The sequence below is a fragment of the Mesorhizobium sp. M0040 genome (assembly GCF_040323505.1).
In the GTDB taxonomy this organism is placed as follows: domain Bacteria; phylum Pseudomonadota; class Alphaproteobacteria; order Rhizobiales; family Rhizobiaceae; genus Mesorhizobium.
Window position 1 is genome coordinate 1 of the sequence record NZ_JAMYVA010000025.1, and the last position, 56,292, is coordinate 56,292.

The window sequence follows — 56,292 nt, forward strand, 5'->3', positions numbered from 1 at the left end:
CCCCCCAACCCCCACACCGCGCCCGAGCCCAACCCCACGAAACGGGCCAAAACCACCCCCCCGCCCAAACCCCCCAACCCTGGGGCCCCAACCTCACCCAAAAAACCCGGCGCCGGCCCCCGGGCCGGCCCGCGATTTCCTGCCTATTGCGGAGTCATCGATGTCCAGCCCGGAAAATCCGATCCTGTCGGTCAGTCGCGTGGAGGCCGTCTACAACGGCGCCATCGCCGCCCTGCACGGTGTCGACCTGTCGGTCGGTAAAGGCGAGATCGTCGCACTGCTCGGCTCCAACGGCGCCGGCAAGACGACGCTGCTACGCGCCATATCCAATCTCCTCCCGGCCGAGCGCGGCACCGTTACCGCTGGCCGGATCACTTTCGACGGCGAGGATGTCTCCAGGGCAAGCCCCTCTCACCTCGTCCGCAAGGGTCTGGTCCAGGTCCTCGAGGGCCGACACTGCTTCCGCTCGCTGACGGTCGAGGAGAACCTTCTGACCGGCGCGCTCGGGCGTTCGTCCTCCCGCACCGGCGTCAAGGCCGACCTCGACCGCGTCTATGCGCTTTTCCCTAGGCTCGCCGAGAAGCGGCGAACCCGGTCCGGCCTCACCTCCGGCGGCGAGCAGCAGATGACGGCGATCGGCCGCGGTCTGATGTCGCGGCCGAAACTGTTCGTGCTGGACGAGCCTTCGATGGGGCTGGCGCCGCTGATCGTCGACGAGATTTTTAGCGCTTTGAAGCGGCTCAATCGGGACGAAGATCTTTCGATCCTTGTCGCCGAGCAGAATTCGGCAGTGGCGCTGAAATATGCCGACCGCGCCACCGTGCTCGAAAACGGAAAGAGCGTGCTGGAAGGGTCGGCCGCCGACCTGCGCCAGCGCGACGACATCAAGACCTACTATCTCGGCGGCACGCCGCTTCCATCGCAACATTTTCCCCAGGAGACCGCAGCATGACCATCCAATCGAAGCAGCCGTCCGATACTCGCAGCGCCGTCCCTCCGGTCGAGCGTCCGTCGGCCAGAGCGCATGTCATCAAGACCGATGCCGAGGCGATCGCTGTGGCGGAAAAACTGGCCGCAGACTTCGCCAAGGACGCCTCCAGGCGGGACCGCGAGCGCATCTGGCCGAAGGAAGAGCTCGATGCGTTTTCGCAGAGCGGCCTGTGGTCGATCAACGTGCCGAAGGCCTATGGCGGACCGGAACTCTCCTATGTGACGCTGTCGAAGGTGATCACCATCATCTCGGCGGCCGATCCGTCGCTCGGCCAGATTCCGCAGAACCATCTCGGCGTCGTCGCCGCCATCCGCACCGTCTCTGACGAGGCCCAGAAGCAGTTGCTCTTCGCCGAAGTTCTGTCCGGCACGCGGTTCGGCAACGCGTTCTCGGAATTCGGCTCCAAGCGGGCGGCCGATTTTGAGACCAAATTCGTCGACGCTGGCGACCACGTCGTGGTCAATGGCCAGAAATTCTATTCAAGCGGCGCGCTGCTCGCCCATCTGGTGCCGATCGTGGCGCTCGATGACGAGGGCCGGGCCTGGTATGCCATCGCCGATCGCGGCGCGCCCGGACTGACGGTCATCGACGACTGGTCGAGCTTCGGCCAGAAGACGACGCTGTCCGGCACAGTCCTGCTCGACAATGTGAAAGTGCCGAAGACGCATCTCGTCCCCGGCTACAAGGGCTATGACCGGGCGACGGCCGACGGCGCCATCTTCCAGATCATCCAGGCTGCTGTCGATCTCGGCATCGCCAACGCGGCGATCGACGAAACCGTCAGCTTCGTGCGCACCAAGTCGCGCGCGTGGATCGACAGCGGCGTCGATCATGCCTGGCAGGATCCCTACACTATCCAGGCCGTCGGTGACCTTCGCCTGCGGGCCAATGCGGCGCAGGCCGTTCTGGACAAGGCAGGGCTGGCGGTCGACCGCGCCGTGGCCGATCCGAACGATAAGACCGTCGCGGAAGCGCAGATCGCGGTTGCCGAATCCAAGATCCTCACCACCGAGATCGCCATCAACGCCACCAACAAACTGTTCGAACTCGCCGGCACGCGATCCACACTGGCCGAGCACAATCTCGACCGGCACTGGCGCAACGCCCGAACCCACACGCTGCACGATCCGGTGCGCTGGAAATACGCGATCCTCGGCAACTATTACCTGAACGACGTCAATCCGCCGCTCCACGCCTGGAGCTGAGCGAGAACGCCGTAAAGTCACAAAGGACTGTTCATGAGCACTGCCATCCCCGACAGGATCAAGGTCCTGTGGTTTCTCCCGACCCATGGCGACAGCCGCTATCTCGGCACCTCCGAGGGGGGCAGGGCGGTCGACCTGCCCTATCTGACCCAGGTCGCCAAGGCCGCCGACGCCATCGGCTATTACGGCGCGCTGCTGCCGACCGGCCGAAGCTGCGAGGACAGCTGGGTCGTGGCGTCGGCGCTGGCGCCGTTGACGCAGCGGCTCCGCTTCCTCGTTGCGGTGCGGCCGGGCCTGCAATCGCCGACGCTTGCCGCGCGGATGACCTCGACGCTCGACCGCATTTCCGGCGGGCGCCTGCTTATCAACGTGGTCACCGGCGGTGACCCGGTCGAGAACAAGGGCGACGGCATCTTCCTCAGCCATGACGAGCGCTATGAGGTGACGCGGGAGTTTCTCGATATCTACAAGGCCGTGCTCAGCGGCGAGACCATTGCCTTCGAAGGCAAGCACTTCCGCATCGAGGACGGAAGGCTGCTGTTCCCGCCTGTGCAGACCCCGCATCCGCCGCTGTATTTCGGTGGCTCGTCGGAGGCGGCCAATGCGGTCGCCGCCGAGCAGATCGACAAATACCTCACCTGGGGCGAACCGCCGGCTGACGTCGCCGCCAAGGTCGACCATGTGCGCGGCCTTGCCGAGAAGGCCGGACGCCAGGTGAGTTTCGGCATCAGGCTGCATGTCATCGTTCGCGAAACCAATGACGAAGCCTGGGCCGATGCCGACCGCCTGATCAGCCGCCTGGACGACAAGACGATCGCCGAGGCGCAGAAGGTTTTCGCGCGCATGGATTCCGTCGGCCAGTCGCGCATGAGCCGGCTGCATGGCGGCCGTCGCGACAAACTCGAAATCAGTCCGAATCTGTGGGCCGGTGTCGGCCTGGTGCGCGGCGGCGCCGGCACCGCTCTGGTCGGCGATGCGGCGACGGTGGCGGAGCGCATCGACGAATACCGGCGCATCGGCATCGATACCTTCATCCTGTCCGGCTATCCGCATCTGGAGGAAGCCTATCGCTTCGGCGAACTGGTGCTGCCGCTGTTGCCGCTCGATCACGAAATCTCGACGCGGCCGACGGCGGTTAACATGGGCCCCTTCGGCGAAACGGTGGCCGGCGACCATCGCCCGTCGTCGCTGCGCGCGAGCCAGTCTTGAGCGCCAGCGAACCGATCATAGCGATTGTCGGCGGCGGCTTTTCAGGTGCGGCGACTGCGTTTCATCTGGCGCGGCTGCTGCCGGCCAGTGCATCCGATATCGTGGTCGTCGAGCCGCGCGAAAGGCTCGGCTATGGTCTGGCCTATTCGACGACCGATCCTTCACACCGCATCAATGTGCCGGCCTCGAGGATGACGCTGATCTCCGGCCAGGATAGCCACTTCGCCGACTGGCTGCAGCAGAGCAGCGCTATTGTGGGGGATGTCGAGGCTATTGCCGCCAACGGCGCGATCTACCCGCAGCGCCGTGTTTTCGGCGGCTATGTCGAATCCCATCTCCAGCCCTTTCTGCTCAGCAAAACGATCCGCCATGTCAGGTCCGCCGTCGCATCGGTCGAGCGCACCGGCGAGGGCTACCGTCTGATCCTCGCTGATGGCGGGACGCTCGCTGCCGACGCCGTGGTGATTGCGACGACGCATCCGCCGCCGGCCTTGCCGATGCCCCTGAAGTCCGTGGCTGGCACAGCCGGGCTGGTGGCCAATCCCTATGATCTCGAGAGGCTGGAAGCGATCGGCCGCGACGACCGTGTCCTGGTCGTTGGCACCGGACTGACGTCGGCGGACGTGATTGCGACCCTCGACCGCAAGGGGCATCGTGGCCACATTGTCGCGCTGTCACGTCATGGCTATCGCTCGCGCAGCCACGCCTCGATACCGGCCGATCCAGTCGGTGATTTCACGACCCTTCCTTCACGCAGCGCAACGGCACTGTTCAAGCGCATCCGGGCCACGATTCTTGATGCCAAGCGTCAGGGCGAAGACTGGCACCCGGTGCTCGATGCCGTCCGGCGTCAGGGACAGGCCATCTGGCAGGCCTTGCCGCTAGCCGAGCAGCGCCAGGTTGTGCGTCATCTTCGCGCGCTGTGGGATGTGCATCGCTTCCGCGTTGCGCCACAGATCGCGGCCGTGCTCGATCGCCGCGCTGCCGAGGGCAGGCTTTCCTATCGCGCCGCATCGATTGTCGGCGCCGAACAGGTAGACGGATGCATTCGCGTCAGGCAGCGGCTGCGTGGCCAACGCAGCCTCGTTGTCGATGCTTTCGACAGTGTGATCGTGACGACCGGACCGGCGCACGCCGATATCTTGCGGACCAACACGGCGATTGCGGCGCTCGCGCGGATGGGATTGGTCCGGCTCGATCCGATTGGTCTTGGTTTGGATACCGACAGCCAAGGCCGTGCGGTCGGCACATCCGGGCGCCCGACCGATAGCATTTTCGTCAGCGGGCCACTGGCGCGAGGCAGCGTCGGCGAACTGATGGGAATTCCCGAAGTCACCGCACATGCCGAGCGCATCGCCGCCGAAATTCACCAATGGTTGGGATACCAAACGGCGTTGCGTCGCAAGGCGTCGTGAAGCTGCAAACACGATGAGGCTATCCAGATGACACTGACCGAACGCGTTCCCCTATTGGAAACCTTAGTGGAAACCCGGGTTCCCCTGAAATTTGCGATGCGACACCTGGCCGGAGCTGTCTCCGTGGTCACCGCCGGTGTTGGCGACGAACGGACGGGCGCAACCGTTACCACCGCCCATTCCCTATCGGTCGAACCAGAGGTGATGGTTGTCAGCATCAATCTGAACTCGTCTACCTGGGCAGCCATCAGCCGGCATCGGCATTTCTGCGTGAATGTGCTGCGTGCCGACCAGATCGCGATTGCCGACCGCTTTGCCGGGCGCGGTGGCCTGAAGGGGTCGGCGCGCTACGAGGGCGCTCGCTGGTCCAGCCTTGCAAGCGGCGCACTGGCACTCGACGAGGCGCTTGCCGCGGTCGACTGCGCGGTTGAGGATACTATTATTCGCCACAGCCACGCGCTGATCCTCGGCAGCGTCCGGCATGTGGTGAGCGGAGAGCCGGGCCCGGCGCTGATCTATCATCACGGCGCATACGGATCGTCGTAAACGTATTTCGGTTCCTGGTGCTTGGCGGCGCGGTGAAGGTCCAGGCATTCAAATGAAGGCTTGATCTAGAATGCCTTGGAGAGAAAACAGTAAAGGGGAGGCGGGTCTTTTGGCGTCCACCCAGAACCGCAGGCTAGAAGTGATTCCCAGCCATTTTGTCGCCCGTCACAATGTTACAAAACTCATCGTAAGTAGTTGATTTTATTATAGATACCTAGAGTTCAATCCTCTCTCGCAGCACCATCGAATTCAGCATGCACCTGTTAGCGTCAACTGGTCGCCGACTGTCTGCAACAGGTGGAGAGCGGAAGTATCATCCCGGGAAATGTCGCCTCAATCGAGGCTGGCCGGCGACGAGAACGGCTGATTGGCGTCGACCACGAAGATGGCCAGCTCATCGAGATCGGTTGTGCCGGCGCTGAACACCTCCATCGGCGTGTTGGCCCCGTGTCCGATCATTGCCGTGCCAGCTTCAGCATAGGTCACTCCGTGGGGCGTTCTCTGGCCGAGCTTGCCGGCCAGCACATAGAAGGCCTCCGGTCCCGGATGCGTATGGATCTTCGTCTTGACGCCGGGCGCTCCACCGGCGCGGTTGACACGCAGCAAATACTCGCTTGCGCTGATCGGAGGGATCGGTCCGATCTCGACGACCTTGGTTCCGCCGGTCGTAGAGCCATCCTTCGGTCCAAGCGTGAACAGCCAGACCTTGCCTGCGACCTCGGCCGCAAGCGAGGTCGGGCCCGCAACGCTTTGGGCTTGCGCCAGCGTTGGCAGATTATCCAGCCGCCAGTACAACGGTCCGGAGGGCAGTTCCTTCACCTTTTTCTCAACCACCGGCTCGACGGCGAATTTGCTGTCTGCGGGCATTGAGGCTGACGTCATCAGCCCGAAAGCACACACCGAGAATATAAGCAGGCCAATACGGCGGGCGCTGAGGGAATGCGGCTTCATGGTTGGTCCTCCCTTTCATGGTCGTCCCCTCGACCCAATATTAGCTATAGCATATGTACCGACTTACGGCACGGACCAAGTTTCGAGCGAGCTAAAGCGCCTGCCGCCAAAGAAGACTGTTCATGATGCCAAACCCTCTAGGGAGAGTTTTCAAGCGTTGGAACTAGGTGTCGCGGTGGCATTGGCTGCGATGACGAGTGCCAGCAGCGCAAGGCGTGGCTCCTCCGCGTCGTCAAATGGGTAGCCGACGGCCCCCGTTTAGAGTTCGAAGCAGTCTTGCCCCCAGGCTACTGTGTCTGACGTGAGTCCAACGGTCCAGCCGTCCAAGATCGGCCCGCGCATGGCGGCCAGCCCCGTTCGGGCGGGCGCCCGAAAATGCCTGAGGTGCCAAGCATCTCGCCATGCTAGGAAAATGCCAAGGTCGAGGCACAGCTCCGCTCGCACGCGCCATGATGCGCGCGGGGAAGGCGTTCCAGTCTGCCCTGCTGCAGGCGGCTTAACAAAGCTTGCAGCCGGGAACAACCACTCAACGACTCGCGTTTCTTGCCAAGGCCCGCTTCTTTTGCAACGGGGCGGCGGGCGTCGAAGGCTCGCAAATGTCGCGCCGGCGTTTCAATCGCACTCGCCTCAGCCCTCACGATTTGGCTATTTGTGAACGCGTGTTTGATCAGGTTTGCGCAGATGAGCACATTGACCCTCTAAGCCTGGATGCCGAAGCCTTGGCGGTGATGATTGTCGCAATCTTCCGAAACGTGACTACCAATGAGCGCGAACTGCTGGAGGAAGTTAGGTCTCTTCGTCGCTCAAAAGGCGCAGAGAAGGCGCACTAGCTAGGCGGCGTTCCGAGGCGAATTGTTCTAGTCCCGCATTGGCACAATCGGATTGGCATCTGAATTGCTCATTGAGAATCGCCAGAGTGTAGCCACCGAGCTTGCGAAGGGGACGGAAATGGGCTTAGCCGAAGACTTATCGGATGTCGCGCTCACATTCGAATGTCCGGATTGCTTGCATCCGGCGGTAAGAAAGGGCTCTGCACTAAGAACAATCGCGCACTTCAGATGCGACGGGTGCAACGCCAAGGTGCGGATGACCTATCCGCAGAAGCTCGCGATCTTCGAAAAGCACAGGCTATTGGCCGCAAGCAGCCGGCAAAGCCGCGGGAAGCGATTGTACGCCCCCTACCGGGGCTGATTGCCGCCGACAACACGACACAGAAGGAAAATGCCCAAGGTCAGGGGCACAGATGCGGCCGAAGTGGCTTCGCGACCTCTGCCGCGTGCAGCGACGCGTGCTTAACACTTCCTCATCCGCGCGGCCTTCGCCCCTTTTGACGCATGTTGACCACGGCAATGCCGCCCAATCGGAATAATTCGGGCGAAGGGCTCGTTAGTTCTTTAGGCGATGCTAAAATACGGCAAAGTGTCCGAATGTCATTTCATGAAGCCCGCCAGACAGGCTGCGGCTCGCTCTGGCCTAACCTCGAAGGGAACCAGGGATGAAAATTTCGACTTCTCTCACAAGACGAAGTGTTGTCGCCGCGCTGGCGCTGGCCGCCGCATCGACGTCGGTATTGCCTGTCGACAAGGCGCTCGCGCAGACGAAGAAAACCACATCCGAGAAAAGTCTGTATGAGCGGCTGGGCGGCGTGTTTGCCATCGCAGCGGTGATCGATCATTTCAGCGACGCCGTCGTGAGGAACCCGATCGTCGGCCAAAAGTCCAAGAATCCGCAGCTGCGCAAATGGCACACCAAGAACCTGGAAAGGTTGCCCGGCCTTAAGTTCATGCGCACGCTGTGGGTCTGCGACGTTTCTGGCGGGCCCTTCAAGTTCGTCGCCACCAAGCCCGGCACGACGCCGCTCGGTCTCGAGGAGGCGCATCGCGACCTGCGGATTTCCCCCGCGGAATTCGATGAGGTCGCAGCCGAACTCGGGCGGACGTTGGATCATTTCAAAATTCCGAAGCCTGAGAAAACCGAAGTCCTGGAAGCTTTCGCCGCCCACAAAGACGAGGTCACCGCCGGCTACGTCAAGCCGGGCTGAAGCGCTTATATCGCGCGGGCATTCGTTCTGAGCATGGCGCGCATCGCCGTGACGATGCGGCGCGGCCGTAGCTCAGCGCGCGCAGTCTTCCGATGGATCCTACTCGGAACCTGCGCGAACTGTTTCCGCGCTGAGCGACCCTTCCGGCAGTGGCAGCATGAGTTCAGCCTCGGACTTCGTCAGATGGATCCATGCCGCCCAGTCCGATGGCCGCAGCACAACCACTTGCCGATTGTGATATGGCGCGACATCCGGCCCCGGATCGGTCGTCAGCATCGTGAACGTCGGCGGCTTGTTGCCGACACCCTCGCGCCACAGCCCGGCAATCGCCATGAACGAATGGCCATTCAGCGTGAACCTGTGCTTGGTTTTTGGATATTTCGCTCCCGTGAATTCGAAGAATGCCGACGCCGGAACGAGACAGCGCTTGCTGTTGCTGAACTGCCGGCCCTCCGAGCGAAAGTTGAATACAGGTCCGCCTTTTGGCCCGGCCGGGGGAAAGCCGAACGTCATCGACGCCAGTTCGATTGCGTCGCCGGCGGCGCGCATTACCGGCGCGGGGTCGTTGATGTGGATGTCATCCGCCTGCGGCAGATCCAATTCGGTTTGATGGCTGGGGATTTTGAGCGCCAGCGATTCCATCATCCGGCAGTATTCGGCCCAGGCGATGTGCTGCTCGTAGTCATTGCACATGGAAAGGCTCCGTACGCTCGACCGAGATCAGTTCAACATAGCGTTTATCGGTTGGCGCCGATTGCTGGCGGATTTGATATAAGCCTATTTGGGCCGGCGTGCGGCAGCGATGGCCTGCAACAGATTGATGCTGTTCACGTCGGGTTCGCTGGATGCGGCAACGGCAAGTGCGGCGGCTTCGGCGATTTTCGCGACGTCGTCGCTGCTGATCGTTCCGCGCTTTTCCAGCAGATTTACAAGTTCGACAACGAGAAGAAAGGCGTTCACGCCATATCGTTCGGCTTTGAGCTCGAACTCGCCTCGAGCCAATTTCTCCGCGTCTCCTTCAGCCCGTTTGTCCACGTGATCGCCCTCTACTTTTGCCGATAACCTATTAACGCTTAGCACGAATGGTTTAATCCTTCGAACTGGCCACAACCTTCGCCAATTGCCGGGCATTAGTGTCGCCGGTGGCAAGGGCATGGGTTCAGCCAAGGATGAGACCAACCAACAGAACGGTAAGAATAAAGGACAACACGACGGCAAGTAGCCCGCATGCTTCCAAAGTGTTGGTTTGCCAAGCTTTCGTCGGGCGCCTCCGGTTTGAATTCCCGTTTCGCGAAACAAACTTCATCGGGCACCAGATCGGACGCGGAGCCGGCTTGAATTTGGCAAAGCGCTCCTCTTCATCGGCCCGGAAGGCATCTCCGCGAAACTCCGGAGCACCGTATGCGCGGCGCCGGCCTGCCTTTCATCGACGCGAGCAATCACCAATACGACACCCTCAGCGATCTTCGGCTTGCGCGGCTTCTGGGCAAAATTGGCAAAAGTTCCGAGAAGCACGCCGGCAAAGCCGCCCCAAGCCGCACCGACCAGGGCCATGCCGGTCATCCCCGCAGGATCAACGTCTTGAGCTCCAAAAGCGCTGAAGCCGGCCAACAGACCAGCCGTCGCGCCAAGTGCGGCACCAGCGACGGCACCTCGCCAGAGAGCGCTCATCTCATCTTCGTAATATCCAGCAACGCTGATCGGTTCATCATTGTCATTGTAAGATCCGACGACGCTGATTTGCCGGCGACGAATCCCGGCAGCCTGAAGCCTGGCAACGGCACGTGCTGCCTGGGCATGGGAATTGAACAGCCTGCTGATCGTTTGCATTTACGTCCAGGCCCGCCGCCCGTTCGGAGCGTCGGGGCCTCTCCTCCCTGGCTTGAACTCATCCGCCCGGACGCATCTTCGTCGCGCCAAAGCTCACCACAACGTGAGCCAGCCGGCTACGTTCCTCAGCCGGGGCTTCGGTCCAATCCTTGAGTATCTTGCTTGGGACCTAAGTCTGACCTGCTTGAATGCAACGGGCAGTGAGGCCACGCCGAGAGGGAGCCGTTGCCGAATCGAAGAGGTCGAGGAGAGGGCTAAGGCCTATCGCAGACCCAAAAAGCTCAAAATGGCGATTACGATCACGATGGCGCCGACCAGCCAGATAATGTTGTTCACGATTGCACTCCTTGCATCTGGGCTGGGCGCACGCCGGGGCGAAGCCCGCCACGCAAGTGGAACATTAGATGCGGCTAAAGGTTCCTCGCGGGCCTCGCTGTCGAAAGAGCCCACGGCACCAGTCGGCACGGCGGGCGACGCAGAGTTTCACCCCGGTGGTGGGCAGCAAACGGCATTGCATCCAAAGGCTCAGCTGATGCTTCTGGACCAGTTATCAACCTGGCGCTCCGCCTCTTCCTTGGCGATCCCATATCGCTCCTGGATGCGTCCCAAGAGCTGGTCCCTATTGCCCTCGATACGATCAAGATCGTCGTCGGTGAGGTCACCCCACTGCTCCTTCGCCTTGCCTTTGAACTGCGTCCATTTTCCCTTGATTTGATCCCAGTTCATATGTTCCTCCTTGCTTCCTGGGCCCGCACTGAAGCGGAGCGCGGACCGATCGGCATTTCAATGTTGGTGACGAATGAAGATTAGCAGCCGCTAAAAGTTCCAGTGCCGGCGCAAAAAGCCCGTCGTGCCCGTGCCGGACTGCGAGCTGATGTTGATGATGCCTGGAGCTTGATGCTCTTTCGCGGCACTGTCTTATGCCGTTGAAGGCGCTGAGCTTCTTGCTGGTTGGCCTTGGCTGGCAAGCCTCGAAAGGCTGCCCGGCAGCATTGTTCTGTCCTTGCCGATCATGAGCACGCCGCTGTCGGGCGCCAACAGTGCCGAGAACGGCAGCATCGCCGCGCCGATCGGCGAGGCCTCGGGGCCGAATTGTCCCGAGACGATTTCCGGCGCCACGATGCCGATGGCGCTGATCCTGTTGAACTGGGTCTGCACCTTTGCCAGCAGCTCGAGATGGATCGGCCGCGGCAGGATGCTGTCGAGAACGATCGCCTCGATGTCGATGACGGAGGTGATGGCGATGATCGCCTCGACCAGCGCATTGGCGCAATCGTCGATCCATTCGGACAGCGGTTCGTGCGCCCCTGGCGGCAAGGGGTCGAGTTCGCGCACGCGGTTGATCTCGATGCCGCGCGATTTGAGATGATTGACCAGCACATAGATCGAAGCGCGATGCAGCAGGCTCTGGTAGCGCGCCGGCTTGGCCGCCACCGAATCGAGGCTTGAAGGCGAGACCGGCAAAGGACCGAGCGCGGCGCTGTTGCCGTGCGGCCCGGTATGGACCTTGCCGCCTTGCACCAGTCCGCCGCCGACAAAGGTGTCGATCGAGATATGCATGAAGTCGCGGAACCGCGCGCCGGTCCCCTGGATGAGTTCGGCGAGTGCGGCCGATGATGCGTCGTTTTCCACGAAGACCGGGGTCTTCGGCTTTGTGGCGAAGAACGTCGTCAGATCGATTGCTTCCCAGCGGCTGCCGAGATCGTCGGGAAAGCCGAGCTCTTCGCTCCAGCCGCCGAGGAAATATGGCGAGGCGATGCCGACGCCGACGATGCTGGCATCGCCAAGCCCCTCGACCAGCTTGTCGAAATTGGCCAGCGACATGTTGCCTGCCTTGAGCACCATGTCGGGATCCGGAAAGCGATATTCGTGCGACTCGCGCGAGCGGACCTCGCCGGCAAAGTCGACGAGCACGGCTTCCAGCGCGCGCCGGCCGATCTTGATGCCGACGCTGTAGATACGCTCAGGTGCAAGTCGGTAGAGAGTGGATGGCGATCCGCGTTGCCCGAACCTTTTTCCCACTTGCTTTACGAATCCGGACGATTCCAGCCCGTCGACAATGGTGGCGACCGCAGCCGGCGTCAGATTTGCGGCGCGCGCCAGATCGGACTTGGATGCCTCCTTCAGGCGGCGAATGGCATCAAGCACGAAGCGCTCGTTATAATGCCGAACCTTGACCGAATTGCTGCCTTTTCCGGACAAAACCGACGCCTCCCCATTCATTCCCGCAGAGCCACTCCAGCCGCTTGCAGCTTTGAGGCTGCCGCGGGGTCGAGCACTCCAATCGCACCCGTGCGCGACGCGACAGTGCCCTTCGCGGCCATGGAAGTCAATTTTCCAGTTGCGGCATTCGGCCATTTAATATAGCAAATTGAAAAAACAGGACCAGGGAGGAAAGGTGCTGCACTTAGGCGCATTAGGCGAAGCCGACGCCATGGTGAAGAGCGACGCGGCTGTCCCCGTTGCCCTGGTTCAGGCGACAAAAGCCTTCGGCGGCACGATTGCCCTCAAGGACGCGTCCTTCGAATTGCGCTCAGGCGAGGTGCTGGCTCTGCTTGGCGAAAACGGCGCCGGCAAGAGCACCTGCGTGAAGCTGCTGGCCGGCGTGTATCTCCCGACCGGCGGCCATGTCGAAGTCGATGGCAAGCCTGTGGTCTTCCATTCGCCGCACGACGCCCAGGCTGCCGGCATCTCGGTCATGCACCAGCACCCCGGTCTTTTCCCTGATCTTTCGGTGGCGGAGAACATCTATCTCGGCCATATGCCGCGCGACCGCTTCGGCGGCATCGACAACGCCGCCATGCTTGCCGGCGCGCGCAGGGTGCTGGCGACAGTCGGCCTCGACGTGCCGGCCGAAACCCGGCTCGGAATGTTGCGCACCTCCGAACAGCAACTGGTCGAGATCGCCCGCGCCCTGTCGCTCGACGCGCGGGTGCTGATCATGGACGAGCCGACGGCCGCCCTGTCGCAGCGCGAGGTCGAGCGGCTGTTCACTGTCGTCGCCGACCTGCGGCTGCACGGCGTGGCGATGATGTTCGTCGGCCACCGCATGGACGAGATCTTCCGCATCGCCGACCGCATCGCGGTGCTGCGCGACGGGCGTCTCATTGGCGTCAAGCCGAAGGCCGAGCTTGGCCGCGCCGCTGCCATCGGCATGATGGTCGGCCGTGAGGTCACCGACCTCTATCCGCAACGAAGCCACGCCACCGGCGCACTGGTGCTGGAGGCGAGGGGGCTTTCGCACGCCGGTGGCTTTTCCAATATCGACCTCAAGCTCCATGCCAGCGAGGTGCTCGGGCTCGGCGGCCTGGTCGGCAGCGGGCGGACCGAGATCGCGCGCGTGCTGTTCGGAATCGACCAGCCCGATGCCGGCGAAATCCTGATCGACGGCGAAGCAGTGCGCTTCGCGTCGGCACGCGACGCCATGGATGCGCGTATCGCCTATGTCTCTGAAGACCGCATGGGCCAGAGCCTGGTGATGGATTTTTCCATCCTCGACAACGCGGTGCTGCCAGTCCTCGACAAGGCAGCCCGCTCCGGTTTCTACGGCACGAACCGCGCGATCAATCTGGTTTCGGACTGGCTGAAGCGCATGAAGCTTCGCTTTTCCGGCTACGCGCAGCCGGTAAAGGAACTGTCCGGCGGCAACCAGCAGAAGGTGGTGTTGGCCAAATGGCTGCTCACCGAACCGCGCGTCCTCATCCTCGACGAGCCGACGCAAGGCATCGACGTCGGCACCAAGGCGGAAGTGCATGCGATGGTCGCCGACCTTGCCGCCCAGGGCATGGCAATAATCCTGATCTCCTCCGAAATGCCCGAGCTCATCGGCATGTGCGACCGCATCATCGTCCTGCGCGAAGGCCATCGGACGGCCGAATTTGCCAGGGGCGAAGCCACTCAGGAAAAGGTGCTGGAAGCAGCGACCAAGGCCGGCGAAAGCGCCGATGCGGCACAGGCCACCGGCGAGGAGAAGAGAAAAGGACCGCTCGACATACTGAAGCGGCGGGAGTTCGGTCTGCTCGCCGCGATGCTGGCGGTCGCCATCCCGGTCACCATCATCAACCCGCGCATGGTGAGCGCTGCAAACCTGACCGCCGTGTCGATGGATGCCGCCCTGCTCGTCGTTGCGGCACTCGCGCAGATGCTGGTGCTGATCACCCGCAACATCGACCTTTCGATCGCTGCGGTGATCGGCCTGTCGGCTTACATGGCGGCCAGCATGGTCCAGGCCTATCCAGGGCTCGACATCGGCATTGGCCTGATAACCGCATGCGCCGTCGGTGGCGTCGCCGGCCTGATCAACGGCCTCGTCGTCACCAGGGGAAAGATCCCGGCGATCGTCGTCACGCTGGCCTCGATGTCGATCTTCCGCGGCTTCAACTCGATCTGGGCAGCCGGTGACCAGATCAGCGCCGACGAAGTAACGCAAGCCTGGCTCGACATGACCGGCCTGAAGATCGCCGGCGTGCCGCTGATCGTCGTCATCGCGATCGTTATCCTGTGCCTGGGCTACGTGCTGCTCTATCGTACAGCCATCGGGCGCGAACTGTTCGCCGCCGGCTCCAATCCCGACGGCGCGCGTCTTATCGGCATCCCCGTCGACCGCCGCATCCTGCTGGCCTTTGGCATGGCCGGCCTGCTCGGCGGCCTGTGCGGCGCGCTGTGGGCATCCCGCTATGCGACCATCGATGCCCGCGTCGCGCTCGGTTTCGAACTCACCGTGATCGCGTCGGCGGTGGTCGGCGGCGTCGCCATCCGCGGTGGTTCGGGCACGCTGCTCGGCATCATCCTCGGCGCGCTCACGCTGCTCGTCATCAAAAACGGGCTGACGCTGGTGCGCGTCGACCCGCTGTGGCTGCAGGGCGTCTACGGCCTCGTGATCCTGGTCGCCATCGGCATCGACACCTTCATCGTGCGGCGGGCCGAGCAGGCAAGACAGGCGAGGGCGCGGTGAAAAAGTTCCTCCGTTCGATCGACTTCTGGGATCTGCTGCTGGCGACCTCTTGCGTGGCCATCTTCCTCTACGCGGCGATCTTCGTGCCGAATTTCGTTTCCGGCTTCAATCTCTCGCAACTGGCCGCCAGCGCCTCGGAAAAGGCATTGCTGATCCTGCCGATGGCGCTGCTCATCATCACCCGCGAGATCGACCTGTCGATCGCCTCGGTGCTGGCGCTGACGTCCGTCGTCTTTGGCTTGCTGGTCCAGGCCGGTGTGCCGACACTTGCCGCAATCCCGCTGACGCTCGTCATCGGCGGCCTGCTCGGCGCCTTCAACGGCTATCTGGTCTCGGGCCTTGGACTGCAGTCGTTGGTTGTGACGCTCGGCACCATGGCGCTCTATCGAGGCATTGGCTACATCCTGCTCGGCACCGGCTCGGTCAACATCCTGCCGCCCGCGGTCGTCGATTTCGGCATCAACAACCTGCCTGGCACCGAGATACCGTGGACCATCGTGCCCTTCCTGGTGCTGGCGCCGGTGTTTGCGGTCGTGCTGCAGAAGACGCCGACCGGCAAGCGCATCTACGCGCTCGGCGGCAGCCCCGAAGTGGCGCGCTATTCCGGCATAAACACGCGCCGGATGGTGCTGAACCTGTTCGTCGTCTCGGGCGTCGTCGCGGCGATAGCCGGCATCGTCTACACCGCGCGCCTTTCCAACGCCCGCGCCAACAATGCGCTCGGCATGGAGCTCGACGTCATCACCATCGTGCTGCTCGGCGGCGTCAGCGTCTTTGGCGGCAAGGGCCGCCTGACCGGCGTCATGCTGGCACTGGTCCTGATCGCCATCATCCGCAACGTGCTGGCGCTGAACCAGATCGGTGGCGACGCGCAGGGCATGATCATCGGCCTGCTTTTGATAGGCTCGCTGCTGGTCGGCAATTACTGGCGCTCCACACAGGAGATGCTCAGCAGATCCCGCGCAATGCGCGAGACAAAGGGGTGATCTCGGGCCCCTTCCTTCAAGCCCGAATTTTGACGGAGGAGTCACAATGAAAGCGTTTAGATTAGCCCTGCTCGCATCCGCGGTTCTGCTTGCGCCAAGCTCGCTGGCCTTCAGCCAGGAGTGCGCCAAGGAACCCGTAACGGTCGGTTTCCTGCCCAAGCTCGACACGGATCCCTACTTCAAAGTGGCCTTCGGAGGCGCACAAGAGGCAGCCAAGGAAATTGGCGGCACCGCTACCCAGGTCGCCCCATCGCAGGCGACCGCCGAGGCGCAGATCGAATTCATCAACAGCCTCGTGTCGCAGAAGGTCGGAGTCATCGCAATTGCCGGCAACGACGCCAATGCCGTCGCGCCTGCGCTGAAGCGCGCCGTTCAGCAGGGCGTCAGAGTGATTTCGTATGACTCCGATGTGGCCGCCGATGCGCGTGCAGTGTTCGTCAATCAGGTGAAGGGCGACAGCCTCGCCGAGATGATGCTCGAAAGTGCATTCGCCCTCAGCGGCGGTGAAGGCGAATTCGCGATCCTGTCGTCGACGCCGACGGCGACCAACCAGAATGCCTGGATCGACTTCATGAAGGCGAAGATGGCGGCCGAGCCGAAGTTCTCCAAAATGAAGCTGGTGCAGGTGGCCTATGGCGAAGAAAGCGAACAGATCAACCAGCAGCAGGCATTGGCGCTGGTCCAGGCGTTTCCAGATCTCAAGGTGATCATCGTCCCGGCAGGCATCGGCCTTCCGGCGGCCGCGCGTGCACTCGAGGAAGCGGGCATGATCGGCAAGGTCAAGCTGACCGGCCTCGCGCCGGCCACTCTGATCTCGAAATACATCAAGGACGAAGCGGCTCAGGATATCTGGTGGAACGTCACCGATCTTGGCTATCTTACTTATCAGACGGCCCAGGCGTTTGCGCAATGCAAGATCACCGGCAAGGAGGGTGAGAAGTTCACGGCAGGCAGGCTCGGCGAATACACGATTGGCGCCGGCGGCGAACTGATCCTTGGTCCGGCCAAGATCGTGACTCCCGAAAATCTGGCCGAGTTCAAATTCTGATCCTATAGAGCTTGAGTTCTAGGGGGCGCCGGTCCATCCGGCGCCCTTCCTAAAAACCTCTCGAATGAAAACAGTGCGGGGCGGCAATGAAGATATTGCTTGCAGGCGAAACCTTTGCAGCGACGACCTCGGTTGCCATCGGCAGCGACGTGCTTACAAGTGCGGCCTCGGCAAATGGTGCGACGGCCTTCAATGCCGCGCTGGCCACTGAAGGCATCGCGGTCACGCAGATCGGCGGCGAGCGTTGCGGCGCGGAGTTTCCCTATGACCTCGATGGGCTCGCCCAATATCAGGCGGTGGTGATCTCCGACGTCGGCGCCCTGACATTGCTGGTGACGCCGGATGCCCGCGCCGGGCGTGTCGGCGTCAACCGCCTCGATGTGCTCAAGGCCTATGTCGAAGGTGGCGGCGGGCTGATGCTGGCCGGCGGTTACATGGGCTTTCAGGGCATGTTCGGGACGGCGCGTTTCCACGACACTCCGGTCGAGGACGTTCTGCCGGTCCGTTGCCTACCCTACTGCGACGGCATGGAGGTGCCGCAAGGACTGCAGGCCTCCGTCCTGCAGTCGTCACATCCGATTTTTTCCGGGGTGGAGGGGCCTTTGCCGCCGATTCTCGGCATGAACAAGCTGGAATTCAGGCGCGACGGTTCGTCCCGGCTTCTGGCGACCTGCCACCATCGCGGCACCGACTGGCCGCTCCTTGCCGTCGGTAGCCATGGCCGCGGCCGCACGATTGCCTGGGCAACCGATATCGGCCCGCATTGGCTCTCGCAGGATTTCCTCGGATGGCCGTTCTACGGAAGACTGATGGCGAACATGGTCCGTTGGCTCGCCGGCGATGAATGAGAAAGCTGGTTTGACCAGTGCGGCTGCCCAATCCTCCAACGAAAGACCAGGCTATCAAGCATACGTTGAATCAGGACGGCAGTGGCTCATAAACCGAAACCCGATGTATCGATCGTATGAGCCACGATCTTTCTCAGGAAGCTTGTCTCGGGTTACACGCAATGTGAATCCCCCCTGCAAGTGCCCCGCGTCGAGAACCATCCAATCGAAAATATCATCGCCTTCAAACGAAAGTCGCTGTCCGACTTGATGCCATTTCTGAAGCTCGGGTGGCACCTCGAAAAACGCACCTGAAAATAGCCGCTCCTCAGCATGATAATGCACAGCGGCAAGCCAAAGGAAAACAAAGTGGTCCTCCCGAAGACGTACGGACTCGTCGGGATCGCGAAACCGAAGCTTCGCGGAACAGAAGGCATCTGCATTTCCCTCGATATGTTCGACAAATGTCGGCACACTCGCAAGCGCGCGATCGTAAGCTGCTAGGAAGGCGGGGTCTGTCTGCGAGATAGCCGTGAAGAGTGGCTCATTCCGCGGTTCGTCGAATTCACCGTTCGATTGAGATTTTTCGCTCATAAAAGACCTCTTGGACTAACCTTGCGAAGTCCGCGCGCTTCTTCCTGGAGTGGGGAGACGGCGCTCGCGAAACGGTGTCGCACTACCAGCCAAAGAGCCTATCACGCTACCGACCAACCGCCATCCACCTATATATTCGCGCCAGTGATCAGTGACGCCGCCAACACTACGGTGCCCGCGACGTCGATCGGGTCGCCGATGCGGCCGAGCGGAATGTGGCCAGCACATGCAGGCGAGTGGGCAGGCGCGGCCGATGCCGCGCGAGGCCCCGGTGACCAGCACCACCTTGCCGGCGAGGTCGAATTTCGGCGTGAACTCATTTGTCATGCGATTCCACCTTGTTCTTCAAATCGGACCGGCTGCCATGTCGAACCGAATAGGCTCGCGTGAATTCGGCGCCCAGCAGAAATATCTCGGCCGAATAATAGACCCATAACAGCACGACGAGCAGGGCGCCGGCCGCGCCGTATGAAGATGAGATGGCGCTGGTTCCGATATACCAGCCAATCAGCGACTTGCCGATGGTGAACAGAAACCCGGTGACCACGGCGCCGATGCCGACATCGCGCCATTGCAGGCTGCGGTCCGGCAGCACCTTGTAGATTGCGGCAAACAGCAGCGTGATCAGGGCAAACGAGACGATCCCGTTGATGGCGCTCAGGATGATGGTGCCGAACGGCAGGTAGGCGTTGATGACGTCTCCGAGCGCCGAAATTGCAGCGCTTACGACCAGCGACACCAGAAGCAGAAAACCGAGGGCGGCGACCAGGCCCAGGCTTGCAATGCGTGCCCGAACCATTCGTGAAATCGTTGCCCCGCTCGGTTTGACTTTCCAGATTTCGTTCAACCCCAGCTGCATCTCGCCGAACACGCCGGATGCGGCGACGAACAGCGTGACCAGCCCCAGAATGCTGGCGAGGGTTCCGGCTTCCTTCTGCGAGGCGTTTTCGATCGTAGCTCGCAGCAGCTCGGCACTTTGCGGCCCCATCAGGCCAGCGATCTGTGCCGAAAGGGCGAGTTGCGCCGCCTCGTGCCCGAAGGCTATGCCGGCAATAGCCACAACGATGAGCAGGATCGGCGCAAGCGAGGTCGTGGCATAAAACGCTATCGCCGCCCCATGGCTCAGCGCATTGTCGTCGATGAAGCCGATGACGCTCTGCTTGAGGAGCCTCCAGCCCTCTGCTGCCAAATTCCACATGTAGGCCTCGCATGCCTGTCAACAAACAAGTAGCGGCGGCGCGGCGCTGGGCGAGGGGTGGGGGCTCGGCCGGAACAAAGCCGGCAACGGCGCGCTGTACAAGGCGATCGCCTATAAAGGCGGCGTGCAGCGAACATCCTGCGAAAGGTGCCGCTCGACTGGCCGGGGGACGTGCTCACGATGCAATCAGGGGAACTGTGACAGTTGTCTGATAATTTATCGGATATCGGTTGAAATACGGGAACTCGATCACGAACGCATATTGGGCCGTCAGATGTGCCATGCGAAAGCCGCCGCTGGGGGCGTCGATTGCTATTGTTACATCGACGTCTTTCAATCCCAAATCCAGTAATTTTTCCGTGGCAATGGCTTGGATCTGGGCCTGCGTCAGCGAGTTCTTCATTTGCAGCGCACGTGACGACGTTTCCAGCGTGTACCGAACACTCGACATAGCATTCAGAGCCCAGCCGAATGCAAAGATGCCGATCAAAAGCATTATCAGAAAAGGCGCGATCAGCGCGAACTCTAATGCAGCTCCGCCTGATGCATCCCCCGTGAAAGCTCTCGACTTAGCGGACACGAATCACCTGTTGATGACTGAGTTCGCGCGAGAGGGAAAACGCGCCAAAACTGAAGGGCGGTGACCAGGTGGCTGTCGCCTGTATTACGAGGAAGACCGAGGGGGCTTTCAAAGTGTCGCACAGGACCGATGGATCGGCCACGATGTTCCCGCACATGTATTTCCGGCTCACTGCCACCTGCGCGCCATCAGGATGGTTTTCCCAGCTCGAAAGAGCGACAGCTTGGATGGTCGTATCCTCGACTGCTCCTTGCATCACGAGGTTCGCCGCGGTTTTGACGCCTGCACGCATCGACAATGCGCTCGAGACAAAAGACCAGCCGTCGATGATGCCAAGAAGTACCAGGCAAAGGGCGGGCAGAACCAGCGCAAACTCTACCGCGGCAACACCCGAATCACTCCGGAACATCCGGACTTGTAGCCGATCCACGAAAACTACTCGACAAGCTGAACGGTTTGCGTGGCCGGAATGTCTCGCATTCCAAGGCTCGTGCAATCCTGAATGATGTTTGCGTTGCCGGACCATTGCACGGTACTTGCGACGACCTGCGTGCAACCACCCTTGCCCGAGAAATTGCCGAGATAATTGACGCCCTGTGTTGGAAAATACAGAGCGCCGGTCAATAGCGAATCCGCCGTGCCATTAAACGTGTTGGATCCCGCCAGGTTGGCTCTGTCGCCATAGAACAGCACACCTGAATAGGTGCCCGACGTCGGTGCGCTGAGCTTGACGGTCGCCGTGCCGTTCATGCTAACGCCGGAGGTATCGGCCAGATAAATGACGACGCCCTCGCCGGAAATATTTGCATTCGAGCTCGCTTTGAAATCGCCTCCCTCAATGACGTATATCCCGGGCGAGAGGGTTACATTGCCGCTCAAGCTGAGCCCCTTGCAGTATGTTCCAGGTTGCAAGGTTGACTGATTGCCGTTTTGACAAGGGTTCGTGGCCGGCGGCGCCGGCAGGTCGGCAAAAGGATCAGCAGCGGGCAGCGCCTGAGTTATCAGGCTGGCGCAAACGGTCTTCACGACGTTGCTCAACGAAACACCGCCTGCCGATATCAGGCAATCGACATCAAGGCTTGCCGATCCCTGAAGTTTGATGGCGTCCGGAGCTATCGAATTCGACATGACGGAGCAGCCTGTCAGTTTTGTGGTCGAACTGCCGGAAAAGAGCGCCGCTTTCGAAGCGGAAGGATCGACCGTCAAAATGCAGGCTTTTGAAGCATCCGTAATAAGAGCCACCGCCCTTGCTTGTGCGCCAACTGCGTTTTGCGTGAATATCGACGTAAAGAACCGATCGAGGTTCTGATGAACGACTACCTCAACCGCCTTTTTTCCGACATTTGGACCGGCTGACGGAGGCGAGAAGACCTCTATTGTACCTGCTGACGGTCCCCAGCCGTTCGTGGTCGCTGACGCTGTCGCTGCGGAGACAATCTTTGGCGTGTCGGATCCCGAAACCTTTTCCAAAGCGCCAGCATAGGCCGCCGCATCCGCCACCGCTTGTAGCTTCAGGCTGCTGTAATACCAATAGGAAGTCTCAATACCGAGGCCCGCACCGCCGACGACAATCGGCAAAGACAGAGCAAAAATAGTAGCAACGTTGCCGCTCTCGCCGATCGGTCGCATAGCGCGGAAAAAACACTTAAAAATGCGGGCACGCCAGTCCATTTCCCTATTAAAGCAGGATTGCATAAAAGAATGACTAAGAATTTCCGTACATTTCTTGGCTGCGATCCATCCGGGCTTAACGGCCCGTTCCGCCGCTTCAATGCGGGCCTTTGGCGCCACAGGACCCTCGTTAGTCCTTCGGCCGGGTGCATGTCTTCATAGGAACAATTCTGGTTTCCGGGGTCATGCGCAAGAAAAGACCGCCGCGGCCGGTTTCGATTGGCAATGGGTTGCCGTTCCCTGCTATTCCCGCTTCAAATCAAAAAGCAGTGGACGTTCCAGTATGACCAATGTCGCCTTGACCGGGCTTGCCCGCGATCTTGCCAAGCGTGCCGCGGAAGGCCGCCCGGTGCGCATCGGCGTTATCGGTTCGGGCGAGATGGGCACCGACCTGGTGACGCAAGGCATGCTGATGCCGGGCATTTCGGTTTGCGCGATCTCGACGCGCCGCCCGCATACGGCGCGTGACGCCATCCGCATTGCTTATGGCGACCAGGCGATGGCAGCCGAATCGGACAGCGCTTCGAAGGTCAGCCAGGCGATCGAAAGCGGCAAGATCGCCGTCACCTCGAACGAAATGCTGGTCACCAATCCGCTTATCGATGTCGTCATCGATGCCACCGGCAAGCCCGGGGTCGCCGCCGATTTCGACCTGATGGCGATGCAGCACGGCAAGCACCTGGTGATGATGAATGTCGAGGCCGACGTTACCATCGGCTGCTATCTGAAGCAGCAGGCCGACCGGCTCGGCGTCGTCTATTCGGTCGGCGCCGGCGACGAGCCGTCGAGCTGCATGGAGCTGATCGAGTTCGCTTCGGCGCTCGGCTACACCATCGTCTCCGCCGGCAAGGGCAAGAACAACCCTCTCAACCACGACGCCGTTCCCGACGACTGCCGCGAGGAGGCGCTGCGCCGCAACATGAATCCGCGCATGCTGGTCGAGTTCGTCGACGGCTCGAAAACCATGGTCGAGATGTGCGCCATTGCCAACGCCACCGGGCTGGTGCCCGACGTTCCCGGCATGCACGGCCCCAAGGCCGATCGCGACGAGCTGGTCAAGGTGCTGATCCCGCGCGAGCAGGGCGGCATTCTGTCGAAGAAGGGCGTCGTCGACTACACCGTCGGCAAGGGCGTGGCGCCCGGCGTCTTCGTAATCGTCGAGGCGACCCATCCGCGCATCATCGAGCGCATGGACGATCTGCATATCGGCCACGGCCCCTATTACAGCTTCTTCAGGCCCTACCATCTGACCTCGCTGGAAGTGCCGCTGACGGCGGCTCGCATCGCGCTTTACGGCAAGCCCGACATGGTGCCGCTGCCGCGGCCGGTGGCCGAGGTCTGCGCCGTGGCCAAGCGCGATCTGGCGGCAGGCGAGGTTTTCGATGCGATCGGCGAGACCTGCTACCGCTCCTGGACCATGACCGTCGAACAGGCCCGCGCCCATCGCGCCGTGCCGGTCGGTCTGCTCGAAGGCGGCAAGGTGCTGAAACCGGTGAGGAAAGGCGAATTGCTCACCGCCGACAATGCCGCGCCCGACCCGACGACCAGGCTGTTCGCCTTGCGCCGGCTGCAGGACGAGATGCTGTATGGGCGTGACGCTGTCGACCGGTGAGCTGTCGCGGTGGCCTTTGGCCGGGCCCACTGGTATTGTCATTACAACTCTCTATATTGTATTGACGATGAAGGCGGAGGCGATCACATGAATCTTCAGATCAGGGACCCGCGCGCACGCGAACTGGCGCGAGAGCTTGCTGCCAAACGCAAGATTTCGATGACCGAAGCGGTCATCGAAGCGCTTGAATCCGAGTTGAAGCGGGAGAGCGGACGCATTCCCCTGGCTGAGCGGCTTGCTGCCATTGCCAACGACTTCAAGGCCAAGGCAGGCCAAGGTGGTCGGGCTGTGACGAAGGATGAGATCGATGAGATGTGGGGCCATTCCTGATGTTCATCGACACCTCCGTGGTTGTCGCGATTCTTTCAGGCGAAGAGGATGCCGGCGAGTTGAGTAACCGCATTGAGGCAGCGCCCGCGAGAATAACTTCGGCGTTGGTGGTGCTTGAAGCGGCGATGCGGCTTTCGACGATGCTTGCCGTGCCGCCGGTTGTCGCCGGAGATGCGATAGAGGCGTTTCTTCGCGAGGCCGAAATCGAAATTGTGCCGATCGACGCCAGCGATGCCAAGCTCGCGATCCAGGCGTTTTCAGACTACGGAAAGGGGCGCGGACATCCCGCCCAGCTCAACTTAGCCGACTGCCTTTCTTATGCCTGCGCAAAAAGTCACGGCTCCGCACTGCTCTACAAGGGCAACGACTTTTCGCATACCGACCTCGTGTAATCCGCAACCGGCTGTTACTTCCCCAGCTCTATAGACCGCAGCCGCGCCGCTTCCACCGCCTCGGTGAGCAGGCGCGTCAGCCGGTCCTCGCCCATCAGTACTGCAAGGGCCGCAGCCGTGGTGCCGTTGGGGCTGGTCACCTGCTGCCTGAGCACGCCCGGCTCCTCGCCGCTTTCGGCGGCCAGCGATGCGGCGCCGTAGACCGTCTGCATGGCCAAGAGCTTGGCAGTCCCGGTCGGCAGGCCGGCTTTCTCGGCGGCCACGGTCAGCGCTTCGATGAAATGGAAGATATACGCCGGCCCCGACCCGGAGACTGCCGTCACCGCATCCATCAGGGCCTCGTCGTCGATATCGGCCACCTGCCCGCTTGCCGAAAGCAGGTCGGCGACGAAGCGTTTAGTCTCGTCGGAAACCAGCCTGTTGGAAAACACCACCATCATGCCCTTGCCGATCGCCGCCGGCGTGTTGGGCATGCAGCGCACGATCGGCGCGCGGTCGCCGAGAATACCTTCAAACGTGGCCACCGGCGTTCCGGCGGCGATGCTGAGGAAGGTGGTCCGGCCATCGTTGAAGCGGATGTAGCCAGCCGTCACGTCGCGGATCACCTGCGGCTTCACCGCAATGACGACGACGGTCGGCACGGCGTCCGCCGGGATGGCGCCGGCATCCGCGGCAGCAGCGCAGCCCAGTGCTTCGGCACGCTTGCGCAACTCGGCATTGGGCTCGACCACGAACACCACCGCCGGAGCCAGCTTGCCGGCTTTCAGCCAGCCCGAGAGCATGGCGTAGCCCATATTGCCGCAACCGGCGAGAACAAGCCTGATCGTCATCGAAAGCCTCCCATAGAGATGGCTTCCCCATAGACGTTCGCGGCAGGGCGGGGAAGCCCTGTTGGGACCGTGATCAGGCGGAAACCCCGACCTTACGGTTGGGATGCGCATGTAGTTGCGCAGCCGCGCGGCGACCAAATTAACCTTTTATTTCCTATGCCTGTTTAGCATCGCTTAACCGGTGGCGGTCGCTACGTCCCAGCCCGAGGGGAAGGCTCCAGAAACCATGGCTTATAGGAAAAATCGTGAACACTGGAGGAACGAGCAGTCCTTGCTGTCGCTCGTCGAGGCGGTGCGCGGCGAGGACGAAGCATCGCTGGTTTCGCTAGAGGACCGCGCAGGCCCGTCATGGCGCGAGGATGCCGCCACACGCCATCGTCTTGCCCGCTCGCGCCGCGAAGCGCGTGCCAGTCCGATCCTGTTGGCAGCCTCCGGCATAAGCCAGCCCGATCCTGATGAGCCAAAGGCCGGCACCATACTGATGGAAGAGGCTGCAGCTGCCGATGGGTTTTTCGACCCCGCTGGCTCCCTTGGCGGCCCCGATGCCGGTTCCGCGGATCACGCAGCATACCGGGCAGCGCCGCCTCCCGCTCAGCCGGTCGAGATCGCGCGCACCAAACGTCCTGGTCCGATCGGTGCCGTGTTGTCGGCGCTGAGCCGGCTCATGCCTGGCAGAGCGCCGGAGGAGATAGCGTCCGGTAAGATTTCCGCCGCGACAAATTCCACCGCAGCGATGCCGCCTGCGTTCGACCCGCAGCCGCTCTATGCCGGTCGGGCACTTTATCCGCAGCAACCCACGCCGCCGCATTCGGCCCGTACTCAGGCCTGGTCGAGGAAGGCAAATCAGGCCTCGGAAGCCGCCGATCAGCAAAGCCAGATCGAGGAAATCCGCGCCAGCCTGCGCGAATTCCGCGAGGTCGTTCGCGAGCTCACCGAAAACCGCACGCATCGCCGCTATTTCTGAGCGTCGAATAAAACATGCCGGTTTCGAGTTAACGGCATGGGACGGCGCATTGACGGGATTGCCCGGCTCGATTTTCGTGAGAATGCCGCGCTGCATGTCTGCCCGCAGCGCATGGTTCTGGGCAACGGCCTGCATAAAAGATATCTGGAGCGCGCCGCATGGATGTTTTAACGCGGCAGGCTTACGGGATAGGCGTCGAGGGTGGTTCATGGCTGAGTTGATTGACGGAAAAAGCGTCGCCGAAGACGTGGTGCGGCGGGTCAAGGCCCTGACCGCCGAACTGGCGGAAAAGGTCGGACGGCAGCCCGGTCTCGCCGTGGTCATCGTCGGCGAGGATCCGGCGAGCCAGGTCTATGTCGCCTCCAAATCCCGCACCGCCAAGGAATGCGGCTTCCATTCGGTTCAGCACACGCTGCCGGCCGAAACCTCCGAGCCGGACCTGTTGAAGATCATCGGCCAGCTCAACGCCGATCCGGCCATCAACGGCATCCTCGTGCAGCTTCCGCTTCCCGGCCATATCGATTCCGGCAAGATCATCCAGACCATCGCGCCGGAGAAGGATGTCGACGGCTTCCACTTCATCAATGTCGGCAAGCTCGGCACCGGCGAACTCGAGACCGCCTTCGTGCCTTGCACGCCGGCCGGCTCGATGCTGCTGATCGAACGCGTGCGCGGCAAGGACCTGTCCGGTCTCAATGCGGTCGTCGTCGGGCGTTCGAACATCGTCGGCAAACCGATGGCCAATCTTCTGCTTGCCGCCAATTGCACCGTCACCATCGCACACAGCCGGACCAGGGACCTGCCGGCGCTTGCCCGCACCGCCGATATTCTGGTCGCCGCCGTCGGCCGGTCTGAAATGGTCCGCGGCGACTGGGTCAAGCCTGGCGCCACCGTCATCGATGTCGGCATCAACCGCGTCGCCGCACCTGAAAAGGGCGAAGGCAAGACGCGCCTCGTCGGCGACGTCGCCTTTGCCGAAGCAGCGAAGGCGGCCGGCGCCATCACGCCGGTGCCTGGCGGCGTCGGACCGATGACCATTGCCATGCTGATGGCCAACACGCTAGCTTCCGCCTATCTCGCAGCCGGATTGAAACGGCCTTCCTTCTGACCAGAAAGCAGCGTCCTTGCCGAACCTCACTGTTCCCTTAGAACGGCCGGTCACCAATGATCCCGTTCAGGGCGGGCGGCAGTTCGGGTTTCTGTTGGTCGACAAGTTCTCCATGTTCTCGCTGGCCGCGGCAATCGACACGTTCCGGTCGGCCAACCGGCTGCTCGGCCGCGATTTCTATGGCTGGACTACGGTGTCGGCCGACGGCGACGCCGTCATGGCGTCCAACGGCCTGCCGCTCAAGATCGACTACGCGGTTGCCGATCTGCCGCCGGTCGATATCCTGTTCGTCTCGGTCGGGCTGACGACGGAATTTCCCGGCAAGAGCAAGGTGCTGGCAGCGCTGCGCAGTTGGGGCCGGCGCGGCAATGCGCTCGGCGCGCTTTCGGTCGGCTCCTATTTGCTTGCCGAAGCAGGCCAGCTCGATGGCTATCGCTGCACCATCCATTGGGAAAACCGCGCCGGCTTCCTCGAACGCTTTCCGGACATCAACTGCACCGGCAACGTCTTCGAGATCGACCGCAAGCGCTACACCTGCGCCGGCGGCACCACATCGATCGACCTGATGCTGGAGATCGTGCGCGGTGATTTCGGCTCGAGCCTCGCCAATGGCGTCGCCAACCAGTTCCAGCATGAGCGCATCCGCTCGGCCGGGGACCGCCAGCGCGTCGGCCCGGAACGCGACCTGACCGGCAAGTCGGAGAAGCTGCGCCGCATCGTCGAGCTGATGGCCGACCATCTCGACGAGCCGCTGTCGGCGGTGCAGCTCGCCAAGTCGGCGGGCCTGTCGGTGCGCCAGGTCGAGCGCCTGTTCCTGCGCCATCTCAGTGTGACGCCCGGGCGCTATTATATGCGGCTCAGGCTCGAGCGGGCGCGCGAATTGCTGCGCCAGACCAACATGCCGATCCTCGACGTGGCAATCGCCACCGGCTTCACCTCGCATTCCTATTTTGCCCAGAGCTACCGGCTGCAATTCGGCCGGCCGCCTTCCGAGGAACGCCGCACGGCCTATTGAGGGTTTGGCAGAGAGGCGACGCAGCTTCGTACTCCGTCCGGGCTTGTGTCGCGACCCGGCGTCAAATAGCTTTCCGGCGCCGAGCGGCGGCGACTGACGGGGGAGATTTTTGATGGCGGGATTTGTGCAGAGCGTCGCTGCGGCGGCCCTGTTGCTGTGGACGACGGGGTTCGGCTTCGCCGCCGATCGCGTCATCGTCATTCTCGATGCCTCCGGCTCGATGTGGGCGCAGATCGACGGCAAGCCCAAGCTCGAAATCGCCCGTCAATCGCTGCGGAACGTGCTGCAATCGGTCCCGGCCGAGGAGGAAATAGGCTTCATGGCCTATGGCCATCGCGAGAAGGCCAGTTGCGGCGACATCGAACTCATCGTGCCACCGCAGGCAGGCTCGGCAAGTGCGATCTCAGCCGCGGCCGACAGCTTGAAATTTCAGGGCAAGACGCCGCTGACCGCTGCGGTCAAGCAAGCGGCGGAAGCATTGAAATACTCCGAGGACAAGGCGACGGTCGTTCTCATCACCGATGGCATCGAGACATGTAGCGGCGATCCTTGTGCGCTCGGCAAGGAACTAGAGGCTGCTGGCGTCGACTTCACCGTCAATGTCGTCGGCTTCGGCCTGACGGCGGCCGAGGGCAAGCAGGTCGGTTGCCTCGCCGACAATACCGGCGGCAAATATATCGAAGCGTCGGATGAAAAGGCATTGCAGGACGCCCTCGTCGAGACCGTTGCGCCTCCGCCACCCGCCCCTGAACCGACTCCCGCCCCGCAGCCTGCTCCCCAGCCGGCGCCCGCCCAGCCGGCGGAGTCCAATTTCGTGCCCACCGTCGTGCTTGCCGAGGGTGGCGATCCCGTCACCGACGGCAATGGCTGGGAGATCTACAAGGCGAATTCCGACGGCACGCGCGGCGATCTCGTCACCACCGAATATGGCACCTACAAGGGCAATCTGGAGCCGGGCGACTATATCGTCGTCGCGCGTGCCGGCGAGGCCAGGGCCGAACAGAAGATCAAGATAGAGCCTGGCCAGGTCGCCAAACCGCACTTCAACCTGAATGCCGGCACGCTGGTCATCCACCCGCGGCCAAGCGAAGGAGCGGACGTTGATGACGGCGCGGCTGTCGTAATCGGCTATCCCGGCGTCGACACCCCGCCGACCTACTACGGTGACACGAAAGTCGTGCTGCCGGCCGGTGACCAGAAGGTGACGGTCACGATCGGCCAGGGCATGGTTATCGAGACGATCCCGCTTGCCGCCGGCAGGGTCATCGACAAGGACATCATCGTCGGCGTCGGGCGTATCGTCGCCAATGCACATTATGCTGCCGGCGGCGACAAGGCCGAGGGTTCGGGCATCGGCTTCAAAGTGCTCCAGGCGAAAAAGAACGTCGACGGAACCAGGCAGGAGGTGACTTATGCCTACGGTCCGGACAGCAAGTTCGATCTGCCGCCCGGCGATTATGTAATGGTCGCGACGGTCGACCTTGCGGTGGCCGAGCAGCCGTTCAGCGTCAAGGTTGGCGACCATCAGGATCTGAAGATCGCGATGAACGCCGGCATGCTGACGATAACCGCGCCAGGGGCCTCGAAGATCGAGATATTCGAGGCCAGGAAGGCCATCGACGGAACCCGCAAGTCGGTCGGCTACGCCTACGACCAGAAGTACCAAGCCACTCTGTCGGCCGGCGACTACGCGGTGGTTTCGGAGAAATCGGACAACAGCTCGAGGGAAGGCACGGTAACGGTCAGGGCCGGCGCGCGAGCCGAGCTGACGGTTCAGTAGATCTAATGCATGTCGCGCAAAAGTGTGCAGCGGTTTTGCGATAACGACATGCATAAAAACAAGATCCTAAAAGCGCGTCGCGTGAGGCCGATCGAACGCCACGCGCTTTAGGAGAGCGGCCACCAGCCGCTCTTCCATGTCGAAAAGTCACGCCGTACCGAAGGCGCTGGCGCCATGGTCGGCGCGTCCCACCAGCTGCCGGAACCCGGCGAAAAGCTCGCGGCCGAAGCCGAATTCATTGCCTATGAGATCGCTGTCCGCGGGGCGGCGCAGTGCGAAATCGCCGGCTGGCACCAGTACCTCCAGCGTCCCGGCCTCGGCGTCGAGCCTGATGATATCGCCGTCATGGATCCTGGCGATAGGCCCGTCCTCCGCCGCTTCCGGCGTCACGTGGATCGCCGCTGGCACCTTGCCTGAAGCGCCCGACATGCGGCCGTCGGTGACCAACGCCACATGCTGGCCGCGGTCCTGCAAGATGCCGAGCACGGTGGTCAGCCTGTGCAATTCCGGCATGCCGTTGGCCTTCGGTCCCTGGAACCGAATGACGGCGATGAAGTCGCCGGTCAGCGACCCCGCCTTGAACGCCTCGTTCAGGCCTTGCTGGCTGTCGAACACCTTGGCCGGCGCCTCGATGACGCGCCGCTCCGGCTTGACCGCCGATGTCTTGATGACGGCGTGGCCGAGATTGCCCGAAAGCACTTTCAGACCGCCGCTCGGCTGGAACGCCTTCTTGAACGGCGCCAGCACCTTCTCGTCCCCGCTCTCGCGCGGCGAAGCCTCGCGCACGACGCCGCCGTCGGCGCCGAGCCTGGCCTCGACCGCGTAGGGGCGCAGCCCTTCGCCCCACACCGTCTGCACATCCTCGTGCAGGATGCCTGCGTCGAGCAGTTCGCGGATCAGGAAGCCGAGCCCGCCGGCGGCGTGGAAGTGGTTCACATCGGCAAGGCCGTTCGGATAGACTCGCGCCAGCAGCGGCACGGCTTCCGAGATGTCGGAAATATCCTGCCAGGTAATGGCGATGCCGGCCGCCGCTGCCATGGCGATCAGGTGGATGGTGTGGTTGGTCGAACCGCCGGTGGCGTGCAGGCCGACGATGCCGTTGACGATCGAGCGCTCGTCGATCATCCGCCCGACCGGCGTGTAGGCGTTGCCGAGCGCGGTGATCGCCAGCGCCCGCTTCGTCGCTTCCCTGGTCAGCGCGTCGCGTAACGGCGTGCCGGGATTGACGAAGGAAGCGCCAGGCGTGTGCAGGCCCATGATCTCCATCAGCATCTGGTTGGAATTGGCGGTACCGTAGAAAGTGCAGGTTCCCGGCCCGTGATAGGATTTTGATTCGGCTTCGAGCAGTTCGGCCCGTCCCGCCTTGCCCTCGGCATAGAGCTGGCGGATCTTGGCTTTTTCGTCGTTCGGAATGCCGGTCGTCATCGGCCCGGCCGGGATGAAGAGCGCCGGCAGATGGCCGAAGGTCAGCGCCGCGATCACCAACCCCGGCACGATCTTGTCGCAGACGCCGAGATAGACGGCGGCATCGAACATGTTGTGCGACAGGCCGATTGCCGCGGCCATGGCGATCACGTCGCGCGAGAACAGCGACAGCTCCATTCCGGGCTGGCCCTGGGTGACGCCGTCGCACATCGCCGGCACGCCGCCGGCCACCTGGGCGATGCCGCCGGCCTCGCGCGCCGCGTCCTTGATCAGCCTCGGAAACGTCTCGAAAGGCTGATGTGCCGACAGCATGTCGTTATAGGAGGTGATGATACCGAGGTTCGGCACCCGGTCGCCGCCAAGCGCCACCTTTTCAGAAGGGCTGCAGACGGCAAAGCCGTGGGCCAGGTTGCCGCAGGACAGCACGGCCCGGTTGGCGGTGCGGTTCGAGGCTTCGGCGATGCGGCCGAGATAGGCCTCGCGACCGGGCTTGGAGCGCTCACGGATGCGCTGGGTGATGGCTTCGATATCGCGTCTTGCGGTCATGGCGGTCGGTCCTTTCAGGCGAGGTCCCGCAAACACCTTCCGGCTGTTGCCGGGACCTGCAGCCAAGTTGAGATCAGGGTGCCCAGAAAACCTCTACGGGCTTTTGAGTGGCATCGAGCACGGCGCGAATGGGCTTTCGTGTTCCAGTTCCAAGCGCGGCCTCGAATGCGCTGCGTTTTTCCGCGCCCTCGATATGCAGCGCGATGAAGGCGGCATTGATGATCCGCCCCAGTGACAGCGTCAGCCGTGGCTCGCCGGCGCTTGCCGCGTGAACCGGAAGCACGATCCTTTGCGACGACGGATCGAGCAATCTTGCCAGGTTGTCGGCATCCGGAAAGAACGAGGCGGTGTGGCCATCAGTTCCCATGCCGAGCACAACGACGTCGAGTGGCCAGGGCAGCACTTGCAGCGCCTCACTGTCGGAGACCGCTGCACCCTCGATACTTGCCGCGGCGTGGTAGAGCGGCACGAAATTCGCGGCGGCGGCCGCGTTCTGCAGCAGGTTGGCGGCAACCAGGCCGGCATTGGAGCGCGGCGATGAGGGCGGCACGAAGCGCTCGTCGACCAATGTTATCGTCACCTTTTCCCAGGCGATCGGAACGGTCGAAAGCGCCGCGAAGAATTTCGCCGGCGTCGTGCCGCCCGAGACCGCAAGCAGCGCCGTGCCGCGCTCGGCGATCGCCTTTGACAGACGGCCGGCGACGTGGCCGGCAAGCGCTGTCGCCGACTCCTGGCGTCCGGCAAATTCGTGCCAGTTGTAGGCGCCGCCTAGTTGCTCTCGTGCCATGTCCGCCCGTCGCGTTCGATCAGCGCAATCGAGGCCGAGGGGCCCCATGTGCCGGCGGTGTAGCCTTGCGCCTCTTGCCTGCCGCTCTCCCAGGCGTCCTGGATCGGGTCGATCCATTTCCACGCCGCCTCGACCTCGTCGCGGCGCATGAACAGCGTCTGGTTGCCACGGATGACGTCCATGATCAGCCGCTCATAGGCATCGGGGGCGCGGCCGTCGAAGGATTGCGCAAAACTCATGTCGAGCGGAATCTGGCGCAGTCGCATGCCGCCCGGCCCCGGGTCCTTGATCATGATGAACTGCTTGACGCCCTCGTCGGGCTGCAGCCTGATGACCAGCTGGTTGGCGGAAATCGGCCCGGCGCTCTCGCCGAAGATCGAATGCGGGATCGGCTTGAATTCGATGACGATCTCCGAAACGCGGGTCGCCAGCCGCTTGCCGGTTCGGAGGTAGAACGGCACGCCCGCCCAGCGCCAGTTGCCGATCTCGGCCTTGAGCGCAACGAAAGTCTCGGTGTTGCTGTTCTTGCCGAGTTCCTCGACATAGCCTTTCACCGGCCCGCCGGCCGAGGCGCCGGCACGATATTGCCCGCGCACCGTGTGCTTCGGCGCTTCGTTGCCGTTGATGCGCTTCAGCGCCCGCAGCACCTTCAGCTTTTCGTCACGGACGGCATCGGCGTCCATCGACGACGGCGCCTCCATCGCGACCAGGCAGAGCAGCTGCAGCATGTGGTTCTGCACCATGTCGCGCAATGCGCCGGCCTTGTCGTAATAGGTGACGCGGTCTTCCAGGCCGACCGTCTCGGCCACGGTGATCTGCACATGATCGACATTGGCGGAATTCCAAAGCGGCTCGTAGAGCGCGTTGGCAAAGCGCAGCGCCATCAAATTCTGGACCGTCTCCTTGCCGAGATAGTGGTCGATGCGGAAAATCTGGCTTTCATGGAAGTCGTCGCCGACCAGGTCGTTGAGCGCGCGCGCCGAAGCGAGATCGCGGCCGATCGGCTTTTCCAGCACGATGCGCGAATTCGGCGTGATCAGCCCGTGCTCCTTCAGCTTGTGCGAGATGTCGCCGAACAGCGCCGGCGCCACAGCCAGATAGAAAGCGCGGATGTGTTCGCTGTCGCCGATCGCCTTCTTCAGCCTGTCGAAGCCGGCACCTGTGGTTGCATCTGCCGGGACATAGGAGAGCCGCGCGAGGAACGTCTTCAGTTCCGTGGCGTCGATATCCTCCGGTTTCACATGATCGGCAATCGCCTGCCTGGCGAACGACTGGAATTCCTCGTCCGTCATCTTCGAACGTGATGTGCCGATGATGCGCGTCGGCTCGGAAAACTGGTGGTCGCGCTGCCGGTGGTACAGCGACGGCAGAAGCTTACGTTCCGACAGGTCGCCGGTGCCGCCGAAAATGATGAAGTCGAAAGGGTCGACGGGAATGATCTGGCTGGTCATGGTCTGTCCGCTGTGACGCCGGTCGCGATAACGCGGCTGATATAATCTAATCGATTTAAACTTGCCAGTGCCATTGCGTCACATCCGCGTGTGCTCTTGACACCGGCGCTGGCCGGAGGCTTGTCGGCAAGCGATGCTTCCGGCAGCGTTCGCAGGTGCAGCATAGAGCGGGATCAAGGCGAAAGCCAAAGCAGAAATCGGCAATGGACACACATCTTTAGATGACCATGGCCAAACGCGTTTGCGATCGTCTTCAACGATGAGTGAGAAAAGCATGCGCCTCAAAAACAAGGTCGCCATCATCACCGGCGCTGCCTCGGGTTTTGGCGAGGGCATGGCCAGGCGCTTTGCCGAGGAAGGCGCGCGCGTAGTCGTCGCCGATCTGAACGCCAAGGGCGCAGAGCGCGTTGCCGGCGAGATCGGCGAAAAGGCGATCTGGACCCAGACCGACGTCTCGCTGCGGTCCGAATTGGACGACATGGTCCATGCTGCAATGAGCGCCTTCGGCCGCATCGACATCATGGTCAACAACGCCGGTTATACCCATCGCAACGGTGACATGCTGGAAGTCGACGAGGCGACCTTCGACCTGATCACGTCAGTCAACATGAAGGCGATCTACCACGCAGCGCTTGCCGTGGTACCGGTGATGGAGCGGCAAGGCGGTGGCGTCATCCTGACGACGGCCTCCACGGCCGGTATCAGACCGCGGCCCGGCCTCACTTGGTACAATGCATCGAAGGGCTGGGCGATCACCGCGACCAAATCGATGGCGGTGGAACTCGCGCCGAAGAACATCCGCGTCAACTGCCTCTGCCCAGTTGCCGGCGAGACCGGCATGCTCGCGAAATTCATGGGCGCCGACACACCCGAGATCCGCGAGAAGTTCCGCGCGTCGATCCCGCTCGGCCGGCTTTCGACGCCGCTCGACATAGCCAATGCCGCGCTTTGGCTCGCTTCGGACGAGGCGGCTTTCATCACCGGCGTGGCGCTGGAAGTCGACGGCGGGCGTTGTATTTGAACGGTCCGGTTATCCGGCGGAGGACCGGCTGATGGCGAGCGACCCGCAATCGCTCTGCCGGCCCTACGCCCCGGTTTTGACGTAGCTCTTATAGATCCAGCCGCGCTTGCCGTTGTAGACGATCTGGCACCATTGCTTGCAGCTCATCACTTGCACCGATGTCTTGGCCGGCACGGTGAGAATGGCGGCCGCATTCTTTTTTGGGCCGGTGCGCATGGTGACGGATCTCAGGATGCGTCCGGTACCGGCAGTATTGGCTTTTCCGGATTTTGCCTTGGTGCTGTTGTCGTCTTCGCTCGCGGTCTGCGTCGGCAGTTGCGGCTTGGGCGTGGGGATGGCGGCGGTCTGCGCGCCATCGGGCCCGCTGTTTTTCGTTGAGCTGCCGGGAGCCGCGACCTTGGCAAACAATGCCGCAGCGTCGGGTTTTGCTGCCGGGTCGGCGAATGCCACCGAAGCAGACGATTTTTCGGTCGCCTGCTCGGTCTGGCTTGCCAGCTGGTCGGATGCTGCCGTGGCGGCGGCCGATGCCGTCTTTGGCCCCGTCCAGCGCGGATCATTGGGAGCCAGCGCTGGTATCTCGGCTTCCGCTGCGGCCACCGCTGGGGAAACCGCATCTGCCTTGCCCGTCGTCCGCGGCGCCGCAGCAACCTTGGCAGGCATGATCTTCGTCGTCTTGACCGGGATGGTCGGAACGATCTGCTCAGGACTTGCGGCCGCTTGTCGCTCATTTGCCGGCAATGCCAGCCACAGTGCCACCGCGGCAACGCCGAGCAGTGCGGCCGTGCCAAGCGCGGCTATCACCAGATGCGCGTTCGACCGGACCCCGTGCCAGAACGTCGGCCGCATATCGTAACCGAATTGCATCGCAAGGCGCCGTCGTTCCGGCGCGCCGAAACTGAAGGGCTCTCTCACACTTGCCACCTCCATTTGCGGGCCGATGTTCTTACGACCCATGCCGGAGAGCCGGCATTTCGATCGGCATCGGTCCCAACCAAAAGCGGGCAGGCCCGCAAAAATTCCCCGTTCAGCTGCCCACGAGCATCATCTTTCGCCCGCGATTGTGGCATCACTGCGCCCTTGGCGGGAATTCTGCGTCCTCGTTAAGGATTCTGCGACGTCTGGTCAAATCCTGTCCCGCAACGCGTACCAGTTGAGCGCAAGAAAGAGCAGTGGCGCGCGCAAACGCCGGCGGCCGGGGAAGGGTGGAATTTTCAGGTCCTCGATCAGCTTCAGCCGGTCGCGGTTGCCGGCGACCGTCTCGGCATAAACCTTGCCGAAAAAGTTCGACAGCATGACGCCGTGGCCGGAATAACCGCCGATCGAGGTCACATTGGGCATCACTTCGCGCACGAACGGCTTTCTCGGCACGGTGATGCCGACATAGCCGCCCCAGCCATGCGTGATCTCAACGTCCTTCAGTGCCGGATAGATTTCGGCGATCTGCCGGCGGATGTGGATGTGGATGTCCTTGGGATCATTGACCGCATAGATCTCGCGCCCGCCAAACAGCAGCCGCCCATCCTTCGATTTGCGGAAATAGCGCACGACGAAGCGCGAATCGTCGACCGCCTCGCCACCCGGCAGTACTTTGGAATCGGCTCCCAGCGGTACCGTCGCGCCGATGAAGGAGCCGATCGGCATAATATGCGCGGCACTCACCGGTTCGAGCGTGCCCCCATAGGCGTTGACCCCGATCAGGCATTTAGCGGCGGTGATCGTGCCCTTCGGCGTCACAACCCTCACCTTGCCGCCGCCGGAGGTGATGCCGGTCGACGGCGTCTGCTCGAAAAGCTTTGCGCCGGCCTCTGCCGCGACTTTCGCGGTGCCGATCACCAGCTTCAGCGGATGGACATGGCCGGTGCCGGTGTCGCGGGTGCCGCCGAAATAATGCGTCGAGCCGAGCCGCTCGGCAGTCTCCGCGGCATCCATGAATGAGATGTGCGGATAACCGAACCGGTTTGCCATGATCTCGGCATGCGCCTTGTAGTCGTCGACATAGCGCTTCTTGTGCGCCACCGACATCTGGCCGGGCATATAGTCGATCTCGATCTGGTGCATCGCGGCAAAGTCGAGCAGGTGCGCCTTGGCCTCTTCGGCAAGGTCGAACAGCGCCTTGGCGCGGGAAAAGCCGTATTCCGCTTCCAGTTCCTCTGCCCAGGCCCGTTGTCCGGTGCCGAGCTGGCCACCATTGCGGCCCGATGCGCCGTCACCGAAACGATGCGTTTCGATAAGCACGACATCCGCGCCTGTCTTGGCGAGATGAGCCGCCGCCGACAGACCGGTAAAGCCGCCGCCGACAATCACCACATCGCATGTCCGGTCGCCGTCGAGCGCCGGATATTCTGGCCTTGGCCCGGCCGTGTCTTCGTACCAGGAGCGGCCGGGGGAGATTGGGGATTGGTAGGTCATGATGCTCGGCTAAGGGAGTAGGGGAGTAGGGGAGTAGGGGAGTAGGGGAGTAGGGGAGTAGGGGAGTAGGGAGCTAGTCGGGTGACAGTTTGCGGATCAGGAGGCGAAGAAGCTTCCCAACGCTTTCGGTACTCGCCAACAATGAAGCCGCCGTCGCCTTCGGCGCGATGCCGGTACGCTCGGCGATCAGAAGCTGAGTTTCCAGTTCCTTCAATGATCCTTGAGCGATACGGAGAAATTGTTGATAGGAACCTCGGATCTCTCTGCCATATCCCTCCGCAATGTTCGATGGCACCGAGCTTGCAGCGCGCCGCACTTGGCTGGTGAGTCCATAAAGTTCTTCCTTGGGCCATGATTTCGTCGCGCCGTAAACGGCCACAGCAAGGTCCATTGCCTGCTGCCAGACTATCAAATCCTTGTAGGAACCCGTTTTCTCAGCCATTCGTCCCTACTCCCCTACTCCCCAACACCCCTACTCCCCTACTCCCCTACTCCCCTACTACACATTCAGCAGCAAATACTCCCTCTCCCACGGGCTGATCACTTCCATGAAGGTCTCGAATTCCGCTCGCTTGATCGCCGCATAGGTGGCGGCAAATGACTTGCCGAGCAGCGCGCCGAGTTCTTCGTCAGCCTCGAACAGGTCGACGGCTTCGAGCAGGCTGCGCGGCAGGTCGATCTGGTCCTCGTTGGCGGTCGTCAGAACCGGCGGCTCGGCCTTGATCTTGTTGGTCATGCCGATCAGTCCGCAGGCAAGCGATGCCGCCAGCGCCAGATAGGGGTTGGCGTCGGAGGAGGGGATGCGGTTTTCGACGCGCCGCGCCGCCGGGTCGGAGCGGGGCACGCGGAAGGCGGTGGTGCGGTTGTCGTAGCCCCATTTGTTGTTGACCGGCGCCGAGGCCGACTGCGTCAGCCGCCGGTAGGAATTGACGTAGGGCGCAAACATCACCAGCGCGTTGGGCACATGTTTCTGCATGCCGCCGATGAAATGGAAGAAGGCCTCGGTCTCCGAGCCGTCCTCCGCCGAAAAAACGTTCTTGCCGGTCTTCTTGTCGATGATCGACTGATGGATATGCATGGCCGAACCGGGCTGCCCTTGGATCGGCTTGGCCATAAACGTGGCGTAGATCTCGTGCTTGAGCGCCGCCTCGCGGATGGTTCGCTTGAACATGAACACCTGGTCGGCGAGCTCGATCGGATCGCCGTGACGCAGATTGATTTCGAGCTGGCCGGCGCCCTCCTCGTGGATCAGCGTGTCGATCTCCAGGCCCTGGCTTTCGGAGAAATGGTAGATGTCGTCGATCAATTCGTCGAATTCGTTAACCCCGGCGATCGAATAGCCGGCGCCGCCGCCGATCGGCCGTCCCGATCGACCTACTGGCGGGGTCAGCGGATAGTCCGGATCGGGGTTCTTGCGCACCAGGTAGAACTCGATCTCGGGTGCCACGACCGGCCTCAGCCCACGCTTGTCATAGGCGGCAAGCACGCGCTTCAGCACGTTGCGCGGCGTGAACTCGACCGAGCGGCCGTCCTGGTGGACGAGGTCGCAGATAACCGCCGCGGTAGGGTCCTCCTCCCACGGCACCACCGTCAGCGTCGAGAGGTCAGGCATCAGCTTGAGGTCGCCGTCGTCCTCCGGATAGTGGAAGCCGTTGCCGTCCTCCGGATAGCCGCCGGAAATCGTTGTCATGAACACCGCCGAAGGCAGCGCCAGCGAGGTGTTGGAGGTGAACTTCTTCGATGGCATCATCTTGCCGCGCGCAACCCCGGCCTGGTCGGGTGTGATGCATTCGATATCTTCGATGCCGCGCCATTCCAGCCAGGCGCTGACTTCCTTCCAGTTCTTGACGCCACGTTGGTTTTTCACGAAGGCAGGCGTGCGGGCGCGTCCTCCGCGGCTCGACGGACGGACTTCCTTTTTTGCAGGCGGCATCAATCACCAGATTTGTTGCAGATTGTGGAGTATAGCCGTTGCCGACGACGAAAGGGAAGGGGAGCCGGCTGGCGTCCGCCTCGATAACCGGGGGAACACAACGACTTCCGGATAAAAGCCTCCTGGTCTAGGATCGGCCTCCCGCAAGGCTGCAATTAATGGTCCCCATGCAACACAGCCGCAAACTGACGACGATCGGCTTCGACGCCGATGACACGCTGTGGCAGAACGAACAGTTCTTCCGCGTGACCGAGAAGCGCTTTGCCGCACTGCTCGCCGATCACGCCGAGGAGGACCGGATTTCAGCAAGATTGCTGGAGGCCGAGAAGCGCAACCTCGCGGTCTACGGCTTCGGCATCAAGGGGTTCACGCTGTCGATGATCGAGACGGCGATCGAGGTCACCAACGGCCAGGTGCGGGCCTCGACTATCGCCGAAATTCTCGCCGCGGGCCGCGAGATGCTCAGCCATCCGATCGAGCCGCTTCCGCATGCTCGCGAAACCGTGGAAAAGCTGGCCGGCGCCTACCACCTGGTGCTGATCACCAAGGGCGACCTGTTCGACCAGGAACGCAAGCTCGCGCAATCCGGGCTGGGCGAGTTGTTTGATGCCGTCGAGATCGTCAGCGACAAGAGCGCGGCCACCTATACCCGCATCTTCAGCCGCCACGGCGACGGCCCGGAAAAGGGCATGATGGTCGGCAACTCGCTCAAATCGGACGTCGTGCCGGCCATCGAAGCCGGCAGTTGGGGCATCCACGTTCCGCATGATCTGACCTGGGTGCTGGAACATGTCGAGCCGCCGGTCTCGGCACCACGCTTTCGCCAAATAGCCAATCTCGGTGAACTGCCGGGCTTGATCGAGCGTATCGGCGAGATTGATTGATCAGGTCGGCAGCCGAGGCATCACGGTAGGCGTCAATTGCGGCTAATTGCGATCAGCCGGTCGATCACCGGCTGCAGCCGTTCGGTGGTGATCGGCTTGACGACCACTGCATCGATGACGCTGGACAGGCCCAGGCTCGCCGGCGTGCCGGTCTTGACTGAAAGCAGGATCACCGACGGAAGCGATCTGCCTGACGCCCTTCGCAGTGCATCGATACCCGACAGCAAGGCGTCGCAGTCCCCATTCTCCGCACCGCCGTCGAGAACGACAGTCCCGGGAATCAGCGCGTGCAAGGCCTTTGCCGCGGTTTCGGGAGTTTCCGAGATCGGTTTGAGGCCGGACCGCTCCACGATTTTTGAAACCACGACGCGGTTGATCGGTGATTTTCCGACCACCAGCACCCGCGAGAAATCCGGGAGCATCCGCGTCTCCATGTCCCGGCTGACGAAAGGCAGCTGTTTTGCAGTCTCGATATCGCGATTCGCTGGGCACATGGCGGGGCAGGCCGTTGTTCAATGTTTCAATGCAGGGTTGAAACTCGAGAGATAATTGGCGTGAGATAACTGCTCATGTCAAGCTCAAATGGCGTATCAGGAGAATATCTCAAGAAACATTAAAATTAAAATTAAGTGCTTTTCTTTGCCGCCGCCCGAAGAAGAAGTTGCCACCACAACCGGGCAGGGCTCAGCTAAGTTTGGCTTTGCAGCGCGAACGCACCAACTCGCAGCCGTAGCCGGGTTGACGTAAGGTTGGACGAAGGCGAGTCAGGCCTGTCGCGAGCTTGTCGTATCGCCTCGCCGGACTACCCTTCCTCGTTGGCTAAGCACGTCTCTTTGACCGACGGGAGATGACGATGGAATTCGTGACTCACAAGAAATTCAAAAATGGCCGGTTGATGCCATGGGGAAAGGGTACGGCCGTTACCGGCGCAAAGGGGTTTGTCTACCTTTCCGGAAACACGGCGACGGCCGAGGACTACGATCCGATCGGCAAAAGCGGCGGCGGCGCGGTCGGCGGTGCGGCCGCGCAGTGGCGCGCAATTCTCACCAACATCAAATCAGATCTGGAAGAGCTTGGCAGTGCGCTCGAGCATCTCATCAGGCTGACCTTCTTTGTTAAGGGGCCATTTCCCGATGGCGGCGTTCTGAGCTCTCCCAATTTTCGCCTGGACGTCTTGGACGAATTCTTTGCCGAGCACTGCCCGAAGCACTGCAGCTACAACAACCCGCCGCCCTCGGAAGTTATCGGCGTTGCAGCACTTGCGCAGCCTGATCTTGTCATTGAAATCGTTGCACTAGCGGCTCTGCCGGACTAGGCAGAGCCGCGGCGTGCGGGGTGCGATAACATGCGCTCAAAAAAGGCGCGGTGCGGTAGAATTCATCAGTCGTGGCTACGCTGCGTGACGATGACCGGGATCAGCAGATCTCCCCAGTTGCCGTCGCCGCCATGGTGTCGTGCCGAGCGCACCAGCTCGACCGAGACGCCGGCCTCGACCGCCTTCATCACCGACTGATTGAGCCTGTGCAGATCGTTCGCCAGCATTCGGATGGTCGCCTGCTGGTCGACATTCATGCTGGTGGCCTGCTCTTCGGCCCGTTCCTTGACGCGGCTTATCGAAGCCATTGGTCTTCTCCCTGTGTTGCCATGACTGTTGTGTTGCCATGCCCGTTTGGGCGTTCCCTCTGTTTGTCTGCTACCCCGCTATTCCGCCGCCGGCCTGAACTGGGCGTGCTCGGTCGATCCACGCATGGCCGTGGTCGAAGACTGGCCACCGGTGATCGCCATTGAGACGGCGTCAAAATAGCCGGTGCCGACCTCGCGCTGGTGCTTGGTGGCGGTGTAGCCATTGGCTTCCGCGGCGAATTCCGCCTCCTGCAGTTCCGAATAGGCTGCCATCTGCCGCTCCTTGTAGCCGCGGGCGAGCTCGAACATGCCGAAATTGAGCTGGTGGAAACCGGCCAGCGTAATGAACTGGAACTTGTAACCCATGGCGCCGAGTTCCTTCTGGAAGTTCGCAATCGTCGCGTCATCGAGATTCTTCTTCCAGTTGAAAGACGGCGAGCAATTATAGGCAAGCAGCTTGCCTGGATGATGCTTGCGCACGCCCTCGGCAAACGTCCTGGCCTGCGCCAGATCGGGCTTGGAAGTCTCACACCAGATCAGGTCCGCATAGGGCGCATAGGCGACGGCGCGGGCGATACAGGGCTCGATGCCGTTGCTGACATGGTAGAAGCCCTCCGCGGTGCGGCCGGCGCCATAATCGACGAAGGGCCGGTCGCGTTCGTCGATGTCGGAGGTCAAGAGCTTTGCCGCTTCAGCGTCGGTGCGCGCCACGACCAGCGTCGGCGTGCCCATGACGTCGGCGGCAAGCCGCGCCGCGTTGAGGTTGCGGATGTGTGCGGCGGTCGGGATCAGTACCTTGCCGCCGAGATGGCCGCATTTCTTCTCCGAAGCCAGCTGGTCCTCGTAATGGACGCCGGCCGCACCCGCCTCGATGAACGCCTTCATGATTTCGAAGGCGTTGAGCGGCCCGCCGAAGCCGGCTTCCGCGTCGGCGACGATCGGCGCGAACCAGGTGTCGACCGACAGCCCGTTGCCTTCCGAAGTCTCGATCTGGTCGGCGCGCTGTAAGGTGCGGTTTATGCGCTTGACCAGTTCGGGCGCGGCATTTGCGGGATAAAGCGACTGGTCCGGGTACATGGCGGAAGCGGTGTTGGCATCGGCGGCGACCTGCCATCCTGACAGATAGATCGCTTTCAGCCCGGCCCGCACCTGCTGCATCGCCTGGTTGCCCGACATGGCACCCAGCGCGTTGACGAAATCCTCTTCATGGATGAGCTGCCACAGCCGGTTTGCCCCCATTTCGGCGAGACTCTGCCGGATCTGCGCCGAGCCGCGCAGCCGCTTCACGTCGTCCGGCGAATAGGGCCTTTCGATGCCATCAAAGCGGCCTTGCGGCGCCGACGGGACGAGGTTGTAAAAGTCGGTCATTGATCACTCCAGGCGGTTTTGATGCCGGTTTAGGAAGGCGTCGCAGAGGGAAAATATGTGCGCCATATGTGTGACACCATTTACACGTCGGCACGACGCAAGCGAGGTAAACCTCCTGATCAGCCATAAAATAAGGGAAAACCTGTGTTGTGTTTGACTGATGAGAGCTGTAAATCTGTCATGATTGTAAAGACAGCCATGCCATCGGCGGATGTAAATTTCTGTCAAGGAAACTCGATTGGCCGACCACAAAATCTTTGCCGGGCCGCGCATTCGTCGCATCCGCAACGCCAAGGGGCTGACCCAGACGGCGATGGCCGAAGGGCTCGGCATCTCGCCGTCCTATCTCAATCTCATCGAGCGCAACCAGCGGCCGCTGACGGTGCAACTGATCCTGAGGCTGGCAACCGTCTACAAGGTCGACCCACATGAATTGCAGGGCGAGGCGAGGGGGTCGGTCGCCGATTTGAAGGAAGTGTTTTCAGATCCGCTGCTGGCCGGCGAACTGCCGGGCGACCAGGAACTCATCGAGCTTGCCGAGGCGGCGCCAAACGCTTCCGCCGCTGTCATAAAGCTGTTTCGCGCCTATCGCGAGCAGGCCGAGCGATTGTCAGATATCAACGAGCTGCTCGCGCGTGAGGGCAAGGCCACCGCCCTCTCCGGTGCCAGGCTGCCGATCGACGAGGTGCATGAGATTTTCGAACGCCGGCCGAACCATTTTGCCGCGCTCGAAGAGGAAGCCGAGGCATTCACGTCGGTGCTCGATCCCGGCGACGATCTGTTCAGTGCGTTGAAGGCTTGGCTGCGGCGTGAATTCGGCATCGTCGTCAAGGTACTGCCGGTCGCCACCATGCCCAACTGGCGGCGTCGCTATGACCGTCACTCGCAGCGCCTGTTCCTGTCCGAGCGGCTGTCGCCATTCGATCAACTGCGCGAGGTGGCGATGGAGGCCTGCCTGATCCGCATGAGCGTCGCTGTAGCTGCCGAGATCCAGGTGCTGAAGCTGACCACGGACGAAGCCTGCCGGCTGGCGCGTTTCGAGCTCGGCCGCTATGCCGCGCACGCTCTGATGATGCCCTATCAGCCTTTTCACGCAGCTGCGGTCCGCACCCGCTACGATATAGACATGTTGCGGTCGCGCTTCGGCGTTTCCTTCGAGCAGGCGGCGAACCGGCTGGCCACGCTGCAGCGGCCGGGTGCGTCAGGTGTGCCGTTCTTTATGCTCGAGGTCGACAGTGCCGGCAATCGGTTCCGCAAGGCGGGCAGCCACGGCTTTCCGCAAAGCCGCTTCGGCGGCGGCTGTCCGAAGCTGCCGGTCCATGCCGCCTTCGCCCAGCCCGGCCAGATCCTGGTCGAGGCAGTGGAAATGCCCGACGGTGCGGCGTTCCTCTGCATGGCCCGCACGCTCGAAGGGCCGCAGGGCTCGTTTGCCGAGCGCCCGCGGCGCACGGCGCTGTTGCTCGGCTGCGACATCGGTTTTCGCGACGAGGTCGTCTATGGAGCGGCATTGCCGGGGCCGGCCGCCATCGGCAAGACCGGACAGAGCGCCGCCGTGCCGGCGACGCCGGTCGGCCCTGCCTGCCGGCTGTGCGAACGCATCGGCTGCCTCGCCCGCGCCGAGCCACCCGTTACACGTCCGCTCGGCCTCGACGAGATGGTCACGGGACTGTCGGCGTTCGATTTCCAGTGATTCGGCTCCAGCAATATTGCGGCTGAATCTTCGACCAAAGGACCTCATCTGTTCCTGCGGCGGCAACCAGTAAGCTGGTTCGCGGTTGCCGGCCAAAATATTGGTTCAGCCAAAATATTGATTCAGCCGAATATTGATTCAGCATTGACGGTACGGTATCAAAAAAAAGAACTGCGCAACGGTCGGGGGATCAATGATGGGCAGGACAGTTTTTTGGCTTGGCTTGGCGCTCGCGTTTTCCGCCGATCCCGCATTGGCTGAAAAGTCCTCGGATTTCTTCAATTCCTATCAACACTATAACGATGCCGGCAAGGCGTTCCTGGACAAGATCGATCCGAAGACCGGCGCGATAAATCTTGCCGAAGGCATCCATCTCGACCTCAAGGACAAGTTCTATTTTCTGGACAAGAAGGACACGCTCTCCGTCCTCACCGAAGCCTGGGGCAATCCGCCCGACTCTGGTTCCGATGCCCTCGGCATGATCTTTCCAGTCTCCCATGATCCCATTGCCGACAACAATTGGGGGATAGAGCTGCGCTGGGAAAAGATCGGTTACGTCGACGACAGCGACGCCGCGTCCATTGATTACAATGAACTGCTGCGCAACATGCAGTCAGACACTCTGTCCGGCAACGATCAGAGGGTAAAGGATGGCTATGCGCCCATTACGCTGATCGGCTGGGCGTCGCCGCCGGTTTATGACGCGGCCCACAAGCGCCTGCACTGGGCCAAGGAGCTGCAATTTGGCAACGATGCCGCCCATACGCTCAACTACGACGTCCGTTTCCTTGGCAGGGAGGGCGTCTTCGTGATGAGCTATATCGCGACGGTGGAACAATTGCCGGAGATAAGGCAAAGCCTGGATGAAGTGCTTGGTCTCGCGGACTTCAATACCGGCAAGACATACGCCGATTTCGTGCCGGGCGTCGATACGGTTGCGGCGATTGGCGTCGGTGGCCTGATTGCCGGCAAGCTGGCGGCGAAAGCAGGTTTTCTGCTCGTGGCGCTGATCGCGCTGAAAAAGTTTGGCCTGCTCCTGCTGATTCCGCTGGCCGGTCTCTGGCGTTTTATCCGCGGCAACAAGAGCACCTCGTAACGCATCATCGACAGGTCGCCTCGGATCATCGCCGGGCGAGGGGCGAGGCGCCCTCATCAGTGCGCCAAACGGAACATCGAACTGGATCACGCCCGGCCTTCTGCTTTGCGTTACGCGAATTAGGCACGTCTCTGTCGTCCATTGCACATCGTGCTGCTCCGAATTCGCCGACAGTCGTACCCATGACCGATACCGCATCATCTCCGGTTGCCGCTTCGCCAATCGTGTCGCCGCAAGGGGAACGCGTCGGTTTCCTGCTGGTATTCCTGTCGGCGTTGATGTGGAGCTTCGGCGGCAGCATTGCGCGCTTCATCGACAACGCCGACAGCTGGACGGTGGTGTTCTGGCGCTCGGTCTGGGCCGCCGCCTTCCTGCTCTGCTTCATGGTCTGGCGCGACGGCTGGCGTGGCACGCTGAAGCTGTTTCGCGGCATGGGCCTGGCCGGCCTTGCGGTGGCGTTCTGCTTCGCCACGGCGTCGACCTCTTTCGTCGTGGCGCTTGCCTATACCACCGTCGCCAACATCCTGTTGATGCAGGCCGGCGTGCCGCTTCTGGCGGCGCTGTTTGCCTGGGCGCTGTTTCGCGAACGGGTGGCCGTGACGACCTGGGTGGCGATCGCCGCCGTCATTGCCGGCGTCGCCATCATGGTGTCGGAATCGCTCGATGGCGCGGTGTCGCCGATCGGCGACGGGCTGGCGCTGCTCATCGCTGTCATGTTCTCGATCGCCACCGTCATCACGCGCCGCTTTGCCCATGTGCGCATGACGCCGGCGACCTGCCTCGGCACGATGCTGGCGGCCGCCTTTGCGGCATCGCAGGCGTCGGCGCTGGGCGTCTCCAGCCACGATATGGGCTTCCTCTTTGCCTTTGGCGTGATCAATCTGGGACTCGGTCTCGCCTTCTTCGCCACCGGAGCCCGGCTTGTTCCGGCCGCCGTCGCGGCGCTGCTCGGCACGTTCGAACCGATCCTTGGCCCGATCTGGGTCTGGCTCATCCATTCCGAGGTGCCGTCGGCGCGCACCATCGTCGGCGGTGCGGTCGTGGTCACCACGCTGCTCGTCCATATCGGGCTCGAGTTCAAGCGTCAGACGCGGCCCGCGCGAGCGGGCGTCACCGGTGTGCCGTCACCTAATTGATGCAGTGCGCGCGTCAAATTGAGATGAACCATTGACAACGTCGCAGCCGCGCGGGCAGGTTGCGATCACGGCAACAACAAGACAGGCGTATCTTGCCAAGTCTCCATGCCGGCCGCATCGAGGCCGGACAATATCGTCGTCTCCCTGCCCGCGCCGTAGCGAAAGCTTCCGACGCCGCCGGAACACCACCAACGCCACGCCAGGTCTTCGCTGTCGGCTCGCCGCCGAACGATAATGGCGCCGGCAATTCGCGCTTGTCGCCTGCCTGCAAGCCCAATACCTTGAAGCAAATGCCCAGCCGCGCGGACGCCGCGACGAGCTGGCGACGGAACACTCATCAAAGGAGAATAGCATGACCCGCAAAGCGCTCTGGCTTTCGGCGACTTCGGCGTTTCTGGCAGTTTTCACCTTGGGCGCGCATGCCGAGGATCGCGTCATCAACGTCTTCAACTGGTCGGACTATATCGACAGTTCGATCATCGACGACTTCACCAAGGAAACCGGCATCAAGGTCGTCTACGACACTTTCGATTCCAACGAGATCCTGGAAACGAAACTGCTCGCCGGCGGCAGCGGCTACGATGTCGTCGTGCCCAGCGGCAATTTCCTTGCACGCCAGATCCAGGCGGGTGTGTTCCAGAAGCTCGACAAGTCGAAACTGCCGAATATTTCAAATATGTGGGACACGGTCATGGAACGGACCGCCAAATATGATCCCGGCAACGAATATTCGATCAACTACATGTGGGGTACGGTTGGCATCGGCTACAACATCAAGAAGGTGCAGGCAGCGCTCGGCACCGACAAGATCGACAGCTGGGACGTGTTCTTCAATCCCGAAAGCCTGGCCAAATTGAAGGACTGCGGCGTCTATGTGCTGGATTCGCCGGCCGACATCATACCGGCGGCACTGAAATATCTGGGCCTCGATCCAAACAGCACGTCGCCCGATGAGATTGCCAAGGCCGACGAAACCTTGCTGAAGGTCCGGCCCTATATCCGCAAGTTCCACTCTTCCGAATACATCAACGCCCTGGCCAATGGCGACATCTGCCTGGCGGTCGGCTGGTCGGGTGACGTCTTCCAGGCCCGCAACCGCGCCGACGAAGCCAAGCAGGGCGTCGAGATCGGCTACTCCGTGCCGAAGGAAGGTGCCCAGATGTGGTTCGACCAGATGGCGATCCCGGCCGATGCGCCGCATGTCGCCGAAGCGCATGAGTTCCTGAACTACATGATGAAACCCGAAGTGATCGCCAAATCGTCGAACTATGTGCTCTATGCCAACGGCAACAAGGCTTCGCAGCAGTTCATCGACAAGGCGATCCTGGAAGATCCGGCGATCTATCCGGATGCAGCCACCTTGCAGAAGCTCTACACCGTATCGCCTTACAATCCCAAGACCCAGCGCATCATCACCCGCACCTGGACCAAGATCGTCACCGGCCAATAGCAATCTGACCAGGCCCCGGCAGCCGTTGCCGGGGCCGCTTTCTCATGGGGCAAGCAGCAGGACGGAGTGGGACATGAAATCGCTTGGCAGCATCCGCAGGGATTTTGCGCCATGGAACGATCCGAACGCCAAGCCATACATCCAGTTCGACAACGTCACCAAGAAATTCGGTGAGTTCACAGCGGTCAACAACCTGTCGCTGACCATTTTCGAACGCGAATTCTTTGCCTTGCTCGGGGCCTCAGGCTGCGGGAAATCGACACTGCTCAGGATGCTTGCCGGCTTCGAGGAGCCGACCGCCGGCCGCATCCTGCTCGACGGCCAGGATCTGCGCGGCATTCCGCCCTACCGGCGGCCGGTCAACATGATGTTCCAGTCCTACGCCTTGTTTCCGCACATGACGGTCGAGAACAACATCGCCTTCGGCCTCAAGCAGGAAGGCATGGCCAAGGCCGATATCGACAAGCGCGTCGCCGAGATGCTGAAACTGGTCAAGCTCGAGCAGTTCGCCAAGCGCAAACCGCACCAATTGTCGGGTGGCCAGCGCCAGCGCGTCGCGCTCGCGCGCTCGGTGGCCAAGCGGCCGAAAGTCCTGCTGCTCGACGAGCCGCTTGGTGCGCTGGACAAGAAGCTGCGCGAGGAAACCCAGTTCGAGCTGATGGACCTGCAGCAGAACCTCGGCCTCACCTTCGTCGTCGTCACCCATGATCAGGAAGAGGCGATGACGATGGCCGACCGCATCGCCATCATCGACAAGGGCGAGGTGATGCAGGTGGCGACGCCGGCCGAGGTCTACGAGGCGCCGGGTTCCCGCTTCGTCGCCGGCTTCGTCGGCAATGTGAATATGTTCGACGGCAAGATCGCGGCTGGCGAGGCCGGCAGCGCGAGCATCGATGCCGGCAACGGCATCACCATCCGGACCGAAAATGCCGGCAGTGCCGCCGCCGGAACATCCGTCACCTTCGCCATCAGGCCGGAGAAGATCAAGGTGTCCTCCACGAAACCGGCCGGTGCCGTCAACGCCATCGAGGGCGAGGTCTACGACATAGCCTATCTCGGCGACATGACCGTCTATCACGTCAGGCTGGACGACGGTCAGGTGGTGCGGGCGAGCACCATGAACGCGGCACGCCTCACCGAGGACCCATTGACCTGGAACGACCGCGCCTGGGTTTCTTTCCGCCCCGACGCCGGCGTCGTCCTGACACGGTAGGGACTGATCATGTCCGCTGTCACCGCCGCAACAAGCTCTCCGGCAAGCGCTGCCGGCAAATCCACCTTGGTCAGGCTGGGAGCGGCCTTCGTTAGCCGGCTCGTCATCATCGTCCCCTACCTCTGGCTGCTGTTCTTCTTTCTCGTGCCTTTCATCATCGTCTTCAAGATTTCGCTGTCGCAGACGGCGATCGCCATGCCGCCCTACACGCCGGTGCTTGATTTCCGCAGCGGCGTTTCCGGGTTTATTTCAGAATTCGGCGCACTGAATTTCGACAACTATACCTGGCTGACGCAGGACGCGCTGTATTTCAATGCCTATGTGACGAGCGTCATCGTCGCCGCCATCTCGACGGTCCTGACATTGCTGGTTGGCTATCCCATAGCCTATGGCATGGCGCGCGCCCCGGCGACGATTCGCCCGACCTTGCTGATGCTGGTGATCCTGCCGTTCTGGACCTCGTTCCTGATCCGTGTCTACGCCTGGATTGGCATCCTCAAGCCCGAGGGCCTGCTCAACCAGCTGCTGCTCGCCACCGGCATCATCAGCCAGCCGCTGATCATCCTCAACACCTATACAGCGATCTTCATCGGCATCGTTTACTCCTATCTGCCGTTCATGGTGCTGCCGCTCTATTCGTCCTTGGAGAAAATGGACCATACGCTGATCGAGGCCGCCAAGGATCTCGGCTGTCCGCCGACCAGCGCCTTCTGGAAGATCACCTTTCCGCTGTCGCTGCCCGGCGTCATCGCCGGCTGCCTGCTGGTGTTCATTCCAGCCGTAGGCGAGTTCGTCATTCCCGACCTGCTCGGCGGCTCGCAGACGCTGATGATCGGCAGGACGCTGTGGAACGAGTTCTTCGCCAACCGCGACTGGCCGGTGTCGTCCGCCGTTGCCGTCATCTTGCTGCTGCTGCTGATCGTGCCGATCGTGCTCTTCCAGCGAGCCCAGGCGCGCGCCCAGGAGCAGGACCAATGAACGCGACCTGGAGCCGCTTCAACATCATTTCGATCGTGCTCGGCTTTGCCTTTCTTTACCTGCCGATCGTCCTGCTCGTTGTGTTCTCTTTCAACGAATCGAAGCTGGTCACCGTCTGGGGTGGCTTCTCGACGAAGTGGTACGTGTCGCTGTTCCACAACCGGGGTCTGATGGACGCCACCTGGGTGACGGCCCGCGTCGGCGTCATCTCGGCAAGCGTGGCGACCGTGCTTGGCACGCTGGCGGCGCTCACCTTGACACGCTACACGCGCTTTCGCGGCCGGCTTCTGTTTTCCGGCATGGTGTTTGCGCCGCTGGTCATGCCGGAAGTCATCACCGGCCTGTCGCTGCTGCTGCTCTTCGTCGCCGTCGGCCTCGACCGCGGCTTTCTGACGGTGACGCTTGCCCACACCACGCTAACCATGTGCTTCGTTGCGGTGGTGGTTCAGTCGCGCCTGATCACTTTCGATCGTTCGCTGGAAGAGGCCGCGATGGACCTCGGTGCGCCACCGGTGAAGACCTTCTTCCAGATCACGCTGCCGGTTATCATGCCGGCTATCGTCTCCGGCTGGATGCTGGCCTTCACGCTGTCGCTCGATGATTTGGTTATTGCCAGCTTCACCTCGGGACCCGGCGCCACGACGCTGCCGATGAAGATCTACAGCCAGGTCCGCCTTGGCGTGACGCCGGAAATCAACGCAGCCTGCACCATCTTGATCGCGGTCGTCGCAGTTGGCGTGATCATCGCTTCGCTCGCCAACAAACGCCGCGAGGTGCAGCGCCAGCGCGACGAGCAGGCCGCGCAGCGAGGTTGAAGGCTCGCTACTCTCCCGAAACGCCACGGCTTATCGGCGAGATGAACGGCGTGCTCCACGTGCCGCCGACGAAGAACGACGACTGCTTGGGCGGCTGGCCGTTCGTCTGCGTGGCAGCTTGGCTCGGCTGGACGATGCCGCCGGACAGCGCCAGCCCGCGTCCGGCATAGGATGCGATGCCGGAAAGCCAGATCTTGTATTGCGCGGAATTCACCTCGGCCTTGTCGATGCGCGCCACGCCGTTCGAAATGCTCGCCTTGAGCTCGGCCCCGTCGATCGGCAGCGTTCCGTCCGAGACGTCGTCCAGCGCGAAGAATCCGCCCTGTTCGGTGTGCTTGAGGAACGCCGGCAGGTTAAGCCGGCTCAGCGCACCCGCGCCGAACGTCGCGGACAGCGAGCCATTGGCGTTTTCGAAAATCGAGTCCCAGGTTCTGCCAGGCCCCTTGAGGATGACCGAAACGGTTCCAGTGCCGATCGGCACCAGCCGCGTCATCCCGGCCGCGGTGCCGAAAGCGCCGCCGTCGATATCGGAAGCAAGCAGCCGGATCTCGACTTCCGTGCCGGCGGGCTTGCGGTCGAAACGGACGCTGCTCTGGACGTTGCCGCCAAAGGCGGATGCATCCGAGATGTCGAAGGCGGCAAGGCCGTTCTTGACCTGGGCAGTGGCAGCGACGTCGGCAAGCTGGATGGCGCCGGCGGTGGCATGCGCCGCCGACAGCCTGAGATCGAGATTGATCCGGTCGGCGAAGCTTGTGTCGATTTCGCCCGGGCCGGTGCCGCCGGCGGATGGTACCGGCGTAAAGGCGGAGAGAAATGATCTGAGGTCGAGCGTATCGAAGGCAAGTGTGCCGGAGATCACCGGCAGTGCCTCACCATAGGTGAAGTCCAGCGCACCCATTCCCGGGTTGTTGTCGAGGGTCAGGGCCGTGTTTTCAAATTTGACGCGCCCGGCCGTCGCCGTGATCTTGCTTGAAACCGAGATCGAGCCGATTGCGGCACCGGGCGCGATGCCGGCCTGCGACCATTCGAGCACGCGTCGGAGCGAAGGTGCGGCGAATTTTGCCTGGCCGTCGAAATAGCCGTTCTCCGACATGCTGGCGCGGCCGTCGAACGAAAAACTGGCCGGTGCCGCCTTGAAGGAAAATGTAGCCGGTGCTGTGCCGCCACCAAACAGCACGAGCGGGTTCGGCGATGCGGCGTCGATGGCAACACTTTCGCCGCGCCATATCCCGGTCGCCGACAGCGTCGCATTGCTGTTCATCGCGGCCCAGTTCGCCTGGCCGCTCAGACTGCTCAATATCTCCTGGTCCTTGCCGCCGATGGCAGCCACTACGCGGCCGTCCCTGAACTCGACTGTGCCGAACGGATCTGTCGGCAGCTTGCCGAGATCCGGCTTGGCGGGATTTGTGTTGATCACCGCGCGGGCAGCATCGATCGAACGCGTAATGCGCCCGCCGCTGGGAATCGCAGGCAGGAAAAACCCGCTCGCGGTACGCTGAACCCGGATCGTCGGTCGTACCAGCCGCGCCGTCGAAAACATCACATCGCCACGCAGCGCCGCCATCGCCGAGAGGTCGACCTCGACCCGTTCGGCCTCGACCACGGGCGGCGCATCCGTCTCCGTCCATTGCGACAGCGTCACGTCGCTCAGGATCGCCCGGAAATTCGGCCAGACCTCGATGCGCGGCGCGCCGTCGATGGTGACCCGGAAACCGCTCCACGCGCTCATTTCCCACGCGATACGGTCGCGTACGATGCGGGTCGAGGCGATCAACGGCAAGGCTGCGACAACCAGCGCGATGACGATGACGGCTGCGCCGATCGCCCATATACCGCGTCGGATCAAAGGTGATGGCATATCGCCCCGTATGCTTCCATTCCGACAAAATCGCCCGACGGGTGTAACCGACGGCTGACGCATTTCAAGTCTTTATGGCCCGGCGATGGCATTTGCGCACACCCTGACCGGCGCGGTCCAACAAAATCTTGCTCTGCTGCATCGCGATATGCATAAGCGATGCCAATGCATGTCGCCCAAAAGTGCGCAGCGGTTTTGGGATAAACGACATGCATAAAGACAAAAGTTTAAAGCGCGTCGCGTGAATCTCTTCAAACGTGACGTGCTTTAAGGAGGAACAATGATGGCTGACGACGCACCGCTCTGGATCCCGACGCAAGAGCAGATCGACGCAGCGCCGATGACCGCCTTCATGAACGCCGCGGCGAGCATAGCCGGCGAGGCTTTCTCCTCCTATACCGACCTGCATCGCTGGTCGATCGATCACCGCGAGACCTTCTGGAGCCTGGTCTGGGACTTTTGTGGCATCGTCGGCGACAAGGGCGAACGCGTGCTGGTCGATGGCGACAAGATGCCCGGCGCGACCTTCTTTCCTGAGGCGAAGCTGAACTTCGCCGAGAATCTCCTCAAGAAAACCGGGCTTGGTGACGCAATCGTCTTTCGCGGCGAGGACAAGGTCGAGCGGCGGCTGTCCTGGAACGAGCTGCATGCGCTGACCTCGCGGCTGCAGCAGCTTTTCCTGTCGCTCAAGGTGAAGAAGGGCGACCGCATCGCCGCGATGATGCCCAACATGCCGGAGACCGTTGCTGCGATGCTGGCGGCCGCGTCGATCGGCGCGGTCTGGTCGTCCTGCTCCCCAGATTTCGGCGAGCAGGGGGTTCTCGACCGGTTCGGCCAGATCGAGCCTGTCGTGTTCATCGCGCCGGACGGCTACTGGTACAATGGCAAGGCGATCGAAGTCGCCGACAAGATCGCGGCCGTGGCGGGCAAGCTCGCCACCGTCCGCAAAGTCCTCATTGTCGACTATCTCGGCACCTCGCTCGACGTCGCCGCGACCATCGGCAAGGCGGCCGCGCTGGAAGAGGCGCTGTCACCCTTTGCCGCCAGGTCTGTCAGCTGCGAGAGGCTGCCGTTTTCGCATCCGCTGTACATCCTGTTTTCGTCGGGCACGACCGGCATCCCCAAATGCATCGTCCATTCGGCCGGCGGAACGCTGATCCAGCACGTCAAGGAAGAACGGCTGCATGCCGGCCTGCTCGACGGCGACCGCTTCTTCTACTTCACCACCTGCGGCTGGATGATGTGGAACTGGCTGGTGTCGGGCCTGGCATCGGGCGCCACCTTGCTGCTCTACGACGGCTCGCCGTTCTACCCGGACGGCAATGCGCTGTTCGACTTCGCCGATGCCGAAAAGATGACCTATTTCGGCACCTCGGCCAAATTCATCGATTCCGTGCGCAAGGCCGGCCTGAAGCCGATCCGCACGCATGATCTTTCCAGCGTGCGCACCATCTCATCGACCGGCTCGCCGCTATCGCCGGAAGATTTCCGCTTCGTCTATGAAGGCATCAAGAAGGACGTGCATCTGGCTTCGATTTCCGGCGGCACCGATATCGTCTCCTGCTTCGTGCTCGGCGTGCCGATCGAACCGGTATGGACCGGCGAGATCCAAGGGCCCGGGCTCGGCCTTGCCGTCGATGTCTGGGACGATGACGGCCGCCCGCTCCGCCAGGAGAAGGGCGAGCTCGTCTGCACCAAGGCGTTTCCGGCGATGCCGATCGGCTTCTGGAACGACCCTGACGGCAGGAAATACAAAGCCGCCTATTTCGAACGTTTCGACGATGTCTGGTGCCACGGCGATTTCGCCGAATGGACCGTCCATGGCGGCCTGATCATCCATGGCCGTTCCGACGCCACGCTCAATCCGGGCGGTGTCAGGATCGGCACGGCGGAGATCTACAATCAGGTCGAGCAGATGCCGGAAATCCTCGAAGCGCTGTGCATCGGCCAGGATTTCGACAATGACGTGCGCGTCGTACTGTTCGTGCGGCTGGCGGCCGGCGTTGAGCTCGATGCCGAGCTGGAAAAACGCATCCGCGCGAAAATCCGCACCGGGGCGAGCCCGCGCCACGTGCCGGCCAAGATCGTCGCCGTCAGCGATATTCCGCGAACCAAATCGGGCAAGATCACCGAGCTCGCGGTACGCGACATGGTGCACGGCCGCGCCATCAAGAACAAGGAAGCGCTCGCCAATCCCGAAGCGCTCGAGCTGTTCCGCAACCTGCCGCAGCTTGCCGACTGACCCACGGGATCCAAGGTGGGAGCCGTTTTGAGGTCTCAGGTATCGTTAACAAATTATCTCTTCGGAATTTACCTAGATTTCATGAGTGGTACACATTGGTAAATTTTCCAGCGTGCCGGTAAGGATTTGTTAAGGCCCCGGCATCAATAGTCGTGCGTAACTTGAGGGAGAAATCCCGTTCCTCTTAGCCCCGAGAGGATCTGATTCGCTCAAGCCCCGTTGTGACAGCAATTCCAATTTCTCAAGGCGTCCTGTTGGACGCCTTTTTTCTTTGCGCAACCATAGCTAAC

54 protein-coding genes and 1 pseudogene (1 of these 55 only partly in view) are annotated in these 56,292 nt (G+C 62.1%); 31 read left to right on the forward strand and 24 right to left on the reverse strand.

The window, feature by feature from the left end; genetic code table 11:
* Positions 1-160 precede the first annotated feature (160 nt).
* The 5 genes from NKJ91_RS20640 to NKJ91_RS20660 are packed head-to-tail and all read left to right on the forward strand — an operon-like array spanning position 161 to position 5,366.
* Positions 161-952, forward strand: coding sequence for an ABC transporter ATP-binding protein (locus NKJ91_RS20640; protein WP_352457044.1), 792 nt, complete (start codon positions 161-163; stop codon positions 950-952).
* Positions 949-2,196 carry an SfnB family sulfur acquisition oxidoreductase gene (locus NKJ91_RS20645; RefSeq protein WP_352457045.1) on the forward strand — a complete coding sequence of 416 codons (1,248 nt, stop codon included), beginning with the start codon at positions 949-951 and terminating at the stop codon, positions 2,194-2,196. The genes NKJ91_RS20640 and NKJ91_RS20645 overlap by 4 nt, the downstream gene beginning before the upstream one ends.
* 33 nt (positions 2,197-2,229) lie before the next feature.
* Complete coding sequence (gene ssuD, locus NKJ91_RS20650) at positions 2,230-3,405, forward strand: FMNH2-dependent alkanesulfonate monooxygenase (protein ID WP_023722900.1); 1,176 nt, start codon at positions 2,230-2,232, stop codon at positions 3,403-3,405.
* Positions 3,402-4,820 (forward strand): FAD/NAD(P)-binding protein, encoded by a 1,419-nt coding sequence (locus NKJ91_RS20655; protein ID WP_352457046.1) that lies wholly within the window; start codon positions 3,402-3,404, stop codon positions 4,818-4,820. Before ssuD ends, NKJ91_RS20655 begins: the two co-directional genes overlap by 4 nt.
* Positions 4,821-4,847: 27 nt before the next feature.
* Positions 4,848-5,366, forward strand: coding sequence for a flavin reductase family protein (locus NKJ91_RS20660; protein WP_352453638.1), 519 nt, complete (start codon positions 4,848-4,850; stop codon positions 5,364-5,366).
* 333 nt (positions 5,367-5,699) lie between these two features.
* Here NKJ91_RS20660 and NKJ91_RS20665 read toward each other — a convergent pair whose 3' ends face one another.
* Positions 5,700-6,317 carry a cupin domain-containing protein gene (locus tag NKJ91_RS20665; protein ID WP_352453637.1) on the reverse strand — a complete coding sequence of 206 codons (618 nt, stop codon included), beginning with the start codon at positions 6,315-6,317 and terminating at the stop codon, positions 5,700-5,702.
* A gap of 506 nt (positions 6,318-6,823) precedes the next feature.
* Here NKJ91_RS20665 and NKJ91_RS20670 point away from each other — a divergent pair.
* Both NKJ91_RS20670 and NKJ91_RS20675 read left to right on the forward strand, forming a co-directional pair.
* Positions 6,824-7,147: a hypothetical protein gene (locus NKJ91_RS20670; protein WP_352453636.1), complete on the forward strand. Its 324-nt coding sequence runs from the start codon at positions 6,824-6,826 to the stop codon at positions 7,145-7,147.
* Positions 7,148-7,812: 665 nt separating this feature from the next.
* Positions 7,813-8,358, forward strand: coding sequence for a group I truncated hemoglobin (locus NKJ91_RS20675; protein ID WP_352457047.1), 546 nt, complete (start codon positions 7,813-7,815; stop codon positions 8,356-8,358).
* A 99-nt stretch (positions 8,359-8,457) separates the two neighbouring features.
* On the opposite strand, the gene NKJ91_RS20680 is transcribed toward NKJ91_RS20675, so the two are convergent.
* Together NKJ91_RS20680 and NKJ91_RS20685 are read right to left on the reverse strand one after the other, a co-directional pair.
* Positions 8,458-9,051, reverse strand: a complete 594-nt coding sequence (locus NKJ91_RS20680) for an SOS response-associated peptidase (protein ID WP_352457048.1) — start codon at positions 9,049-9,051, stop codon at positions 8,458-8,460.
* 84 nt (positions 9,052-9,135) lie between these two features.
* Positions 9,136-9,489 (reverse strand): hypothetical protein, encoded by a 354-nt coding sequence (locus NKJ91_RS20685; protein WP_352457050.1) that lies wholly within the window; start codon positions 9,487-9,489, stop codon positions 9,136-9,138.
* 270 nt (positions 9,490-9,759) lie between these two features.
* On the opposite strand from NKJ91_RS20685, the gene NKJ91_RS20690 reads away from it, so the two are divergent.
* Positions 9,760-10,341: a hypothetical protein gene (locus tag NKJ91_RS20690; RefSeq protein WP_352457052.1), complete on the forward strand. Its 582-nt coding sequence runs from the start codon at positions 9,760-9,762 to the stop codon at positions 10,339-10,341.
* A 372-nt stretch (positions 10,342-10,713) separates the two neighbouring features.
* On the opposite strand, the gene NKJ91_RS20695 is transcribed toward NKJ91_RS20690, so the two are convergent.
* Both NKJ91_RS20695 and NKJ91_RS20700 read right to left on the reverse strand, forming a co-directional pair.
* Positions 10,714-10,914 (reverse strand): CsbD family protein, encoded by a 201-nt coding sequence (locus tag NKJ91_RS20695; protein ID WP_023719429.1) that lies wholly within the window; start codon positions 10,912-10,914, stop codon positions 10,714-10,716.
* Between the two features lie 192 nt (positions 10,915-11,106).
* Positions 11,107-12,390 carry an ROK family transcriptional regulator gene (locus NKJ91_RS20700; protein WP_352457054.1) on the reverse strand — a complete coding sequence of 428 codons (1,284 nt, stop codon included), beginning with the start codon at positions 12,388-12,390 and terminating at the stop codon, positions 11,107-11,109.
* Positions 12,391-12,586: 196 nt separating this feature from the next.
* On the opposite strand from NKJ91_RS20700, the gene NKJ91_RS20705 reads away from it, so the two are divergent.
* The 4 genes from NKJ91_RS20705 to NKJ91_RS20720 all read left to right on the forward strand — a co-directional run bounded on the left by NKJ91_RS20705 (position 12,587) and on the right by NKJ91_RS20720 (position 18,024).
* Positions 12,587-15,142, forward strand: coding sequence for an ATP-binding cassette domain-containing protein (locus tag NKJ91_RS20705; RefSeq protein WP_352457055.1), 2,556 nt, complete (start codon positions 12,587-12,589; stop codon positions 15,140-15,142).
* Positions 15,139-16,128 carry an ABC transporter permease gene (locus NKJ91_RS20710; RefSeq protein WP_352457057.1) on the forward strand — a complete coding sequence of 330 codons (990 nt, stop codon included), beginning with the start codon at positions 15,139-15,141 and terminating at the stop codon, positions 16,126-16,128. Before NKJ91_RS20705 ends, NKJ91_RS20710 begins: the two co-directional genes overlap by 4 nt.
* Before the next feature lie 46 nt (positions 16,129-16,174).
* Positions 16,175-17,176, forward strand: coding sequence for a rhamnose ABC transporter substrate-binding protein (locus tag NKJ91_RS20715; protein ID WP_023677420.1), 1,002 nt, complete (start codon positions 16,175-16,177; stop codon positions 17,174-17,176).
* A gap of 86 nt (positions 17,177-17,262) precedes the next feature.
* Complete coding sequence (locus tag NKJ91_RS20720) at positions 17,263-18,024, forward strand: glutamine amidotransferase (protein ID WP_352457059.1); 762 nt, start codon at positions 17,263-17,265, stop codon at positions 18,022-18,024.
* Between the two features lie 54 nt (positions 18,025-18,078).
* Here the strand turns inward: NKJ91_RS20720 and NKJ91_RS20725 are convergent, their stop codons facing one another.
* The 6 genes and pseudogenes from NKJ91_RS20725 to NKJ91_RS20750 all read right to left on the reverse strand — a co-directional run bounded on the left by NKJ91_RS20725 (position 18,079) and on the right by NKJ91_RS20750 (position 22,166).
* The gene (locus NKJ91_RS20725) at positions 18,079-18,597 is read right to left on the reverse strand and encodes a DUF2314 domain-containing protein (RefSeq protein ID WP_352457061.1); all 519 of its coding nucleotides are present in this window, start codon (positions 18,595-18,597) and stop codon (positions 18,079-18,081) included.
* 228 nt (positions 18,598-18,825) lie between these two features.
* A pseudogene (locus NKJ91_RS33855) lies at positions 18,826-18,924 on the reverse strand (3-oxoacyl-ACP reductase); the annotation flags it as partial.
* On the reverse strand, positions 18,914-19,795 hold the full coding sequence (locus NKJ91_RS20735) for a YihY/virulence factor BrkB family protein (protein ID WP_352457062.1): 882 nt from the start codon (positions 19,793-19,795) through the stop codon (positions 18,914-18,916). The pseudogene NKJ91_RS33855 and the gene NKJ91_RS20735, both read right to left, overlap by 11 nt.
* Positions 19,796-19,970: 175 nt before the next feature.
* The gene (locus tag NKJ91_RS20740) at positions 19,971-20,375 is read right to left on the reverse strand and encodes a TadE/TadG family type IV pilus assembly protein (protein ID WP_023677423.1); all 405 of its coding nucleotides are present in this window, start codon (positions 20,373-20,375) and stop codon (positions 19,971-19,973) included.
* Positions 20,365-20,784 (reverse strand): TadE/TadG family type IV pilus assembly protein, encoded by a 420-nt coding sequence (locus NKJ91_RS20745; protein WP_023677424.1) that lies wholly within the window; start codon positions 20,782-20,784, stop codon positions 20,365-20,367. Before NKJ91_RS20745 ends, NKJ91_RS20740 begins: the two co-directional genes overlap by 11 nt.
* A 26-nt stretch (positions 20,785-20,810) precedes the next feature.
* Entirely contained in the window at positions 20,811-22,166 is a 1,356-nt protein-coding gene (locus NKJ91_RS20750; RefSeq protein ID WP_352457064.1) for a pilus assembly protein TadG-related protein, read from the reverse strand.
* 163 nt (positions 22,167-22,329) lie between these two features.
* Here NKJ91_RS20750 and NKJ91_RS20755 point away from each other — a divergent pair, with 163 nt between their 5' ends.
* The 3 genes from NKJ91_RS20755 to NKJ91_RS20765 all read left to right on the forward strand — a co-directional run bounded on the left by NKJ91_RS20755 (position 22,330) and on the right by NKJ91_RS20765 (position 24,380).
* Complete coding sequence (locus NKJ91_RS20755; protein WP_352457066.1) at positions 22,330-23,658, forward strand: NAD(P)H-dependent oxidoreductase; 1,329 nt, start codon at positions 22,330-22,332, stop codon at positions 23,656-23,658.
* Between the two features lie 87 nt (positions 23,659-23,745).
* Positions 23,746-23,988: a type II toxin-antitoxin system VapB family antitoxin gene (locus NKJ91_RS20760; RefSeq protein ID WP_023677427.1), complete on the forward strand. Its 243-nt coding sequence runs from the start codon at positions 23,746-23,748 to the stop codon at positions 23,986-23,988.
* Positions 23,988-24,380: a type II toxin-antitoxin system VapC family toxin gene (locus NKJ91_RS20765; protein ID WP_352450913.1), complete on the forward strand. Its 393-nt coding sequence runs from the start codon at positions 23,988-23,990 to the stop codon at positions 24,378-24,380. The genes NKJ91_RS20760 and NKJ91_RS20765 overlap by 1 nt, the downstream gene beginning before the upstream one ends.
* Positions 24,381-24,394: 14 nt before the next feature.
* On the opposite strand, the gene proC is transcribed toward NKJ91_RS20765, so the two are convergent.
* Positions 24,395-25,210 carry a pyrroline-5-carboxylate reductase gene (gene proC, locus NKJ91_RS20770; protein ID WP_352450914.1) on the reverse strand — a complete coding sequence of 272 codons (816 nt, stop codon included), beginning with the start codon at positions 25,208-25,210 and terminating at the stop codon, positions 24,395-24,397.
* A gap of 226 nt (positions 25,211-25,436) precedes the next feature.
* Between proC and NKJ91_RS20775 the strand changes: the two genes are divergently transcribed.
* From NKJ91_RS20775 to NKJ91_RS20795, 5 genes are all read left to right on the forward strand, one after another.
* On the forward strand, positions 25,437-26,174 hold the full coding sequence (locus tag NKJ91_RS20775) for a hypothetical protein (protein WP_352457068.1): 738 nt from the start codon (positions 25,437-25,439) through the stop codon (positions 26,172-26,174).
* Between the two features lie 36 nt (positions 26,175-26,210).
* The gene (locus tag NKJ91_RS20780) at positions 26,211-26,345 is read left to right on the forward strand and encodes a hypothetical protein (protein WP_352450916.1); all 135 of its coding nucleotides are present in this window, start codon (positions 26,211-26,213) and stop codon (positions 26,343-26,345) included.
* A 37-nt stretch (positions 26,346-26,382) separates the two neighbouring features.
* Entirely contained in the window at positions 26,383-27,282 is a 900-nt protein-coding gene (gene folD, locus NKJ91_RS20785) for a bifunctional methylenetetrahydrofolate dehydrogenase/methenyltetrahydrofolate cyclohydrolase FolD (protein WP_352450917.1), read from the forward strand.
* Positions 27,283-27,298: 16 nt separating this feature from the next.
* A complete protein-coding gene (locus NKJ91_RS20790; protein ID WP_023677433.1) occupies positions 27,299-28,297 on the forward strand; it encodes a GlxA family transcriptional regulator in 999 nt (332 codons plus the stop codon).
* A gap of 112 nt (positions 28,298-28,409) precedes the next feature.
* Positions 28,410-30,077: a vWA domain-containing protein gene (locus tag NKJ91_RS20795; RefSeq protein WP_352457069.1), complete on the forward strand. Its 1,668-nt coding sequence runs from the start codon at positions 28,410-28,412 to the stop codon at positions 30,075-30,077.
* 147 nt (positions 30,078-30,224) lie between these two features.
* Here NKJ91_RS20795 and edd read toward each other — a convergent pair whose 3' ends face one another.
* From edd to zwf, 3 genes are all read right to left on the reverse strand, one after another.
* Positions 30,225-32,048, reverse strand: a complete 1,824-nt coding sequence (edd, locus tag NKJ91_RS20800) for a phosphogluconate dehydratase (protein WP_352450919.1) — start codon at positions 32,046-32,048, stop codon at positions 30,225-30,227.
* A gap of 73 nt (positions 32,049-32,121) precedes the next feature.
* Complete coding sequence (gene pgl, locus NKJ91_RS20805; RefSeq protein WP_352457071.1) at positions 32,122-32,835, reverse strand: 6-phosphogluconolactonase; 714 nt, start codon at positions 32,833-32,835, stop codon at positions 32,122-32,124.
* On the reverse strand, positions 32,817-34,286 hold the full coding sequence (gene zwf, locus NKJ91_RS20810) for a glucose-6-phosphate dehydrogenase (protein ID WP_254819279.1): 1,470 nt from the start codon (positions 34,284-34,286) through the stop codon (positions 32,817-32,819). The genes pgl and zwf overlap by 19 nt, the downstream gene beginning before the upstream one ends.
* 274 nt (positions 34,287-34,560) lie before the next feature.
* On the opposite strand from zwf, the gene NKJ91_RS20815 reads away from it, so the two are divergent.
* A complete protein-coding gene (locus NKJ91_RS20815; protein ID WP_352457073.1) occupies positions 34,561-35,307 on the forward strand; it encodes an SDR family oxidoreductase in 747 nt (248 codons plus the stop codon).
* Between the two features lie 63 nt (positions 35,308-35,370).
* Here NKJ91_RS20815 and NKJ91_RS20820 read toward each other — a convergent pair whose 3' ends face one another.
* The 4 genes from NKJ91_RS20820 to NKJ91_RS20835 form a co-directional block, all read right to left on the reverse strand.
* Positions 35,371-36,171 (reverse strand): SH3 domain-containing protein, encoded by an 801-nt coding sequence (locus NKJ91_RS20820; protein WP_352450923.1) that lies wholly within the window; start codon positions 36,169-36,171, stop codon positions 35,371-35,373.
* A gap of 258 nt (positions 36,172-36,429) precedes the next feature.
* Positions 36,430-37,716, reverse strand: coding sequence for an NAD(P)/FAD-dependent oxidoreductase (locus NKJ91_RS20825; RefSeq protein WP_352457074.1), 1,287 nt, complete (start codon positions 37,714-37,716; stop codon positions 36,430-36,432).
* 73 nt (positions 37,717-37,789) lie between these two features.
* Entirely contained in the window at positions 37,790-38,158 is a 369-nt protein-coding gene (locus tag NKJ91_RS20830) for a four helix bundle protein (RefSeq protein ID WP_352457075.1), read from the reverse strand.
* Between the two features lie 57 nt (positions 38,159-38,215).
* Complete coding sequence (locus tag NKJ91_RS20835; protein WP_352457076.1) at positions 38,216-39,649, reverse strand: glutamine synthetase family protein; 1,434 nt, start codon at positions 39,647-39,649, stop codon at positions 38,216-38,218.
* Positions 39,650-39,816: 167 nt separating this feature from the next.
* Between NKJ91_RS20835 and NKJ91_RS20840 the strand changes: the two genes are divergently transcribed.
* Entirely contained in the window at positions 39,817-40,533 is a 717-nt protein-coding gene (locus tag NKJ91_RS20840) for an HAD family hydrolase (protein ID WP_352457098.1), read from the forward strand.
* 32 nt (positions 40,534-40,565) lie between these two features.
* On the opposite strand, the gene NKJ91_RS20845 is transcribed toward NKJ91_RS20840, so the two are convergent.
* Positions 40,566-40,955, reverse strand: coding sequence for an ANTAR domain-containing protein (locus NKJ91_RS20845; protein ID WP_352457077.1), 390 nt, complete (start codon positions 40,953-40,955; stop codon positions 40,566-40,568).
* Between the two features lie 425 nt (positions 40,956-41,380).
* Here NKJ91_RS20845 and NKJ91_RS20850 point away from each other — a divergent pair, with 425 nt between their 5' ends.
* Entirely contained in the window at positions 41,381-41,848 is a 468-nt protein-coding gene (locus NKJ91_RS20850; protein ID WP_352457078.1) for a RidA family protein, read from the forward strand.
* 65 nt (positions 41,849-41,913) lie between these two features.
* Here NKJ91_RS20850 and NKJ91_RS20855 read toward each other — a convergent pair whose 3' ends face one another.
* Positions 41,914-42,156, reverse strand: coding sequence for an SMc00767 family acetate metabolism repressor (locus tag NKJ91_RS20855; RefSeq protein WP_023719402.1), 243 nt, complete (start codon positions 42,154-42,156; stop codon positions 41,914-41,916).
* 78 nt (positions 42,157-42,234) lie between these two features.
* On the reverse strand, positions 42,235-43,524 hold the full coding sequence (aceA, locus tag NKJ91_RS20860) for an isocitrate lyase (protein WP_352457079.1): 1,290 nt from the start codon (positions 43,522-43,524) through the stop codon (positions 42,235-42,237).
* A gap of 238 nt (positions 43,525-43,762) precedes the next feature.
* Here aceA and NKJ91_RS20865 point away from each other — a divergent pair, with 238 nt between their 5' ends.
* The 7 genes from NKJ91_RS20865 to NKJ91_RS20895 all read left to right on the forward strand — a co-directional run bounded on the left by NKJ91_RS20865 (position 43,763) and on the right by NKJ91_RS20895 (position 51,902).
* Positions 43,763-45,214: a helix-turn-helix domain-containing protein gene (locus NKJ91_RS20865; protein ID WP_352457080.1), complete on the forward strand. Its 1,452-nt coding sequence runs from the start codon at positions 43,763-43,765 to the stop codon at positions 45,212-45,214.
* A gap of 193 nt (positions 45,215-45,407) precedes the next feature.
* Positions 45,408-46,310: a DUF2167 domain-containing protein gene (locus NKJ91_RS20870; RefSeq protein ID WP_031211981.1), complete on the forward strand. Its 903-nt coding sequence runs from the start codon at positions 45,408-45,410 to the stop codon at positions 46,308-46,310.
* Positions 46,311-46,492: 182 nt separating this feature from the next.
* Positions 46,493-47,446: a DMT family transporter gene (locus tag NKJ91_RS20875; protein WP_352457081.1), complete on the forward strand. Its 954-nt coding sequence runs from the start codon at positions 46,493-46,495 to the stop codon at positions 47,444-47,446.
* Between the two features lie 352 nt (positions 47,447-47,798).
* Positions 47,799-48,896 carry a polyamine ABC transporter substrate-binding protein gene (locus NKJ91_RS20880; protein ID WP_352457082.1) on the forward strand — a complete coding sequence of 366 codons (1,098 nt, stop codon included), beginning with the start codon at positions 47,799-47,801 and terminating at the stop codon, positions 48,894-48,896.
* Positions 48,897-48,969: 73 nt separating this feature from the next.
* Positions 48,970-50,109 carry an ABC transporter ATP-binding protein gene (locus tag NKJ91_RS20885; protein ID WP_023677452.1) on the forward strand — a complete coding sequence of 380 codons (1,140 nt, stop codon included), beginning with the start codon at positions 48,970-48,972 and terminating at the stop codon, positions 50,107-50,109.
* A 9-nt stretch (positions 50,110-50,118) separates the two neighbouring features.
* Complete coding sequence (locus tag NKJ91_RS20890; RefSeq protein ID WP_352457084.1) at positions 50,119-51,087, forward strand: ABC transporter permease subunit; 969 nt, start codon at positions 50,119-50,121, stop codon at positions 51,085-51,087.
* Positions 51,084-51,902 carry an ABC transporter permease gene (locus NKJ91_RS20895; RefSeq protein ID WP_023677454.1) on the forward strand — a complete coding sequence of 273 codons (819 nt, stop codon included), beginning with the start codon at positions 51,084-51,086 and terminating at the stop codon, positions 51,900-51,902. The genes NKJ91_RS20890 and NKJ91_RS20895 overlap by 4 nt, the downstream gene beginning before the upstream one ends.
* A gap of 7 nt (positions 51,903-51,909) precedes the next feature.
* Here NKJ91_RS20895 and NKJ91_RS20900 read toward each other — a convergent pair whose 3' ends face one another.
* Positions 51,910-53,760, reverse strand: a complete 1,851-nt coding sequence (locus NKJ91_RS20900) for an AsmA family protein (RefSeq protein WP_352457085.1) — start codon at positions 53,758-53,760, stop codon at positions 51,910-51,912.
* Positions 53,761-54,043: 283 nt separating this feature from the next.
* Between NKJ91_RS20900 and NKJ91_RS20905 the strand changes: the two genes are divergently transcribed.
* Positions 54,044-56,002, forward strand: a complete 1,959-nt coding sequence (locus NKJ91_RS20905) for an acetoacetate--CoA ligase (RefSeq protein WP_352457087.1) — start codon at positions 54,044-54,046, stop codon at positions 56,000-56,002.
* Positions 56,003-56,287: 285 nt separating this feature from the next.
* On the opposite strand, the gene NKJ91_RS20910 is transcribed toward NKJ91_RS20905, so the two are convergent.
* On the reverse strand, positions 56,288-56,292 hold the 3' end of the coding sequence (locus NKJ91_RS20910) for a PAS domain S-box protein (protein WP_352457088.1). Its footprint extends 3,742 nt past the window's final position; only the last 5 of its 3,747 coding nucleotides appear in the window; its start codon lies off the right edge, out of view — the gene reads right to left on this strand; it ends in the stop codon at positions 56,288-56,290.

Coding starts and splice junctions, on each gene's coding strand:
- NKJ91_RS20685 (WP_352457050.1), bottom strand. CDS start 9,489: ATGCCCGGCAATTGGCGAAGGTTGTGGCCAGTTCGAAGGATTAAACCA.
- NKJ91_RS20900 (WP_352457085.1), bottom strand. CDS start 53,760: ATGCCATCACCTTTGATCCGACGCGGTATATGGGCGATCGGCGCAGCC.
- NKJ91_RS20665 (WP_352453637.1), bottom strand. CDS start 6,317: ATGAAGCCGCATTCCCTCAGCGCCCGCCGTATTGGCCTGCTTATATTC.
- NKJ91_RS20760 (WP_023677427.1), top strand. CDS start 23,746: ATGAATCTTCAGATCAGGGACCCGCGCGCACGCGAACTGGCGCGAGAG.
- NKJ91_RS20880 (WP_352457082.1), top strand. CDS start 47,799: ATGACCCGCAAAGCGCTCTGGCTTTCGGCGACTTCGGCGTTTCTGGCA.
- NKJ91_RS20895 (WP_023677454.1), top strand. CDS start 51,084: ATGAACGCGACCTGGAGCCGCTTCAACATCATTTCGATCGTGCTCGGC.
- NKJ91_RS20830 (WP_352457075.1), bottom strand. CDS start 38,158: ATGGCTGAGAAAACGGGTTCCTACAAGGATTTGATAGTCTGGCAGCAG.
- NKJ91_RS20885 (WP_023677452.1), top strand. CDS start 48,970: ATGAAATCGCTTGGCAGCATCCGCAGGGATTTTGCGCCATGGAACGAT.
- NKJ91_RS20640 (WP_352457044.1), top strand. CDS start 161: ATGTCCAGCCCGGAAAATCCGATCCTGTCGGTCAGTCGCGTGGAGGCC.
- NKJ91_RS20855 (WP_023719402.1), bottom strand. CDS start 42,156: ATGGCTTCGATAAGCCGCGTCAAGGAACGGGCCGAAGAGCAGGCCACC.
- ssuD (WP_023722900.1), top strand. CDS start 2,230: ATGAGCACTGCCATCCCCGACAGGATCAAGGTCCTGTGGTTTCTCCCG.
- pgl (WP_352457071.1), bottom strand. CDS start 32,835: ATGGCACGAGAGCAACTAGGCGGCGCCTACAACTGGCACGAATTTGCC.
- folD (WP_352450917.1), top strand. CDS start 26,383: ATGGCTGAGTTGATTGACGGAAAAAGCGTCGCCGAAGACGTGGTGCGG.
- NKJ91_RS20755 (WP_352457066.1), top strand. CDS start 22,330: ATGACCAATGTCGCCTTGACCGGGCTTGCCCGCGATCTTGCCAAGCGT.
- NKJ91_RS20890 (WP_352457084.1), top strand. CDS start 50,119: ATGTCCGCTGTCACCGCCGCAACAAGCTCTCCGGCAAGCGCTGCCGGC.
- NKJ91_RS20715 (WP_023677420.1), top strand. CDS start 16,175: ATGAAAGCGTTTAGATTAGCCCTGCTCGCATCCGCGGTTCTGCTTGCG.
- NKJ91_RS20795 (WP_352457069.1), top strand. CDS start 28,410: ATGGCGGGATTTGTGCAGAGCGTCGCTGCGGCGGCCCTGTTGCTGTGG.
- NKJ91_RS20815 (WP_352457073.1), top strand. CDS start 34,561: ATGCGCCTCAAAAACAAGGTCGCCATCATCACCGGCGCTGCCTCGGGT.
- NKJ91_RS20690 (WP_352457052.1), top strand. CDS start 9,760: ATGCGCGGCGCCGGCCTGCCTTTCATCGACGCGAGCAATCACCAATAC.
- NKJ91_RS20870 (WP_031211981.1), top strand. CDS start 45,408: ATGATGGGCAGGACAGTTTTTTGGCTTGGCTTGGCGCTCGCGTTTTCC.
- NKJ91_RS20660 (WP_352453638.1), top strand. CDS start 4,848: ATGACACTGACCGAACGCGTTCCCCTATTGGAAACCTTAGTGGAAACC.
- NKJ91_RS20840 (WP_352457098.1), top strand. CDS start 39,817: ATGCAACACAGCCGCAAACTGACGACGATCGGCTTCGACGCCGATGAC.
- edd (WP_352450919.1), bottom strand. CDS start 32,048: ATGACCGCAAGACGCGATATCGAAGCCATCACCCAGCGCATCCGTGAG.
- NKJ91_RS20780 (WP_352450916.1), top strand. CDS start 26,211: ATGGGACGGCGCATTGACGGGATTGCCCGGCTCGATTTTCGTGAGAAT.
- NKJ91_RS20775 (WP_352457068.1), top strand. CDS start 25,437: ATGGCTTATAGGAAAAATCGTGAACACTGGAGGAACGAGCAGTCCTTG.
- NKJ91_RS20765 (WP_352450913.1), top strand. CDS start 23,988: ATGTTCATCGACACCTCCGTGGTTGTCGCGATTCTTTCAGGCGAAGAG.
- NKJ91_RS20905 (WP_352457087.1), top strand. CDS start 54,044: ATGGCTGACGACGCACCGCTCTGGATCCCGACGCAAGAGCAGATCGAC.
- NKJ91_RS20720 (WP_352457059.1), top strand. CDS start 17,263: ATGAAGATATTGCTTGCAGGCGAAACCTTTGCAGCGACGACCTCGGTT.
- NKJ91_RS20835 (WP_352457076.1), bottom strand. CDS start 39,649: ATGCCGCCTGCAAAAAAGGAAGTCCGTCCGTCGAGCCGCGGAGGACGC.
- NKJ91_RS20875 (WP_352457081.1), top strand. CDS start 46,493: ATGACCGATACCGCATCATCTCCGGTTGCCGCTTCGCCAATCGTGTCG.
- zwf (WP_254819279.1), bottom strand. CDS start 34,286: ATGACCAGCCAGATCATTCCCGTCGACCCTTTCGACTTCATCATTTTC.
- NKJ91_RS20850 (WP_352457078.1), top strand. CDS start 41,381: ATGACGATGGAATTCGTGACTCACAAGAAATTCAAAAATGGCCGGTTG.
- NKJ91_RS20825 (WP_352457074.1), bottom strand. CDS start 37,716: ATGACCTACCAATCCCCAATCTCCCCCGGCCGCTCCTGGTACGAAGAC.
- NKJ91_RS20675 (WP_352457047.1), top strand. CDS start 7,813: ATGAAAATTTCGACTTCTCTCACAAGACGAAGTGTTGTCGCCGCGCTG.
- NKJ91_RS20645 (WP_352457045.1), top strand. CDS start 949: ATGACCATCCAATCGAAGCAGCCGTCCGATACTCGCAGCGCCGTCCCT.
- NKJ91_RS20820 (WP_352450923.1), bottom strand. CDS start 36,171: ATGCAATTCGGTTACGATATGCGGCCGACGTTCTGGCACGGGGTCCGG.
- NKJ91_RS20680 (WP_352457048.1), bottom strand. CDS start 9,051: ATGTGCAATGACTACGAGCAGCACATCGCCTGGGCCGAATACTGCCGG.
- aceA (WP_352457079.1), bottom strand. CDS start 43,524: ATGACCGACTTTTACAACCTCGTCCCGTCGGCGCCGCAAGGCCGCTTT.
- NKJ91_RS20735 (WP_352457062.1), bottom strand. CDS start 19,795: ATGTGGAATTTGGCAGCAGAGGGCTGGAGGCTCCTCAAGCAGAGCGTC.
- proC (WP_352450914.1), bottom strand. CDS start 25,210: ATGACGATCAGGCTTGTTCTCGCCGGTTGCGGCAATATGGGCTACGCC.
- NKJ91_RS20745 (WP_023677424.1), bottom strand. CDS start 20,784: ATGTTCCGGAGTGATTCGGGTGTTGCCGCGGTAGAGTTTGCGCTGGTT.
- NKJ91_RS20845 (WP_352457077.1), bottom strand. CDS start 40,955: ATGCTCCCGGATTTCTCGCGGGTGCTGGTGGTCGGAAAATCACCGATC.
- NKJ91_RS20725 (WP_352457061.1), bottom strand. CDS start 18,597: ATGAGCGAAAAATCTCAATCGAACGGTGAATTCGACGAACCGCGGAAT.
- NKJ91_RS20695 (WP_023719429.1), bottom strand. CDS start 10,914: ATGAACTGGGATCAAATCAAGGGAAAATGGACGCAGTTCAAAGGCAAG.